We start from the raw sequence: 54,658 nt of genomic DNA on the forward strand, positions 1-54,658 counted from the left end.
GCGTCACGCCGATGATATAGTGGACCCGCACCAGCGGCGCGTCGGACAGTTGCGGATACCAGGCCGAGATCCGGCCGCCCCAGGCGCGGGCGACGATCTGGCCGATGCGCTCGCGCACCGCCGCGTCGAACTTCTCACGCGGGATGAAGCACAGGACCGAGACGAAGCGGTCGAACGGATCCTGGCGCGAGAACAGCCGGATGCGCGGCCGGTCGTACAGGTGAAGAATGCCCAGGGCGATGGACAGCAGTTCGTCCTCGCTGATCTGGAACAGCTCGTCGCGCGGATAATTCTCCAGGATGTTCTTCAGGCGTTTTTCGTTGTGGCTGCCGGGCGCCTTGTCCGCGCGGGCCAGGGCGTTGGCCACCTTGCGGCGCAGCAGCGGCACCTCGGTCGCCAGCTGGTCGTAGGCCTCGGACGTGAACAGGCCGACGAAACGGGTCTCGCCCGTCGCCTTTCCGTCCGCGCCGTAACGTTTGACCCCGACGTAATCCATATAGGCGCGGCGATGCACGCGCGAGCGGGCGTTGGCCTTGGCCACCGTGACCGGCTCGGAAAGATCCAGCTGGCGGCGCATCTGATGTGTCAGAACCGCCGGCTCGGACGCGCGGCGCAGCACGGTGCGCTCGGGGTCCGCCAGTATGCCCAGGCCCTGGCCGGACTGGCTAAGGGGCGCCTCGGCTTCGTAGTCGCCGCCGGCGGTGCGCGGATAGTCGTAGTCGCGCGCGCCCAGGAAGACGAAATGGTCGCTCTTCAGCCATTTCAGGAAGGCGATGTTCTCGGCCAGGACCGCCTGATCGACGGCGGACGGCGGGGTGGCCTCCAGCCGCTGGACCGCCTGGCGCATCAGGCCCGTCATGGCCTCATGATCCGCGACGGCGGCGTGGACGTCGGCCAGGCTCTGGGCCAGGCCCTCGCCCAGAACGTCGCGACGCTCCTGCGGCACGCTGTCGATGACCAGCATGATGATCGACAGACGACGGCCGTCCAGATCGACCACCGGGTGGAACAGGGCGCGCACCGAGACGGCGGCCTCGGCCAGGGCGCCCATGACGCTGTCGACCAGGAAGGGGGCGTCCGCCTGGACGATGCGCACCAGGTCGTAGTCCAGCGCCTTGCCGTCCACGCCGTGCATCGGACCGACGGTGATGACCGGCGCCGCGGCGTCGGCGGCATAGGCCCTGGCGGCCGTCCAGGATGCGGCCAGCAGGGCGGCCAAGTCCTCGCCGCCCAGTTCCGGCGTCTCGTCGGCGGCGTAATCCTCGTACGCCTGGGCCAGATAGACCTTCTCCGTCGCGCCCGGCCCGGTTCCCACGATCCGGGCGAAGGCCGCCTCCAACGCGGCCTCGGTGATCGGCTGGACGACGGATTGGCGCAGATCGGGGGCGGTCATGGACGAGCAGTCTCGAACAACGCGGCGGGGCCGCTGGAGAAGTGGCGCGACGTGGCGCCGCCCCTGCTGACTAGGCCAGGACCGGTCGCGCGGGAAGCCCCTGGAGACCGATCATTGTAATGATCAGTGATCAGCTTGGAATTATTGTGCAGCGCCACAAAGCAGAAAGCCGCCGGACTGGGGGAGTCCGGCGGCCTGCGCGAGCGGCGCCTGGAGGGGAGGGGAGGGCGCCGATCTCGCTTCGCTGCGGTACGGAGGGGGGGGTGTCCCGCAGCTTCGAAATGGGAGATGGGAAGGCCGTTTCGCCGTTCAAGGGCGGGCGGGCGCGATTTTTCGCGACATTTTGGCCGCGACGCGCGGCGGCGCGAAACACGCCGAGGCGCGGACAACGGATTTCGATGCTAAGCGTTGATGGCGTTCAAAAGTGAAGCTGTAGCACCGGGTCGATATGCGTCGATTTATCATGGGGTCCATCGTCGCGGCCGTGGTCGGCCTGCTGCTCGCGGGCGCGGGCTACTGGGCCTATTGGAACTTCTATTCCCGGTTCCAGCCGGTCACGATCAGCCGCAATGCCGGCGAGGTGCAAAGGCTGCTGGACGAGGCGTCCTGGGTGTCGGACGGCAGCGGCGGCCAGCCGCTCTACATCGTCACCTATCGCGACAGCGCGTCGGGCCATCGCTATCTGCGCGACGAGGCGCCCAAGCTGAAGGCGGCGGGGGTAGAGACGCGCTTCATCCTGTTCGCCCGGCCGGACGCGGAGGGGACGCCGCGATCCACCGCCGCCGAACGGGCCACGGTCGCCGAACTGTGGCTGAGCCGGGACTGGCCGCTCTATGAACGCTGGATGGCCACTCCTCCCAGCAGCTGGACCGCCGCCGGCCTGCCCCAGGCGGACGGCAATCTGGCGCGGTCGGCCGTGGTCGAGGCCGGACGACAGTTCGACGAACAACTGGGCCGGATGCTGCGCGAGTCCGGGGTCAAGATCAGCTATCCGCTGATCCTGTGGCGCGACCGGGACGGGTTCCTGAAGGCCTGCGGCTGCGCCGACAGCCGGGCCTGGGCCTTCATCCGCGACGATGTCGGGGCGCCGGATCGATTGGGCGCGCCGCCGAGCGCGACCTCGGCGCCTGACGAAGACCAGGCGGCGCCCGACGGCGGGACGCCGGCCATGCCCTATCCCGACCTGCCCGCCATTCCGCCGGTCAATGCGCCGAGCGGACCGGGCGTCACGCCGCCGACCCAGGCGCAGAATCCGGCGCCGACACGGCCTTCGGCGCCCTCCACGCGGCCTTCGCCTCGTGCAGCGCCGGCGCCGACCCAGCAGGAAGACGCCACCTTCTACTGATCAGAGGGCGGCGGAGGCGGCGATCAGCCGATCCACGTCGTCGGCGTCCTGATACAGGCCGAAGCCGAACCGGATGACGTCGTCGCGGACGTCGGTGACGACGCCTGCCTGTCTCAAGGCGGCGCACCAAACGGGCGCGTCGGAATGCCGCAAGGCGAGGAAACGGGCGCGCGGCGCCAGGCCCTCGACCGGATTGAGGATTTCGGCTTCTGACAGCGGCCCCGCGCGTCCCTCGATCACCGCCGACTGGAACCGGGCGGCCAGATCGCGAGCGTGGGCGGCGACGGCGGCGGTGTCCAGGCCCTCGGCGCTCAGCATCCGCCTGGCCGCATTGAAGCGATACAGCGCCGAACAGTCGAAGGTCGCGCCCCAGAACCGGCCGCCGTCGCTGCGATACTGCACCCCGCCGGGCGGCCCGGTCAGATCGCCGAACTCCGAAAACCAGCCGGTGACCACCGGCCGGGGGCAGAAGCCGGGCGGGGCGTGCAGGAAACAGGCGCCCTCGCCCGCCATGGCGTATTTATAGCCGCCCGCGACGTAGAAGACCCGGTCCGCCACCGCCGACAGGTCGGTCGGGGTGGCCATGAAGCCGTGATAGCCGTCGACCAGAACCCACGGACCTTCGGGTCGAGCCAGGGCGGCGAGATCCTCGATCCGGTCGAACAGGCCTCCGGTGCGGAAGAAGACCTGGCTGACCACGATCCAGTCGTAGGCGCCGGCCTTCGCCTCGGCGACGAAACGCTCGGCGAAGGTGTCGAAGGGCGCCAGCGGCACGCGCGTCACCACCGCCACTCCGACCTCTTCCCACCGATCCGCCTGACGCCGGAAGGAATGGAACTCGCCGTCGGTGGACAGGATGCGCACCGGCGACCGCTCCACGCCCGAAAACAGGCGCAGCAGGAAGTCGTGGGTGTTGGAGGAGAAGACGACGCTGTCGGGCGAGGGCAGGGTCAACTCGGCGGCGACCTGCGCCTGGGCCTCAGGGATCACCTGGCCGAACACCAGGTCCCACTTGTGATCGGCGTGCAGATTGGCGTCGAGCCACGACTGTTGCTGGGCCTCGAAACTGGCGTCGGGCCACAGATGATGGCTGTGCGCCGCGAAATGCAGCCGATCCGGCGCCGCCGACAGGGCGCGGGAGAAGAGAGGTTTATGGCTCATCGCTTGACCAGATCGAACAGGAGGGCGTCGTCCGCTCGCGAACCATGGATGACGGCCAGGAAGCGGAGTTCGCCGGGAAGGACGGCGTAATAGAGATTGTAGGCGCCGTGGACGGATCGCCGGATGCGCGGATCGAAGTTCGCCCGGGGTCGGCTCTCGGGATCTTGCTTCAAGGCATGGGCGGCCGCGCGAAGTTCGCGGACGAAGCTCAAAGCGCGGCGCGGATTGTCCTTGGCGATATGGTCGGCGATCTGTTCCAGATCCCTCTCGCTGCCCGGCGAGAAGACGACCTTCATGCCTTGGGCTGGTCCGCAGAAGCCAGGGCGCGGTATTTGGCCTCCAGCCGGTCGAACACCGCGTCGGCGTCTTCGCCCGGACCGTCCTGTTCGGACTGAAGGCGCCGTGTAAGTTCGTCGGCGCTCATCGGCGCGGTAGCGCGGGCGACCAGCCAATGCGTCAGGGCGTCCCGCACGGCGTCGCCTGTCGAAGCGAACTCACCGGCGTCGACGGCGGCCTTCAACTCGCCCATCATATGGGCCGGCAGATCCGTCGATATCCGTTCGTGTCTGCCCATCGCGGTCTCCTTTCGATCAGGATCGTCCAGAGACCGCGGCGAGGCAAGCGGCGCCGATCAGACCAGCGCGCCGTGGCAATGTTTGAACTTGCGGCCGGACCCGCACGGGCAGGGGGAGTTGCGGCCGGTCATTTCCCAGCCGGGCGGCAGCATCTCGACCGGCAGCCTGGCGCGGTCGTCGCCCATCAGGGTCTCTTCCGGGTTCTGGGCCGAGGGATTGGCCATCTCGTTTTCGCCGGTGCCGGGGTTCAGGTGGATTTCCTGGAACTCGGGCAGTTCGGGCGGCGCCTGGAAGCGGAACTCCACCGTCATCAGCCAGCGGGTGACGTTGTGACGCAGATCGTAGAGCAGGCTCTCGAACAGGGAGAAGGCCTCGGTCTTGTACTCCTGCAGCGGGTCGCGCTGGCCATAGCCGCGCAGGCCGATGACGCCGCGCAGATGGTCCAGATGGACCAGATGTTCGCGCCACTGCATGTCGATCATCTGCAGCATGAACTGCTTTTCCAGACCGCGCGTCTGTTCGGCGCCGATCATGTCCAGACGTTCGGCGGCGCGGGCGTCGGCGGCTTCCAGCAGCCGTTCCTCGATCTCCTCGTTGGAGACGCCTTCCTCGGCCGCCCAGTCGTGCAGCGGAAGCTCCAGACCCAGGGTGGAGCGGACGCGCTCGTCCAGGCCGTCGATATCCCACTGTTCGGCATAGGCCTTGGGCGGCATGTAGCGTTCGACCAGGTCGGAGACCACGTCGCGGCGGAAGTCGCCGACCAGTTCGGACAGGTCCTCGGAGTCCATGAACTCCTGGCGCTGCTCGAACACGGCCTTACGCTGGTCGTTCACGACGTCGTCGTATTTCAGCAGGTTCTTGCGGATGTCGTAGTTGCGGGTCTCGACGCGCTTCTGGGCGGTCTCGATGGCGCGGTTCAGCCAGGGGTGGGTGATGGCCTCGCCCTCGGCCACGCCGAAGGTCTTCATGATCGAGTCCAGACGGTCGCCGGCGAAGATGCGCAGCAGATCGTCCTCGCAGGACAGATAGAATTTCGACACGCCGGGGTCGCCCTGACGGCCGGTGCGGCCGCGCAGCTGGTTGTCGATACGGCGGCTCTCGTGGCGTTCGGTGCCCAGGACGAACAGGCCGCCGGCGTCCAGCGCGATCTTCTTCTGAACGGCGATGTCGGCCTTGAACTGGGTTTCCTGAGCGACCTCCATCTCGTGGGTCACTTCGACAGCCATGTTGCGCTGTTCCAGCATCCACTTCTGCATCTTCATCTCGAGGTTGCCCCCGAGCTGGATGTCGGTGCCGCGGCCGGCCATGTTGGTGGCGATGGTCACCGCGCCCGGCAGACCGGCGTCGGCGACGATATAGGCTTCCTGCTCGTGCTGGCGCGCGTTCAGGACACTGTGCGGAATGCCGCGCAGCCGGGTTTCGTAGGTGATGTCATAGGCGGCGTCGCCGATCTTCTCGGCTTCCTTGGTCTTGCCGGCGAACTCCTTCTTCAGGGCGCGCGAGACCTCCACCTTGTGCTCGTAGCGGTTCAGCAGTTCCGACAGCTGTTCCGAACGCTCGATGGACACTGTGCCGACCAGGATCGGCTGGCCGGCCAGGTGGCATTCGGCGATCTGTCTGGCGATCGCCTGGTTCTTCTCGTCGTGGGTGCGATAGACTTCGTCGTCGAAGTCCTTGCGCTGGATCGGGCGGTTGGTGGGCACCTCCAGCACGTCCATCTTGTAGATGTCGCCGAACTCCTGAGCCTCGGTCGCGGCCGTGCCGGTCATTCCCGACAGCTTTTCGTACAGGCGGAAGTAGTTCTGGATCGTCACCGAGGCCAGGGTCTGGTTCTCGGGCTGGATCTTGACGTCCTCCTTGGCCTCGATGGCCTGGTGCAGACCTTCGGACAGGCGGCGGCCGGTCATCATCCGGCCGGTGAATTCGTCGATCAGAACGATCTCGCCGCCCTTGATGATATAGTCCTTGTCGCGTTGATACAGGGTGTTGGCGCGCAGGGCCTGGTTGGCGTGGTGAACCAGGCTGATGTTGGCGGCGTCGTACAAGCCGGTGGTGTCGGCGGCGAAGTGACCGCCGGCCTCCAGCGCCTCTTCCATCCGCTCCGAACCCAGTTCAGTCAGCAGAACCTGCTTCTGCTTCTCGTCGAGCTCGAAGGTGTCCTTGTCCTTGATCAGCTCTTTGATCAGGCCGTCCAGCACCTTGTAGAGATCCGAGCGGTCCTCGGTCGGGCCCGAGATGATCAGGGGTGTCCGCGCCTCGTCGATCAGGATGGAGTCGACCTCGTCGACGATGGCGAAGTTGTGCGGCCGCTGCACCATCTCGCGCCGGTCATAGACCAGGTTGTCGCGCAGATAGTCGAAACCGAACTCGTTGTTGGTGCCGTAGGTGACGTCGGCGTTGTAGGCCTGCTGGCGCTGGCCCTGCGACAGGCCATTGACGATGACCCCGACCTCAAGACCCAGGAAGCGATAGACCTTGCCCATCGTCTCGGCGTCGCGGCGGGCCAGATAGTCGTTGACGGTGATGACGTGCACGCCCTTGCCGGCCAGGGCGTTCAGATAGACCGGCGCCACGGCGACCAGGGTCTTGCCCTCGCCGGTCCGCATCTCGGCGATGCCGCCTTCGTTCAGGATCATGCCGCCGGCCAGCTGCACGTCGTACTGACGCTGGCCCAGCACCCGCTTGGACGCCTCGCGCACCACGGCGAAGGCTTCAGGCAGGATCTTCTCCAGGGAATCGCCGTTCGCCAGACGATCCTTGAAGGCGTCGGTCATCATGCGCAGTTCGTCGTCGGACAAGGCCGCGAACTTGGGCTCCAGCGCATTGATGCGCTGGGCGTGGTCCTGGAAGGACTTGACCTTGCGGTCGTTGGAAGAGCCGAAAAATTTCTTGGCGAAGCCGAGCATGATGGGTCCGGTAGCGGTCGAGCGTCTGCGAGCTGAGCGGCTCTGAAATCCCGTAAGGGCGGCGATAGGGACGCCGCGAGAGAGGCCCGAACCGATGACGGCCGCGGCGCGCCGGAACCGGGCGCGCGCGAAGGGCCGCGCAGACGATCAAAACCCCTCGACTTGGGCGCAGGGCGGACTTAAGCACCGGCCTAACCCCTGTCAACGCGAGGGGCTTTCGGCCGCCTTCGACGGAGCGCCCCCTTGAACCCATTCCGGCGACCCTCACACCCGCGAAAAACCCCGGTCCTGGCGGTGCTTCTGGCCGCCGGCCTGGCGACGGCGGCCTGTTCGCGCGGCGGGGGCGACCGTCCGCCCGAACCGGGCGACCGGGCGGTGGCGACGGTGCAGGACCGGACCATCTGGGCGTCTGACGTCAAGCGCGAGGCGGTGGCGCAGGGATTGATCGGCGAGGGCGAGCCGCTGGACATCACCTCGGACCTGTTCCGCCGGGTGCTGGACGAGGTGATCGACCAGAAGCTGCTGGCCGGCGAGGCGCAACGGCGACGGCTGGATTCCTCGGCCCTGGCCCAGCGCCGGCTGGAGGCGACGCGCGAACGCATCCTGGGCGACATGCTGGTGGAGAGCGTGGTCGACAAGGCCGTGTCCGACCAGGCGGTGCAGACGCTCTACAACGAACAGCTGCGGCTGGCGAAGAACGCCGAGGAGATCCGGGTGCGGCTGATCCTGTCGCGCACCAAGGCCGACGCCGACGCGGTGATCGGCATACTGGGCCAGGGCGCCGGGTTCGAGGCGGTGGCCATGGAGCGGTCCATCGACGAGGCGACGCGGTTCTCGGGCGGCGACCTGGGCTATTCGACGCCGGACGTGATGCCCCAGGCCTATGCCGACGCCCTGCGCGACAAGCCGGCGGGCGCCCTGGTCGGGCCGTTCCAGACCGAAGGCGGATGGGCGGTGCTGCGGGTGGAGGATCGACGCAAGGAGACGCCGCCCACCCTGGAGCAGGCCCGGCCGCAGATCGTGCGCTATCTGACCTATGAGGGGGTGCGCCAGTTGCTGGAGCAGCTTCGCGGCAAGGCCAAGGTCGATGTCCGCCTGCCCGGTCAGCCGACGCCGCCCGCCAATCCCGCCTCCGCCGCGCCCGCCCAACCTTCCGAACCGGCTGCCCGACCATGACCAAGCCCCCCTCCACGACCGGCCAGAAGATCGAGCACGCACTGGAGAAGGCGCTGGACCCCTTCGCCACGGCGTTGAAGCGCGCGACGCGCACGCCAGGATCGGAGCCTGTGCCGCCGCCGGCCGCCGCCGGCAAGCCGGGCCTGGCCATCTCGCCGCTGGCCGTGCCCTTTCCGACCATTCCGCCCATCGGCGGGGTTGAGATCGCCACCGCCCGCGCCGGCTTCTACAAGCACGAACGCGACGATCTGGTGGTGTTCCACTTCGCGCGCGGGACCAGCTGCGCCGGCGTCTTCACCCGCCACAAGATCGGCTCGGCGCCCGTTGACTGGTGCAAGAAGCATCTAGGCGGATCCGAGGGCGGCAAGGACGTGCGCGCCCTGGTCGTCAACGCCGGCTGCGCCAACGCCTTCACCGGCAAGGCGGGCGCAGACGCCGCGCGCCGCACGGCCTCAGAGGTCGCCAAACGGTTCGGTTGTCGCCAGCGCGACGTCATGCTGGCCTCGACCGGGGTGATCGGCGTGGTGCTGGACGAAAAGAAGATCGTCGCCAAACTGCCCGAGATCGAACAGGGTCTGGACGCCGACGCCTGGGCCAGGGCCGGACGCGGCATCATGACCACCGACACCTTCCCCAAGGGCGCCTACGCCGAGGCCGAGATCGAGGGCTACAAGGTCCGCATCGCCGGGATCGCCAAGGGGTCGGGCATGATCGCGCCGGACATGGCGACGATGCTGGCCTTCATCGTCACCGACGCGGATATCCACCCCAATGTGTTGCAGGCGCTGCTGGGCCTGCATGTCCGCACCACCTTCAACTCGGTGACCGTGGACGGCGACACCTCGACCAACGACACGGCCCTGCTGTTCGCCACCGGCACGTCGGGCGCGCCGCGCATCGGCCGGGTCGGCGACCGGCGGCTTAAGAGCTTCTCGGCCGCCCTGGACAAGGTGATGCTGGATTTGGCGCACCAGCTGGTGCGCGACGGCGAGGGCGCGACCAAGTTCGTCAAGGTCACGGTGGACGGCGCCGCCAGCCCCGCCTCGGCCCGGAAACTGGCCAAGTCGATCGCCGACAGCCCCCTGGTCAAGACCGCCATAGCCGGTCAGGACGCCAACTGGGGCCGGGTCGTCATGGCGGTCGGCAAGACCGAGGAGCCGGTCGACCGCGACCGCCTGGCCATCAGGTTCGGCCCGCACCAGGCCGCCATCGACGGCGCCCCGGCCCCGACCTACGACGAGGCCAGGATGACCGCCTATATGAAGAACCCCGAGATCGACATCACCGTCGACGTCGGGTCCGGCCGCGCCTCGGCCACCGTCTGGACCTGCGACCTGACCAAAGGCTACATCGAGATCAACGGCGATTATCGCAGCTGATGGTCAAGAGGCCGGAAAAGCTTCGGCGTCAGATGGTCGGCCGCGGCTGGACCGACGATCAGATCGCCGAGGCCGTGTCGAAGGGCGCGCGCATCGCCACGGTGAACCGCGAGACAGATCGGCCCGCGACGCGCTATATTCATCCCGTGACGGGTCGCTCGGTGGTCATCGAGGACGAGTCTGGAGAGATCATCCATGTCGGCGGCGACGGCTTCATCTACTGACTGGGCGGAAGTCCATGTGCGCATCGTGGACGAGGTGGTCGATGTCTGGCGGCCGGTGAAGGCCAAGGCCGTCAGCGACCACGTCTTCCACCTCAGCGAAGAGCCGGCTCCGCAGGACGAGCAATGGGCGTTCGGGCCGGGGGACGAAGTGGTGGTGGAGCGACGCGCGAATGGCGATGCGGAGGTGCTGGTCGCCGTCGCGCGCGCCTTGGACATGGACGAACGGTCCAATCAGTGGCTGCGGAAAGCCGGGTGAGCGCCGAACCTCTTCCCACCGTCCTGGTCGTCGCCGTCGCCCTGATCGACGTCGATGGGCGGGTGCTGATCGCCAAACGGCCCGAAGGCAAGAAACTGGCCGGACTGTGGGAGTTTCCGGGCGGCAAGGTCGAGCCGGGCGAACGGCCCGAACAGGCGCTGATCCGCGAGCTGAAGGAAGAACTGGGCATCGACGTCAGCGAAAACTGTCTGTCGCCGTTCGTTTTCGCCAGCCACGCTTACGATTCGTTTCATCTGTTGATGCCATTGTATCTGTGCCGACGGTGGGACGGCGTGGTCACGGCGCGTGAACATGACGGCCTGGCCTGGGTGAAGCCGAACAGACTTTCGGACTATCCCATGCCGCCGGCGGACGAGCCCCTGGTCGCCTGGCTGCGCGACCTGCTGTAACCGCCGCCGACGAGGGAGGCCGGCCATGCGACGTCTTATCGGCCGGTTCCTGCGCGACGGCTGCGGCGCCACCGCCATCGAATACGGCCTGATATGCGGTCTGATCTTCCTGGCCTTGATGGGTTCGATCGGGCTGATAGCGAACATCGACAACGGCTTCCTGGCCGTGACCTTCGCCAAGCTGAGCGCTGCATTCGGCGGTTAAGTTCAATCGCCACTCAGCCTGATAACGTCATTCCAAGGCGTCCGAAGGACAAACCCGGAAGCCAGGAGGCGCAGATCAGGCTTCAAGTGCGTCTAGCGGCGCGCATGCGTCTCGGGTTCTTCGCTCCGCTCAGACCCGGAATGACGATTTGGGAAACCTGTCCAAACAAATGGATGTCGAGCCTAGGTCGGTTCCTCGCCCGTCATTTCCCGAACGCCCAAGGCATCGGCCAGCCGCGTCTTGGCCGAGCCGCGCGGCAGGGGCTTCTGCTGGCTTTCGTGCGGCTTCCAGCCGGCCAGGTGGATGATCTCGAACGTCGCGGGAATGCGACCGTCCTCCAGGCCGTGGCGTTCGGCATAGAGGGCCGCCGCCCGGGCGACGATGCGACGGTTCAGCGGGCGCACCATCCCCTGCAGCACATTGGTCTCGCCCATGGCCCGCAGATCGCGGATCAGGGCGAACAGGTCCGGGTATCGCACCGTGAACCGATCCACGTCCGAGACGGGCAGGGCGAAACCGGCCCGCTGCAGCAGGGCCGCGCCGTCATAACCGTCGGCGAAGGGCGAGACCCGCGCCTGGGCGCCGCCGCGCTCGGCCAGTTCGGCCTCGGTCAGGACGCCGCGCAGCTCCTTCAGCGTGCCCGCCCCGAAAAGCGTGCCGATGAACAGGCCGTCGGGCTTTAAGGCGCGCCTGATCTGGGCCAGGGCGCCGGGCAGGTCGTTGGCCCAGTGCAGGGTCAGGAGGGAGACGATCAGATCGGTCGAGCCTGGGTCCAAAGGCAGGGCCTGGGCGCCGGGCGCCGCCCGCTGCGCGAGGTCCAGAGGCGCAACGACGGGGCCGACCCTTTCGGCCGCGTCGCCGGCGCGCACCGCCCGGTCGAACACGCCGGGGCGGGCGGATAGATCGACCGCGACGGGAAAATCGCGCAGTATCGCCTCAAGGCTCTCGGCGGCGTTCTCGGCTGCGCGGACATGCAGGAAGTCGGCCTGATCGAAGCGGCCGGCCGAGCGCGTCAGGCGGGCCTGACGGCGGTCGGCGTCGAAGATGCGCGGCGGGCCTTCGGAAGGGGCGTGGGGAATGGTCATGACGTTGCAGGATGGGGGCTGGCGGCGCGCCTGGGAAGGGGCGGGACGACGGTTGCGGACGAACGGGGCCGGTTGGGGACGGGCGCTGGCCGACCTGATCCTGCCGCCCATGGCCCACGACAGCCGCGAGGCGACGGCCGCCGCCGGCCTGACGCCCGACGCCTGGAGCAGGATCAGGTTTCTGGAGGCGCCGGTGTGCGACGGCTGCGGGGCGGCGTTTGACTATGACGGCGGCGCCTTCGCCGAGGCCCGTTGCGCGGCCTGCATCGCCCAGCCCTATGCCTTCGAGCGGGCGCGGGCGGCGTGTCTGTACGACGAGGCGTCGCGCGGCCTGATCCTGCGCTACAAACACGGCGACCAGCAGCAGTTCGCGCCGCTGTTCGCCCGCTGGATCGGCCGGGCCTCGGCCGAACTGGTCGAGGCGGCGGACGCCGTCGTCCCGGTGCCGCTGCACCGGCTCCGGCTGCTGTCGCGCCGGTTCAATCAGGCGGCGGAGATCGCCCGACCCCTGGCCCGCAGCGCGGGGCGCGACTATTTGCCCGACGCCCTGATCCGAACGGTCCACACCACCAGTCAGGGCGGCAAGAGCCGACGCGGGCGGCGATTGAACGTGAAGACGGCGTTCGTCGTGACCGAGGCGGGACGGCGGCGCGTGCGGGGGCGGCGCATCCTTCTGATCGACGATGTGTTGACCACGGGCGCCACCGCCGAGGCCTGCGCGCGCGCCCTGCTGGACGCCGGGGCGCGGGCCGTGGACCTGGCGGTCGTCGCCCGGGTGCGAAACGCCCGCGAAATCGTTATGTAGGCCCTATCGCTCGGCGCGCCTAGGCGCGCCGCCGCAAGGCCCCTCAGTTCTGGAGATGTACTTTTGGCCGACGTCGTCATCTACACCAAACCCGGTTGCCCCTACTGCTTCAGCGCCATGTCGCTGCTGAAGAAGAAGGGCGCGGACTACACAGAGATCGTCGCCTCCAACGATCCCGCCAAGAAGGCCGAGATGGTCGAGAAGTCCGGCGGCCGCATGACCTTCCCGCAAATCTTCATCGACGGCCGGCACGTCGGCGGGTCCGACGACATCCACGCGCTGGACCGCGACGGCAAGCTGGACGCCCTGCTGGCCGCCTGACGTCATGAGCGGCGGCATCGACATCGCCCTGATCCAGACCCGCACCCCGGCGACGGCGGCGGCGGGCCTGGCCCATGTCGAGCCGCTGATCCGCGAGGCGGCGTCGGGCGGGGCGCGCTTGGTCCTGACGCCCGAGGGGACCAATCTGCTGGAGCAGCGGCGTGACCGCCGCGACGCCGCCATAGCCGACGAGGATCAGGATGTAGCGGTTCTGGGCCTGCGTCGTCTGGCGGCGGAACTGGGCGTCTGGCTGCTGATCGGATCGGCCATCGTGCGATCCGGCCATGCCGGGGACGCGCGAGCGGCCAATCGCTCCCTGCTGGTCGATCCCTCGGGCGCGATCACGGCGCGCTATGACAAGCTGCACGTCTTCGACGTCGATCTGCCGAACGGCGAACGGTATCGCGAAAGCGCGGCGGTGCGGCCGGGCGATGCGGCGGCGGTCGCGGATACGCCGTGGGGTCGGCTGGGGCTGACCATCTGCTACGACATCCGCTTTCCCCACCTGCATCGCCATCTGGCCAGGGCAGGCGCGTCGATGATCGCGGTCCCGGCCGCCTTCACCGCCCCGACCGGCGAGGCGCATTGGGAGACGCTGCTGCGCGCCCGCGCCATCGAGACCGGCGCCTTCGTGCTGGCCCCCGCGCAGGGCGGGCTGCACGAGGACGGCCGGCGCACCTGGGGCCGTTCCACCGTCGTTGGGCCGTGGGGCGAGGTGATGGCCAGGGCCGATCACGACGACCCTTGCATCGTGCGGGCGAAACTGGACATGGAGGCCGTGGCGCGCGCCCGTCGCGCCATACCCGCCCTGACCCACGACCGCGAATTCCTGCCGCCCGCCTGATCCGTCCATGATCCGATACGCCCTGAAATGCGACCACGACCACGGGTTCGAGGCCTGGTTCGGCTCGTCGTCCGACTATGACGACCAGGCGGCGCGCGGCCTGGTCGAATGCCCGTTCTGCGGCTCGCGCGGGGTCGAGAAGGCCGTCATGGCGCCGTCGGTCAGCGGGACGAGGCGCGCCGACGCCGCGCCGGACCCGGCCGCGCCCGAGGCCATGCGCAAGATGCAGACCATGATGATGGAGGCGGCGCGCGAGGTTCGGGCCCATGTCGAGGCCAACTTCGACTATGTCGGCGACGCCTTCGCCCGCGAGGCGCGCGACATCCACGAAGGCCGTTCCGAAAAGCGGGAAATCTACGGCGAGGCCACGCCCGCCGACGTCAGGAAGCTGAAGGACGACGGCGTCCCCGTCTCGGCCCTGCCCGACGCCCCGCCCGATCCCTCGAAGGTGAACTGATGACTTTGCAATGGCGGCCCATGCGGCCCGACGACATCCCGGCGGTGGTCGATGTGGCGCGCCTGTCGTTTCCCGATCATTTCGAGGACCGGGCCTGTTTCGAGAACCGTCTGGCGCTTTATCCGCGCGGGTGTTTCGTGCTGGCGGACGCAGACGGGCCGGCGCGCGGCTATCTGATCGCCTATCCGTGGAAGGCCGAGAGCGCGCCGCCGCTGAATACGGTGATCGAGGGCCTGCCGACCGACCCGACCCTGATCTATCTGCATGATCTGGCCCTGCACCCCGAAGCGCGGGGCGGGGGCGTCACCGGCGCCATCGTCGAACGGCTGGCCGACCAGGCGAAAGAGGACGGCTGGCCCATGATCGCCCTGGTGGCGGTCAACGACGCCGTGGGCTTCTGGTCCCGGCGCGGGTTCGTCGAACAGCCCGCCGACGCCATGGCGGCCAAGCTGGCCAGCTATGGTTCGGACGCCCGCTATATGCTGAGGCCGCTTTAGGGCCGGTTCAGCGCCGTCTGTCCCCCGGCGCGCACGAAGTCCAGACGCTGAGGTCGGGGTATGGCGTTGGAGGCCCGGCGGCGCATTTCCCGTTCGCAGACGCGCGGGTCGCCCACGGAATCCGGGGTCAGGAAGGCGCGGTGCGCGGCGCACCAGTCGCGACTGGCGGCCCGGATGCGGCCCGCCAGGATCATCGGATCGCCCGCCCGAGCCATGTTCAGCCCCTGCGCCTCGACCCGCATGTCCGGCGCGGGTCCGCCCAGCAAGGCGCCGGCCAGCATCAGTCCCAGCATCGCGGTCATCTCGTCATCTCCTGCATCAGCACGACCCGGCTTCAGGTCCGTTGCTGTTAGGAGGCGGCGTTCGAGCGCGTCGGATGCGGCCAAGCGGATGAAATATCGGTAAGCTTGGAATCGACGCCGCGAACGCCCGCTCTGGCGTTTCGCCGCTCTTGCCTGTAAGAGGCGCGCGAAACTTTCTCCCCCCAATGCCTGCATCCCTTGCAGCGGCGCGGATCCTCCGCGACCGAACACAGTCCGGCCGAGCCCTTCATGAACCTGCGCAACGTCGCTATCATCGCCCACGTCGACCACGGCAAGACGACCCTGGTGGACCAACTTCTGGCCCAGTCCGGCGTGTTCCGAGCCAATGAGGCGACGACCGAGCGCGCCATGGACTCCAACGACCAGGAGAAGGAACGCGGCATCACCATCCTGGCCAAATGCACCTCGGTGCTCTGGAACGGCAAGGCCGGCGAAACCCGCATCAACATCATCGACACCCCCGGCCACGCCGACTTCGGCGGCGAGGTCGAGCGCATCCTGGGCATGGTGGACGGCTGCGTCATCCTGGTCGACGCCGAAGAGGGCGTCATGCCCCAGACCAAGTTCGTGCTGACCAAGGCGCTGAAGATGGGCCTGCGCCCGATCCTGTGCATCAACAAGGTCGACCGCGCCCACGCCGACCCGGACCGGGTCCACAACGAGACCTTCGACCTGTTCGCCGCCATCGGCGCGACGGACGAGCAGCTGGACTTCCCGCACATCTACGCCTCGGGCCGCAACGGCTGGGCGACGCTGGACCTGAACCAGCCCAACGACAACCTGGCCCCGCTGTTCGACCTGATCGTCGACCACGTGCCGCCGCCCGCCGTCCAGGCCAACAAGGACAAGCCGTTCCGCATGCTGGACGTGCTGATCGAAAGCGATCCGTTCCTGGGCCGTCTGCTGACCGGCCGCATCGAGAGCGGCAAGGCCGTTCCCGGCATGGCGATCCACGCCCTGGACCGCGAAGGCAAGGAGATCGAGCGCGGCCGCATCACCAAGGTCCTGGCCTTCCGCGGCCTGAAGCGTCAGGCCCTGGACGAGGGTTCGGAAGCGGGCGACATCGTCGCCATCGCCGGCATGTCCAAGGCGACCGTGGCCGACACCCTGTGCGCCATGGAGGTGACCGAGCCGCTGGACGCCCAGCCGATCGACCCGCCGACCATCTCCATGACCGTCTCGGTCAACGACAGCCCCCTGGCCGGTCGCGAAGGCGACAAGGTCCAGTCGCGCGTCATCCGCGACCGCCTGCTGAAGGAGGCCGAGGCCAACGTCGCCATCCGCGTCACCACGACCGAAGGCGGCGACGCCTATGAGGTCGCCGGTCGTGGCGAACTGCAGCTGGGCGTGCTGATCGAAAACATGCGCCGCGAAGGCTTCGAGGTCTCGATCTCGCGTCCGCGCGTGGTGTTCCAGACCGGCGAGAACGGCGAGAAGCTGGAGCCGATCGAAGACGTCATGATCGACGTGGACGACGAGTTCTCGGGCATCGTCATCGAGAAGCTGTCGGCGCGTAAGGCCGAAATGACCGACATGGGTCCGTCGGGCGCCGGCAAGACCCGCATCAGCCTGAAGGCGCCCTCGCGTTCGCTGATCGGCTATCAGGGCGAGTTCCTGACCGACACGCGCGGTTCGGGCGTGCTGAACCGCGTGTTCAGCCACTATGAGCCGCACAAGGGCGCGATCGCCGGTCGTCTGAAGGGCGTTCTGATCTCGAACTCGGACGGCGACACCGCCGCCTTCGCCCTGTGGAACCTGGAAGATCGCGGCGTCATGTTCGTCGGCGCCGGCGAAAAGACCTATCAGGGCATGATCATCGGCGAAAACGCGCGCTGGGACGACCTGGACGTCAACCCGATCAAGGGCAAGCAACTGACCAACGTCCGCGCCGCCGGCAAGGACGAGGCCGTTCGCCTGACCCCGCCGCGCCAGATGTCGCTGGAACAGGCCATCGCCTATATCGACGACGACGAACTGGTCGAGGTGACGCCGAAGTCGATCCGCCTGCGCAAGCAGGTCCTGAACCCCTCGTTCCGCAAGAAGCGCGTTCGCCCGGAATAATCGCCGACTGACGCGGCGGGGGTTTGAGGCCTATATCGGCGACATGACCCCCGTTTCGCCCAACCTGGACGACCGACTAGACGAGGCCGCCGCCGCGCAGGATCCGCGCGCGGCGGTCTCTTTCGTTCTGCGCGAGGCCTATGACGCCGCCCGCACCCGCGTCGAACGCAAGCTGGACGCCGGACTGAAGGGACGCGAAGTCGCCCGCCTGTACGCCTCGGCCGCCGACGAGATGCTGACGGCCCTGTGGCGGGTGGCGACCGAGGTGCTGTTTCCGGTTTCGGCCGTCGAGAGCGAACGGCTGTCGCTGGTGGCGGTGGGGGGTTACGGCCGGGGCGTGCTGGCGCCCTTTTCGGACCTGGACCTGCTGTTCCTGCGCCCGGCCAAGGCCACGCCGCGCGGCGAGAGCGTGGTCGAATTCGTCCTCTACGTCCTGTGGGACCTGGGAGTGAAGGTCGGGCCGTCCGTGCGCTCGGTCGAGGAGTGTCTGTCGCTGTCGCGCACCGACATGATAGTGCGGACCACCCTACTGGAGGCGCGACCGTTGGCCGGCGATCAGCGTCTGGCCGAGCTGATGATCGGTCGGTTTCGCGACATGGTGTCCAAGTCCGACCCGCGCCCCTTCATCGCCGCCAAGCTGGAAGAACGGGCCGTGCGCCACGAGAAGGTTGGCTCCACCCGCTACAAGGTCGAACCCAACGTCAAGGACGGCAAGGGGGGCTTACGCGACCTGAACACCCTGTACTGGATCGCCCGGTCGCTGGCGCCCGAAAGCCGGTTGGGCGCGACGGTGATGGACGAGCTGTTCACCCCGCGCGAACGCCGGACCTCGGACGAGGCCTTCGACTTCCTGTGGCGGGTGCGAATTCACCTGCACCTGATCGCGGGGCGGGCCGAGGAGAAGCTGACGTTCGACATGCAGCCCGAGGTCGCGCGACGCATGGGCTGGCGCGGACGCGGCGACGAGCCGGCGGTGGAGCGGTTCATGCGCCGCTATTTCCTGGTCGCCCGCGACGTCGGCGCCCTGACCCGCGCCATGTCGGCCAAGCTGGAGGCGCGGCACCAGAAGACGGCGCAAGGGCTGTCCCGCCTGATGACCCCATTCCGTCCGGCGCGCCGCAAGCTGGAGATCGACGGCTTCTGGATCGACCAGGGGCGACTGTCGGTCGAGGGGCCGGAGGTGTTCGCCGCCGATCCGGTCAAGCTGCTGACCCTGTTCACAGCCGCCGACAAGCAGGACCTGGATCTGCACCCGGACGCCTTTTCGGCGGTCACACGGTCGCTGTCGCTGGTGACGCCCCGGCTGCGGCGCGATCCGGCGGCGTCGCGCGCCTTCCTGGACGTGCTGGCGCACGGGCAGCGGCCCTATCGCGTGCTGACCATCATGAACGAGACGGGACTGCTGGGCCGGTTCCTGCCCGAATGGGGTCGGATCGTCGGCCAGACCCAGTTCAACATGTACCACGCCTATACGGTGGACGAGCACACGCTGCAGGCCATCGGCGTCATCAACGACATCGCGCGCGGCAAGCTGACGACCGACCATCCGATGGCCAGCGAGATCGTGCATCTGATCTCGGACATGGAAGCCCTGATGCTGGGGATGCTGCTGCACGATGTGGGCAAGGGCGGCGAGCGCGGGCAGCTGGAGGACGGCGCCATCGCCGCCCGCCGGGCCTGCGAGCGGCTAGGCGTCGATCCCCGCCGGATCGAACTGGTCGTCTGGCTGGTGCGCAGCCATCTGGCGCTCAGCGACTACGCCCAGAAGCGCGACCTCAGCGACCCCGCCACCATCCGCGCCTTCGCCGAACTGGTCGGCGACCCCGAGCGGCTGCGGATGCTGCTGGTCCTGACCGTCGCCGACATCCGGGCGGTGGGGCCGGGGGTGTGGAACGGCTGGAAGGGTCAGCTGATGCGCACCCTCTACAATCGGGTCGCCGCCCTGTTCCGGGGCGAGGACGTGGCGCGCGAGGATCCGCTGTCGGTCCATCCGGCCCTGGTCGAACGCGCCCGCCGAACCGGGGCGGCGGCCGAGGCGGCGCCGGTCTCTCCGGTCGAGGGGCTGCCCGTCCAGGCCACCGAAATCTCCATCGCCGCCGCCGATCGGCCCGGCCTGTTCGCCGACCTGGCCCAGACCATGGCCGCCCTGGGCGCCGACGTCACCGACGCGCGCGTGGCGACCGAGGACGGGGTGGTGCTGGACGTCTTCCGCGTTCAGGACGGGGCGGGCCTGCCCTATGGCCAGGCCGAGCCGCGCCGGCTGAAAACCCTGGTCGAGGCGCTGGAGAAGGCCGCGCGCGGGGAGGGCCGCATCGGCCAGGCGCCCCAGCCGGCCGGCAACGCCCGAAAGGCCGCCTTCGAGGTTCGTCCCGTGGTCATGGTGGATCACCACGCCAGCGAACTCGCCACCGTGGTCGAGGTGTCGTGCGCTGACCGGCCGGGCCTCCTGGCCGACCTGTCGCGCGTCTTCAACGACGAGGGTCTCAGCATCCGCTCGGCCCACGTCGCCAGCTATGGCGAGCGGGCGGTGGACAGCTTCTATGTGGTGGATCGCAAGGGACGCAAACTGACGTCCGAGCAGCGGATCGCCGAACTGCGCACGGCGCTGGAAGTGGTTCTGGACAGCCGCGCGCCGGCGCCCGCCGGCCGCAAGGTGCGCTCGGCCCGGGCCAGCGCCCGCGACGTCTCCGAACTGGGCCGGCGGGCGCGCAAGCCCGTATCGCCGGGCGAACAAGCGCGCTAAGCGACATTTGTCTTCCGCGCCCTGTCGAATGTCCGCATGAGCCTCGCCCGCAACACCCTGGTCCAGTCCAGCCTGACGCTGGGCAGCCGAATTCTCGGATTCGTGCGCGACATGACGCTGGCGGCGCGGTTCGGTCAGGGGCCGATGATGGACGCCTTCACCACGGCGTTGATGCTGCCCAACATGTTCCGGCGCCTGTTCGCCGAAGGCGCCTTCGCCCAAGCCTTCGTGCCCGTTTATGGCGGCGTGCGGGCGCGTGAGGGCGAGGAGGCGGCGGCCGTCACCGCGTCCGAGGCGCTCAGCTTCATGCTGGCGGTGGTCGCGGGTTTCTGCATCCTGCTGCAGGTGATCATGCCGTGGATCATGCCGTGGCTGCTGTCGGCCTATCAGGGCCAGCCCGAGGTTTTGCGCGCGGCGGTGATCGCGACCCAGCTGGCCATGCCCTATCTGGCCTGTATGACGGTGGCGTCGCTGCTGTCGGGCGTGCTGAACACCGGCGGCCGGTTCGCCCTGTCGGCGGCCGTTCCGGTCTTTCTGAACCTCTGCACCCTGGCCGCCCTGTTGCCGCCGATGATCCTGCCGATCCCGCAGGAGAGGGTGCTGCTGGTGGTGACGGCGGCGGTGACGGTGTCGGGCCTGATCCAGGCCGGCCTCTTGTGGTGGGGCGTGCGGCGTCTGGGGGTGAGGCTGAAGATCGGCCTGCCCCGGATCACGCCCAATGTCCGCCATACCCTGGCCCTGGCGGTGCCCGGCGCGCTGGCCGGCGGCGCGCTGCAGATCAACTCCCTAGTGTCGCAGTTCCTGACCGGGTCGGACGAGGGGGCGCGGTCGGTGCTGTATAACGCCGACCGCCTGTATCAGCTGCCGCTGGGGCTGGTGGGCGTCGCCATCGGTCTGGCCCTTGTGCCGCGCCTGACCAAGGCCTTCGTTTCCGGCGATCACGAGGGCGGCCAGCGGACCCTAGACGATGGCGTCAACCTGGCCATGGCCTTCACCCTGCCGGCGGCCGTCGCCCTGTTCGTCATTCCCTTCTTCATCATCGACGCCACGGTGACGCGCGGGGCCTTCACCTCGGCCGACGCCGCCCGCACCGCCGACGTGCTGCGCCAGTTCGCCTGGGGCGTGCCCGCCTTCGTTCTGGCCAAGGTGCTGACCCCGCCCTTCTTCGCGCGCCAGGACACGCGCCGGCCGATGATCTTCGCCGTGGCCAGCGTGATCGTGACCGTCATCCTGGGGTCGGGCCTGTTCTTCTGGTTCCGCGCCCAGGGCTGGGACGGGGTGCTGGGCCTGGCCATCGCCACCAGCACCTCCGCCTGGATCAACGTCGGCCTGCTGGGCGGGGTGCTGATCCGCGAGAACAGCTGGCGGCCGTCGCCCGCCTTCCTGTCGCGCTTCGCCCGCGTGGTCGCCGCCAGCGCCATGATGGCCGCCCTGCTGTTCGCCGCCGACGTCTTCTATCCGCAGCTGAGCCGCATCTTCCTGGCCAAGGAGATCGCGGTTCTGGTGGTGTGCGGCGCGGGCGCGGGGCTGTACGGCGTCTGCCTGATGGCCTTTCGCGCCGTCACCCTGTCGGAACTGAAGGCCACCCTGCGGCGCGAGCCGGGCGGCGGCGCGGTCTCCGGTCTGGACTGACCGGCGGCGAACCGATAAGCGCGAGGCCATGATGAACTCGGGCTTCATTTTCGACCTGCGATGGCGCGGCTGAACCGCCGTTCCCCCTCGCCACGCCTGACGTTGTTTTTCCGAGATTCGATCCATGACTGACCAGACCCCGGCCCCCGCCGCCCCGGCCTACACCGGCCCGCGCCGCATCCTGTCCGGCATCCAGGCCTCCGGCGCCCTGCACCTGGGCAACTACCTCGGCGCCCTGAAGCGGTTCGTCGAGCTTCAGGACCAGGGCGCGCCCGTCTTCGTCTTCGTCGCCGACATGCACGCCATCACCGTCTGGCAGGAGCCGGAGAAGCTGACGGCCCAGACGCGCGAGATCGCGGCGGCCTATCTGGCTTCGGGCCTCGATCCGGCCAGGTCGATCATCTTCCCGCAGTCGTCGGTGCGCGCCCACGCCGATCTGGCCTGGGTGTTCAACTGCGTCGCCCGCCTCGGCTGGCTGGACCGGATGACCCAGTTCAAGGAGAAGTCGGGCAAGCACAAGGAACGCGCCTCGGTCGGCCTCTACACCTATCCCGTGCTGCAGGCCGCCGACATCCTGCTGTACAAGGCCACCGAAGTGCCGGTCGGCGAGGACCAGAAGCAGCATCTGGAGCTGACCCGCGACATCGCCGCAAAGTTCAACAACGACTTCGGCGTGCCCGGCTTCTTCCCCGTGCCCGAACCCGTCATCCAGGGACCGGCGACGCGCGTCATGTCCCTGCGCGACGGGGCGGCGAAAATGTCCAAGTCGGACCCGTCCGACAACAGCCGCATCAACCTGACCGACGACGCCGACACCATCGCGTCGAAGATTCGCAAGGCCAAGACCGACCCCGCGCCCCTGCCGGAGACCCTGGAAGAACTGAACGACCGCCCCGAGGCCAGGAACCTGGTCGCCATCTATGCGGCGCTGTCGGGCCAGACCCGCGAGCAGGTGATGGCCGAGTTCGGCGGTCAGGGTTTCGGCGCCTTCAAGCCGGCCCTGGCCGATCTGGCGGTGTCGTCCCTGGCGCCCGTCACGGCCGAGATGCGCCGCCTGTTGGATGATCCGGCCGAGATCGACCGGGTGCTCAAGGACGGGGCCGAACGCGCCGCCGAGGTCGCCGACCCCGTGGTCGACGAGGTCAAGACAATCGTCGGCTTCTGGAGGGCGTAATGGCGGTCTATGAGGCCAGGATCGTCTGGGAACGCGGCGACCAGCCCTTCCTGGATAAACGTTACAGCCGCGCCCACACCTGGAGCTTCGACGGCGGGGCGGTCGTGCCCGGATCGTCCGCGCCGTCCAGCGTGCCCCTGCCGATGTCGGACGCTTCGGCCGTCGACCCGGAAGAGGCGATGATCGCCTCTCTGTCCAGCTGTCACATGCTGTGGTTTCTGGCCTTCGCCGCCAACGCCGGCCTTGTCGTCGACACCTATGCCGACGAGGCGTCGGGGGCTATGGGCAAGGACGACAACGGCAAACGTTACCTCGCCGAGGTGACGCTGCGCCCCTTCACCAGTTTCACCGGCCGCGAGCCTGACCAGGCCGAGATCGACGCCCTGCACCATCAGGCCCATGACCATTGCGAAATGGCCCATTCGGTGCGGGCGACGATTACAGTCGAGGCGACGATCGGCTAGACGGCGCCCGTCGTCTCCTCCTCGACCAGGGACCGGAACAGGGCGTGGGCGGCGGTCATGCCGTCCGCCGTCGCCAGGGTGATGTTGGAGGCGGCGCGGGCCAGGTCGCCGGCGGCGAAGACGCCGGGCTGGGTCGTCTGCTGCATTCCGTCCACCTTGATCACCCGCCCCATGGGGGTGTCGGTCATCTCGCACCCCAGATGTTCGGCGAAGGGACTGGCGACACGGACGTTGGCGCCGACGAAGATGGCCTTCAGGGCGACGAACCGGCTGTCGGTCAGACGCACGCCCGTCAGGGTCGGGGCCTCGCCCTCCAGCCGGGCGATGAGCGTGGGCTCGATGGTCACGCCGCGCCGATAGAGCAGGCGCGCGTCTTCGGGCGACAGGCCCGTCTCCATCCCCATGAACAGCGTCACCTGGCCCCATTCGGCGACGGTCGCGGCATAGGCCGCCGCGTGATCGCCGCGCCCCAGGACGCCGATGGGGCCGCCGCCGATCTCATAGCCGTGGCACCAGGGACAGTGCAGGGCCGTGCGGCCCCATCGCTCCCTGACTCCCGGAATGTCGGCCAGCACGTCCTCGACTCCGTGCGACAGCAACAGCCGCCGGCCGGTGGTCCTGGTCCCATCGGCGAAGACGACCTGGAAGCCGCCGTCGATCCGCTCGACCGCCACGGCCTCGGCCATGCGGAAGGCGGCGGTGGGATAGGCGGCGACCTGGGCGCGGGCGGCGGCTGCGATCTCGGCGCCGGGCTTGCCGTCGTTGGTCAGCACGCCATGGGCGCGGGCGGCGAAGCGGTTGCGCGGCCGGCCGTCGTCGATGACGAGCACCCTGCGGCGCGCGCGGACCAGCTGCATGGCGGCGGACAGGCCGGCGTAGGAGCCGCCGATGATCAGGGCGTCGTGAGGCATGGGTTCAGGACGTGTGACCGTGGGCATTGAGCAAATCCCTTTTTGGATGTTCGGCCATCCGGCGCGAGAAGTCCGCCGCCAGATCGGCCAAGGTGATTTCGTTCAGTCGGGCGATCAGCAGGGCGCGGGCGGCGGCGTAGGTTTCGCCCAAGGCGTCATTGACCGCCGCCTCGACCAGACAGCCCTCGGCCTCGACCGGCGGGGCGTCGGGGATCAGGCCGGGCTCGCCCAGCGCCGCATGAACCTGGCCCAGGCTGACCTGATCCAGCGGACGCGCCAGCCGCCAGCCGCCGCCGTGGCCCTTCTCGGACGCCACCAGCCCCTGTTCGCGCAGGCCCGCCATGGTCCGGCGCACCACGACCGGATTGGTCGACAGGCAGACGGCCAACTGGTCCGAGGTCATCGGCGCGCCCGTCCGCGCCTGATGATCGGCCATGTGCAGCAGGGCGTGGAGAATGTTGGAGAGGCGGCTGTCTCTTTTCATGCAACCTCAATTGTTACGTGATGGACGAGCCGTCAAGTCAGACGCTTGAGATTCTTTTCAGGCCTGCAGGCTCATCCAGATCGCCAAAGCGGCCAGCAAGCCGCCCGAGAGCACGCCGCCCGCGAAGACCAGCGCCACGCATTCCTGTTTCGAAAGGATGAACCTCATGGGCTTGCTCCGCTTCAACGTCCGACTTCAGTTATGCGGCGCGACGTCCGTCAGGAAGGCGCGGAAACGGCGCAGGGCCTCTTCGGTCAGTTCCGGGTCATGGCGCATCGGGCCGTTGTTGGTCGGCTCGTCAAAGGCGTGGGTGCCGGCGGCGATCCAGCTTTCGACCTGGGCGCCACAGTCGCGGATCATGGCGTTGACCCGGTCTGCGTTGCGCTCTGTCGTCAGGTGATCGCTCTTGCAGGTGACGGCCAGCACCTTGGGGCAATGCCGCCACGGCTTCATCCGGTTGAAGGCGAAGGGGCCGATGTAGGGATACATCAGCCACACGGCGCGGACGCCTGACAGGTCGGCGTCGCCGGGGTTCGACACGCCCATCGTGTTGGGCGTCGGCTTGGCGCTCATCGTCTCCATGATGGCCCAGCCGCCGTGGCTCCAGCCGCCCAGGCTCAGGCGGGTCGCATCGACGTCGGGTCGGGCGGACACGCCCTGGATGGCGGCCAGCACATCGCCCGCCCGTTCGTAACCCCGGAACGACAGGCCGGTGCAGACGGCCGTCAGGGTGAAGGCCCGTCCCCAGCCGCGCGGACCGTAGGAATCGATGACGAAGGCGCGCCAGCCCGCCGCCTTGGCGACCTCGGCATAGCGCGGCAGGTGATCGCGCAGGCCGCCGCAGCCGTGAAAAAGCAGGACCGCTGGCCGCGGCGCGGCGTCGTCCGGCCCCACGACGGTCATGTGCGGTTCGAGGCGGGCCCAGCGGCGCTTCAGGTCGTCCATTCCCGCTTTACGCCGCAGCTTGAAGGCGAAAACCAGCCCTCTTGCGCATTTCGATATTCAGATATATCTAAATCGTCGTGAACAGATATATCGAAAAGGAATCGATCATGAGATCCATGGGGATCTTTCAAGGCCGTCGCGACGACTGCGGCGGACACCACGACCGCCACGGCGGGTTCGGCCACGGCTTCGGTCGGGGAATGCGCGGCCCGCGCCGCGCCGACTTCGGACCGGGCTGGGAGGGGCGCGAGGCGCGCGGTCACGGCCATGGCCGGCGCGGCGGCGGTCGTCTGTTCGACCACGGCACGCTGCGCTGGGTGCTGTTGTCGCTGATCGCCGAAAAGCCCAGCCACGGCTATGAGCTGATCAAGGCGGTCGAGACGAAACTGGGCGGCGCCTATTCACCCAGCCCCGGCGTCATCTATCCCAGCCTGACGCTGCTGGAGGAGATGGGCGCGCTGGAGTCCGAGGCCCAAGGCGGCAAGAAGCTGTACGCCATCACCGGCGCCGGCCGCGCCATGCTGGCGGAAAACGAAGAGGTGCTGAAGGCCGCCGAGGCGACCATGGACAAGTTCGCCGCCCGCGCCATGCGGCCAGCCGCCATCCACGACGCCATCGGCCGCCTGCGCCACACCATCCATGCGCGGCTGACCGGCGAAACCGCCCTGACCGAGGGCCAGGTCCAGGCCATCGCCGCCATCCTGGCCGAGGCCGCCGATAAGGTGGAAAAGGCATGAGCGACGCCCTTCGCATCACCCGTCGGGTGCGCCACGACCTGAAGTTCCGCACCCTGAGCGTGGCCTCGGTCCAGGACCTGACGCCCGACCTGCGCCGCATCGTGCTGGAGGGGCCGGAACTGGCGGGCTTCAACTCGCCGGGGTTCGACGATCACGTGAAGATCTTTCCTGCGGCCGAGGGCCAGGCCCCGATCCTGCCCACCGTGGGGCCGGACGGGCCGATCTTTCCCGAACCGCGCCCGGTCGCCCGCGACTATACGCCCCGCGCCTACGATGCGGCGACGAACCGGCTGACGCTGGACTTCGCGACCGGGCACGGCGGGCCGGCGACCGAATGGGCGATGAGGGCCAAGATCGGCTCGGTCCTGGCGATCGGCGGGCCGCGCGGCTCCTTCATCGTGCCGACCGTCTTCGCCGACCATGTGCTGATCGGCGACGAGACGGCGCTGCCGGCCATCGCTCGCCGGCTGGAGGAGTTGCCCGCCGAGGTTCGCGCCCATGCGGTGATCGAGGTCGCGGATGCGGCGTCGCGCCTTGACCTGCACAGCCAGGCCGAAGTCGCCCTGACCTGGGCGACGCGCGACGGCGAACCGCGCGGCCGGGCCGAAACCTTGCTTGCGGCGGTCGAAACGGCTCTGGCCGGGGTCGATCCATCCGACGCCTATGTCTGGATCGCCGCCGAGGCCGCTGTGGCCAAGGCCCTGCGCGCAAAGGTGCTGGGGATGGGCTTCTCGCCCAAGGCGATGAAGGCCGCCGGCTATTGGCGACAGGGCGGCGCCGGCGGGGAAAAGATCAGCCTGGACTGACGCCGGCCCGTCGCAGCGTCAGGTTCAGCCGCCCGCCACCGGGGATCAGTCGCGACGACCCCGCCAGCACGCGGTCGATCCCGTGCCTGGCCAGGCGGGCCGGCCCCGTCAGGGCGCAGACGTCGCCGCTGTTCAGCCGGAGGCTGGTGGTTCGGCCGCCCTCGGCCGGGCCTATGCGGAACAGGGCGGCGTCCCCCAGCGACACCGACAGGACCGGCGCGCCGAGATCGGCCTCGTCGCGATCCTGATGCAGGCCCATCCTGGCCCCGTCGCGATAGAGGTTGACCAGACAGGCGTCGGGTGGTTCGGGCCAGTTCACCGTGTCGCGCCACAGGTTCAGCAACACGGGCGGGATCGCGGGCCAGGGACGCCCCGTCATCGGATGCGTCGCCTGATAGCGATAGCCGGCCCGATCCGAGACCCAGCCCAGCGGACCGAAGTTGCTCATCTCGACGGAGAAGGGCCGTCCGCCCGGCGTGATCGGCCGATAGAGCGGCGCCTGCTCAAGCCGTTCAAAGACAGCCGCGACCAGCGCCGCCTGGCCCGCCGCATCGAAGGCGTCCGTCCACAGCCGAAAGCCCTCGACGGCGGTTTCGACCTCAACCGGTGCAGATGTAGTCGCTGATCTGACGGACATGGATGCGCGAGCGCGTCGGCGCCTGGCCATTGGTGAACGCTGATCCGAAATCATAGACCCAGGCGTCCGGGCCGTCACCGACCTTGATGCGTCGGTTTCGGCCATTACCGGCGCCTCGACTTTCATCGTTCTTCGATCGGCCGGAATCGCAGATCGCCCTTGCGGGGCCGGGGGATTTTCCCATATCGGGGCCAGCTTCGGAGAAACCCCGCGAAAACTGGGGCTATCCGGCCACTACAACGCCAACCCAACCGGGGGCGGTCACGCGCGGCGCTTCGTCGAAGGCCGCCGCATCGCCCGCTGAACGAGAGAGACAAAGAACGCCCATGGCCAAGATTATCGGCATCGACCTCGGCACCACCAACTCCTGCGTGGCCGCCATGGATGGCAAGACCCCCAAGGTCATCGAGAACGCCGAAGGCAACCGCACGACCCCCTCGGTCGTGGCGATCCAGGACGGCGCCGAAGTGCTGGTGGGCCAACCGGCCAAGCGCCAGGCCGTGACCAACCCCTCCAACACCTTCTTTGCGATCAAGCGCCTGATCGGCCGCAGCTTCGACGATCCGGTGGTCGCCAAGGACAAGGGCATGGTGCCCTATGAGATCGTCAAGGGTCCGAACGGCGACGCCTGGGTGCGCGCCTTCGGCAAGGACTACTCCCCGCAGCAGATCTCGGCCTTCATCCTGCAGAAGATGAAGGAATCGGCCGAAGCCTTCCTCGGCGACAAGGTGACCCAGGCCGTCATCACCGTGCCGGCCTATTTCAACGACAGCCAGCGCCAGGCCACCAAGGACGCCGGCAAGATCGCCGGCCTGGAAGTGCTGCGCATCATCAACGAGCCGACCGCGGCGGCCCTGGCCTATGGGCTGGAGAAGAACGACGGTCAGAAGATCGCCGTCTATGACCTGGGCGGCGGCACCTTCGACGTCTCGATCCTGGAGATCGGCGACGGCGTGTTCGAGGTGAAGTCCACCAACGGCGACACCTTCCTGGGCGGCGAGGACTTCGACCTGCGCCTGGTCGATTATCTGGCCGACGAGTTCAAGAAGGAGCAGTCGGTCGATCTGCGCCAGGACAAGCTGGCCCTGCAGCGCCTGAAGGAAGAGGCCGAAAAGGCCAAGAAGGAGCTGTCGACCACGACCCAGTACGAGGTCAATCTGCCGTTCATCACCATGAACGCCTCGGGTCCGCTGCACCTGAACATCAAGCTGACGCGCGCCAAGCTGGAATCCCTGGTCGACGACCTGGTCGAGCGCACGATCGAGCCGTGCAAGAAGGCCCTGGCCGACGCCGGTCTGAAGGCCTCGGACATCGACGAAGTGGTCCTGGTCGGCGGCATGACCCGCATGCCTAAGGTCCAGGAAGCCGTGAAGGCCTTCTTCGGCAAGGAGCCGCACAAGGGCGTCAACCCCGATGAAGTCGTGGCCCTGGGCGCCGCCGTTCAGGCCGGCGTTCTGCAAGGCGACGTCAAGGACGTGCTGCTGCTGGACGTGACGCCCCTGACCCTGGGGATCGAGACCCTGGGCGGCGTCTTCACGCCCCTGATCGAACGCAACACGACGATCCCGACCAAGAAGAGCCAGACCTTCTCGACCGCCGACGACAACCAGTCGGCCGTGACGATCCGGGTCTTCCAGGGCGAGCGTCCGATGGCGTCGGACAACAAGATGCTGGGCCAGTTCGACCTGATGGGCATTCCGCCCGCACCGCGCGGCATGCCGCAGATCGAGGTCGCCTTCGACATCGACGCCAACGGCATCGTCAACGTCTCGGCCAAGGACAAGGCGACGAACAAGGAACAGTCGATCCGCATCCAGGCGAACGGCGGCCTGTCGGACGCCGACATCGACAAGATGGTCAAGGAAGCCGAGGCCAACGCCGCCTCCGACAAGGTTCGCAAGGACCTGGTCGAGGCCCAGAACGCGGCCGACAGCCTGATCAACTCGACCGAGAAGGCCCTGGCCGAACACGGCGACAAGGTCGGCGCGGACGAAAAGACGGCCATCGAGACCGGCCTGGCCGAGCTGAAGACCGCCCGCGAAGGCACGGACGCCGAAGACATCCGCGCCAAGACCAACACCCTGGTCCAGGCCTCCATGAAGCTGGGCGAGGCCATGTACGCCCAGCAGCAGGGCGCGGGCGAGGGTGAAGCCGCTCCGGCCGACGACGGCGTGGTCGACGCCGAGTTCGAGGACGTCTCGGACACGGACGGCGACGACAAGAAGAGCGCCTGATCCGCAACAGGTCGCTGAAATGATACGGCCCCGCTTGTCTTGCGATAGGCGGGGTCTTTTCATGAAACTTGCATCATTCGTCCCGGCCCCCATGTCAGCCGGGACACCGTAGCTCCGTCGTCGCCCGCAGAGGCGAAAGGGGCCCGGCAGGGGAAGTATGAGGACGAACGCCCGATGGCGCGTGACTATTACGAGGTTCTGGGCGTCGAACGCACGATCGACGCGCCCGGTCTGAAGGCCGCCTACCGCAAGCTGGCCATGATCCATCACCCCGACCGCAACGGCGGCTCGGAAGAATCCATGGCCCAGTTCAAGGAAGTGTCCGAGGCCTATACGGTGCTGTCGGACCCGAACAAGCGCGCGGCCTATGATCGGTTCGGCCATGCGGGCGTGAACGGCGGCGGGGGCGGCAATCCGTTCGGCCAGGGCCAGCAGGGCTTTTCCGACATCAACGACATCTTCTCCCAGGTCTTCGGCGATGCGTTCGGCGACGCCTTCGGCGGCCGCCAGGGCCGGGGTCAGCAGGGCGGGCCGCGTCGCGGATCGGACCTGCGTTATGATCTCGAGATCACCCTGGAGCAGGCCTACAAGGGCGAGGAGGTCGAACTGGACATCCCCGCCACCCTGACCTGCGACACCTGCGAGGGGTCGGGCGCCAAGCCGGGGACCAAGCCCGTCACCTGCACCACCTGCCAGGGCGCCGGCCGCGTGCGCCAGGCCAACGGCTTCTTCCAGGTCGAGCGCACCTGCCCCCGCTGCCACGGCCAGGGCCAGATGATCGCCGACCCGTGCCCGACCTGCCACGGCCACGGCCAGGTGCGGAAGACCCGCACCCTGAACCTGAAGATCCCCGCCGGCGTGGACGACGGCTCGCGCATCCGCCTGTCGGGCGAGGGCGACGCCGGCCAGCGCGGCGGTCCGCGCGGCGACCTTTACGTCTTCATCTCGGTGACGCCGCACGATCTTTTCGAACGCGACAATCTGGACCTTCTGGTCACCGTGCCCGTGCCGATGACCGTGGCGGCTTTAGGCGGCGAGATCGACGCGCCCTGCCTGGTGTCCAGCGCCTGCGACGGCAAGTGCAAGGCCTCGGTCGCCGTGCCCGCCGGCGCCCAGACCGGCAAGACCGTGCGTATCAAGGGCAAGGGGATGCCCCATCTGAACGGCCGCAATCGCGGCGATCTGGTGGTCGAGCTGTTCGTCGAGACGCCCACCGATCTGACCGCGCGCCAGCGTGAGTTGTTGGAAGAGCTTGCCCTGTCGTTCGGGGAAGGGCAGAACCCCCGCAATTCCAGCTTCGCCGGAAAGGCGAAGCGTTTCTGGGCCGACATCCTGGGCAACCAGGAGGCGGACGGGTCGAAAGAAAACGCGGCTTGAGCGCAATCTTCCACGCCGGCATCTCCGGCTATCGCGGCCGGATGGGCCGCGCGGTGTCCCAGGTTCTGGACGCGCGCGAGGACGTGGTGGTCGCCGCCCGTTTCGACTGGGGCGAGACCGCGGACCTGTCGCTGTGCGACGTGATCATCGATTTCTCGACGCCGGACGCCTCGGTCGCCCTGGCTGAAAAGGCGGCCGAGAACGGCGGGCCGGCCTTGGTCATCGGCTCGACCGGCTTCACCCCCGAGCAGGAGGCCGCGCTGCTGAAGGCCGCCGAGAAGGTCGCCATCGTCAAGAGCGGCAACTTCTCTTTAGGCGTGAACATTTTGATCGGCCTGGTCCAGCACGCGGCGCAGCGTCTGGACGCCCGGGACTGGGACATCGAGATCACCGAGGCCCACCATCGCCGCAAGGTGGATTCCCCGTCCGGCACCGCTCTGATGCTGGGCGAGGCGGCGGCCGAGGGCCGGTTCGCCGATCTGGCCGAACTGCGCACCGCCCCCTACGACGGCGTGCAGGGCGAGCGGGAGACGGGCAAGATCGGATTTTCCTCGATCCGCGCAGGCGGGATCGTGGGCGAACACACCGTGCTGTTCGCCTCCGAGGACGAGGTTCTGACCCTCAGCCATTCGGCCATCGACCGGTCGCTGTTCGCCCGCGGCGCCGTCGCCGCCGCCGCTTGGGTCCGCACCCGCCAGCCCGGCCTCTACGACATGCAGGACGTGCTGGGCTTTCGCCAAGCCTGACGTCTGAGGGCGATTACCGCCCTGCTATGTTTTCGATGCGGTCAATAATCACCCGCGTCATTCCGGGGCCGAACCCGGAACCCAGGGCCACGTCCGGCTTGTGAAAGCGCGCCTGGCAGCCAGACTTCTCGCCTGGGTTCCGGGTTCCTCGCTCCGCTCAGCCCCGGAATGACGACCGTTTTTCCAAGGTCGTCTTGGCTATGCCGCGTCTTCCTGAACCGGCAGGCCGTAGGCGTCCCACAGCGAGCGATCCTTCAGCATCTTGGCCAGGAAGGCGACGTGGGCGGCCTGTTCCTCTGGCGTGGAGCGAGGGGCCAGGGGCCGGGGGCGAGGCCCATAGGCGGCGACCTGAACCACCCCGCCCTGACCGCGTCCGACCGGCCCCGACGACAGGTCCAGCACCCGCTCCTTGCCGCCGCGCAGCTCCAGATAGACTTCCGCCAGCAGCCGGGCGTCGATCAGGGCGCCGTGAAGGGTGCGCTCGACCAGCGACACCTTGTAGCGTTTGCACAGGGCGTCCAGCGAGTTGGGCATGCCCGGAAACCGGCTCTGGGCCAGTTTCAGCGTGTCGATCCAGCGCGCCTCCCCGGTGATGGGCCGGCCGCAGCGATTGTATTCGAAGTCGATGAAGTTCCGGTCGAAGGCTGCGTTGTGGGCGATCATCTGCGCGTCGCCGATGAATTCGATCAGATCGTCGGCGATCTCGGCGAACTTGGGCGCATCCTTGACCTTGTCGTCGGTGATGCCGTGAACCCGGATCGCATCGGGCGGGATCAGCCGCTCGGGATTGACGAAGCGGTGGAAGGTGCGGCCGGTCGGCAGCAGGTCCTGCAACTCGATACAGCCCACCTCGATCAGCCGGTCGCCCGTCTTGGGGTCGAAGCCGGTGGTTTCGGTGTCCAGAACGATCTCGCGCGCCATGGGCCCTTAATGGGGGCGTTCGGCGTCCGGCGAAAGGGCGGCACGCCCGCGACGCGGAGATATCCACGCCGGATCCAGCACCGCATCCACCACGGCCCCGACCTGGGCGCGGGCGGCGTCCAGGCCCTGGCCGGTGTCGATGACGAAATCGGCGCGCGCGCGCTTTTCCGCATCGGGCAGCTGGCGGGCCAGAATGGCCTCGAACCGTTCGCGCGTCATGCCGGGGCGAGCCAGCACCCGCTCCGCCTGGATGGCGGGATCGGCCGAGACCACCACCACCGCATCCACCCCGGCGTCGCCGCCGGTTTCGAACAACAGGGGGATGTCCAGCACGGCCAGGCGGACGCCCGCCGCCCGCGCCGCCTCCAGATCGTCGGCGCGACCCGCCGCCACCAGCGGATGGACGATGGCCTCCAACCGTCTGAAGGCGGTCTCGTCTCGCCCCAGGGCCTCGGCCAGGCGCGTGCGGTCCACCGCGCCGTCCACCACCACGCCGGGGAAGGCCGCGCCCACAGCCGCCACGGCCGCGCCGCCAGGGGCGTAAAGCCGGTGAACCGCATGGTCGGCGTTCCAGACCACGGCGCCCTGGTCGGCAAACATGGCCGTGGTCGTCGACTTGCCCATGCCGATGGAGCCCGTCAGGCCGATCAGGATCACCGCGCCTCTCCCAGATGGTTCAGCACGCGCGCGCGCACGTCGGTTTCGGGAACCGGGCGGCCGAAGATCGCCTCATACGAGGGCCGCGCCTGGCCGATCAGCATGGCCAGGCCATCGACCCCGACCATACCGCGCGCCCGGGCGGCGGCCAGCAGCGGCGTCTCCAGCGGGCGATAGGTCATGTCCATGACCACCGTATCCGCCTCCAGCCGCGCCACATCGAGATCGGGCCGGACGCTCAACGCATTGACCACCAGGACGGCGTCGGCGAAGGCGTCCGCCTCCTCGACCACCGTCACGCCCGCGCCGAGATCGTCGGCCAGGCGTTCGGCCCGGTCGCGCGAACGATTGAGGATGCGGACCTCGGCCCCGGCCGCCGCCAGGGCGCCCGCCGCCGCGCGGGCCGCCCCGCCGGCGCCCAGAATCACCACCGCCCGCCCGGCGACTTGCAGAGCGGGCGCCTGTTCCGCCAGGGCGTTCATCAGCCCATGGCCGTCGGTGCTGTCGGCGACGATGCGCCCGTCCTCGAACACCAGCAGATTGGCCGACCCGACCAGGCGGGCGGCGTCGGACAGATGATCCGCGGCGGCGAAGGCCTGTTCCTTGTAGGGGGCGGTGACGTTCAGTCCGCGCAGCCGGCCCGCACGCCCCTGGTCCAGCAGGGCCGCGAACTGATCCGGCGTCTCCGGTCCATGGGCGACATAGGCGGCGTCGAGCCCCGCCGCCGCGATCCAGGTCGTGTGGATCAGGGGGCTGAGCGAATGGGCGATGGGCCAGCCGACGACCCCGGCCTGGACGGTCATCGGATCAGAACCCCGGCGCGGCGCAGTTCCGCCAAAACGGGCCACAGCGGCAGGCCCAGGACGGTGAAATAGTCGCCGTCCACCGACTCGAACAACTGCGCACCCAGCCCCTCCAGCCGATAGGATCCCACGCAGGACAGCAGGGCCTCGCCCTCGGCCGCAAGATAGGCGTCCAGAAAGGCGTCGGAAAAATCGCGCATCCGCATCTGCACCGTATCGACGCCCGACCAGACGATCTGGCCCTTGGTCGCCAGGGCGGCGCCCGAGTGCAGCTGGTGCGACCGGCCGCGCATAGACTTCAGGCGACCGCGCGCCTCGTCCAGCGACCGGGCCTTGGACACCAAGCCGCCGTCGAAGGCCAGGGTCTGATCCGACCCCAGGACCCAGGCGTCCTCATCGTCGCGCGACACGGCCAGGGCCTTGGCCTCGGCCAGGCGGACGGCCAGGGCGGCGGGGTCTAGGTCGCCGGATGCGGCCTTGATCGCATCCTCGTCCACGTCGGCGACGCGCACGGCGAACGACACGCCGGCGTTTTCCAGCATGGCCCGCCGGGCCGCGCTCTTGGAGGCCAGGATCAGAGGCTGTGTCGTCTCGCTCACCAGGTGGTTCCGATCTTCTGGTTGCGATGCTCGCTGAGCAGGTTGGTGATGGCCGCCGCCGTCTCCTCGACCGACCGCCGGCTGACGTCGATGGTGGGCCAGCCCCGCCGTTCGAAGGCCCGGCGCGCCTTGATCGTCTCGTCGCGCACGGCTTCCTGGTCGGTATAGGCGGAGGAGGGGTTGGCGTTCAGATTGTCGATCCGGTTGCGCCGGATCTGGACCAGCCGATCCGGCGAGACGGTCAGGCCGATGACCAGGGGATTCTTCAGCTTCGTCAGCCGCTCGCCGTCCTCCTGGCCCGGCACCAGGGGCACATTGGCCGCGCGGATGCCCCGGTGGGCCAGATAGATGCAGGTCGGGGTCTTGGACGTCCGGCTGACGCCGCACAGCACCACGTCGGCCCCCTCCAGCTGCTCCAGCGAGCCCTGGCCGTCGTCATAGGCCATGGCGAAATCGAGCGCCGCGATGCGGTTGAAATAGTCGTGGTCCAGGGCGTGCTGGGCGCCGACGCGGGTCGACAGGGCCGCGCCGAGATAGCGCGACATGGCCCCCACCAGGGGATCGAGCGCGCCGATCTGGGGCATGTCCAGGCGACGGCACCCCTCTTCCAGCTGTTCGCGCAGACCGCGATCGACCAGGGTGTGGAGAACCACGCCGGGGGCCGAGGCCACCTCCTGCAGCACCCGCTCCATCTGCTTGTCGGAGCGGACCAGGGCGTAGATGTGCTCGATCGGGATGACGCCGTCGAAGCGGGCGGTGACCGCCTTGGCCATGGCGTTCAGCGTCTCGCCGGTGGAATCCGACACCAGATGGACGTGGAAATAGGTGGCCAGACGGCCGGGATTGGACGGCCGGGCGCCGGACGGTCGGGCAGGGCTCATACGGTCGGTCTCCCTGTTGAAACTTCGGGGACGGCGGGGGATCGCCGGGGCGCCGTTTGTCTTAGCCGCTCAAGGTTCACGCCGCGAGCGGGGATGAGGGTGGATCGCATCGTCCGCAAGCGCCCGGTTCATCCCAAGGCGGAAAACCCGTTTTGCCCTCGCTGTGGAAAATCCTAATGGAAGGTTAACGCCGCTTAACCGCGTTCACAGGCGCAAAGCCCCGCAAAGCCTTTGTCGTTAAGGTTTCGTTAGGGATTGTCCACCGGCGGAAAACCCCCCGACGACCATCCCCGTTAACGATAGTCGGGCCGGGGATATCCGCTTTTGTTCCGCCGCGAAGGCCGAAGTCATCCCCGTCATTCCACCGCCCTACCTGCCACTTCGAATCTTTTAATTCTTATTTTGATTAGGGATTGAGAGCGGGGGGCTGTGACCTTAATCGTCCGGCATGACCGATCCGACCCAGAACGCCGATCAGACGCCCTTGATGATACGGGCTCTCCGAGGAGAGACGCTGGATCGTCCGCCCGTCTGGTTCATGCGCCAGGCCGGGCGGTATTTGCCGGAGTATCGTCGGCTGAGAGCCGAGGCGCCGGACTTCATCGCCTTCTGTCTGAACCCGGAGATGGCGGCCGAGGCGACGTTGCAGCCTATGCGGCGTTTCGGCTTCGATGCGGCCATCGTCTTCGCCGACATTCTGTTGATCCCGCGCGCCTTGGGTCAGGACGTCTGGTTCGAGACGGGCGAGGGGCCCCGGCTTGGCGAAATGCCGATCCCCGGTCGGATGGCCGAGCTGGCGCCGTCGGCGGGCGAGCATCTGTCGGCGGTGGGGGAAACTCTGTCGATCGTGCGCGCGGCGCTGGAGCCCGAGCGCGCCCTGATCGGGTTCGCCGGCGCGCCCTGGACGGTGGCCACCTATATGCTGGACGGCGAACACCGGACCATCGGCAAGGGCGAACGCGCCCAGGCCCGCACCTACGCCTACGCCGATCCCAAGCGCGTGGACGAGACGCTGGAGGTTCTGGTCGAGGCCACGGCCCGGTATCTGAAGATGCAGGCCGACGCCGGCGCCCAGGTGCTGAAGATCTTCGAGAGCTGGGCCGAGGGCCTGCCCGACGATCTGTTCGAACGCCTGGTCCTGAAGCCCCACCAGGCGCTTGTCCGGCGCACGCGGGAGCTGGGGGTCACCGTGCCGCTGATCGGCTTCCCACGGGGCTCTGCGGCGCTTGCAGAGCGGTATGCCGAACAGGTCGAGGTCGACGCCGTCGCGCTCGACACCGCCTGTCCTATGGAGGTCGGCAAACGGGTGCAGCGGATCAAGCCGATCCAGGGCGCCCTGGACCCGCTTCTGCTCCGTGCGGGCGGCGACATGCTGGACCGCCGCGTCGATCAGCTGATGGAGGCCTGGGGTCAGGGGCCGTGGATCTTCAACCTGGGCCACGGCATCCTGCCGGACGTGCCCATCGACCATGTCGAACAGGTGTTGAAACGGATCGGCGCCCAATGACCGATGCGCGGGATGGGGCGGGGTTGAAGGGGCGGCGGATCGCCGTGGTCCTGTTCAATCTGGGCGGGCCGGACGATCAGGCCTCGGTCAAACCCTTCCTGTTCAACCTGTTCAACGACCCGGCCATCATCGGCCTGCCCGGCCTGTTGAGGACGCCGCTGGCGCGGATGATCTCCAGCCGGCGCGAGGCCGCCGCCCAGGCCAACTATCGCCTCATGGGCGGGGGCTCGCCGCTGCTGGCCGAGACGACAGCCCAGGCCGAGGCGCTGCAGACCGCGCTGGCCGAACGGCTGAAGGGTGACGAGGTCAGGGTCTTCATCGCCATGCGCTACTGGAATCCGCTGACCGAGGAGACGGCCGCCGACGTGGCCGTGTTCGGCCCCGACGAAGTGGTGCTGCTGCCGCTCTATCCGCAGTATTCGACGACCACGACCCAATCCTCGCTGCAACTGTGGACCGCGACCTATGCCGGATCGGGCGTCAGCCGGGCGGTCTGCTGCTATCCCCAGGCCGCCGGCTGGATCGCCGCCCAGGCCCAGGCGATCGGTCAGAAGCTGGACGAGGCGGGCGACGCCCCGGTGCGGGTGCTGTTCTCCGCCCACGGCATTCCCGAAAAATTGGTCAGCGGCAAGGGCGATCCCTATCAGGAGCAGGTCGAGACGACCGTCGCCGCCGTGGTCGCAGAGATCGAGGCCCGGCGCGGCCCCATCGACCACGCCCTCTGCTATCAGAGCCGGGTCGGACCGATGAAATGGCTGGGGCCGTCCACGCCCGAGGCGATCCAGACGGCGGCCGACGACGGGGTCGGGGTGGTCGTCACCCCCATCGCCTTCGTCTCCGAACATATCGAGACCCTGGTCGAACTGGACATCGAATACGCCGAACTGGCCCACGACAAAGGCGTCCAGCCCTATCTGCGCGCGCCCGCCGTCGGGATCGAGCCGCTGTTCATCGACGCCCTGGCCGAGGCGGCCGTGGGGGCCTTGGGCCGAACCGGCGTCGCGCCGCACGGCCACGGGTGCAAGGCGGACTGGAAGGCCTGTCCGCATCGTAACGGGAGATACGCGGCATGAACCTGTATGATCTGGCGCGCGGCCTGCACATTCTGGCGGTGATCGCCTGGATGGCCGGGATGCTGTTCCTGCCCCGCCTCTACGCCTACGACGTCGAGCAGAACGCCAAGCCCGAACCGTTGCGCAGCGAGATGCAGGGCCTGCTCCGCCTGTGGCAGACGCGGCTGCTGCGCATCATCGTCAATCCGGCGATGATCCTGGCTTGGGGGTTCGGCCTGTGGCTGATCCACATCGACGTCTCTGCGCGGGGCGCGGCGTTTCTGGCCGAACCCTGGATGGTGACCAAGCTGGTCGGCGTCTTTCTGCTCAGCGGTTGGCACGGCTTCCTGGCGGCGCAGCGAAAGAAGATCGCGGCCGGCACGTCGAAATATTCCGGCAAGTTCTGGCGTATGACCAACGAGATCCCATTCGTGCTGGCCATCATCATGGTGCTGTCGGTGACGACGGAATGGCGGTTCGGCTAGGCGGCTCCGCTTGACCTGGGCCGCCGGCTGTGGTTCCGCTGGCGGCGAACCGTTCGACCCTGGCGTCGGCGGTCCCTCTCTTCTTCGCGACGCCTGCCGGTTCGACCAGCGGGACGCCGTTGCGCCCTCCTCCGGCCGAAAGGCCAGACATTCCTTAGAGACCCGACGCCGCAGCGATCGTCTGCGTGCGCCCGCGAGCCTGCATCATGACCGACGTCCGCGACACCAATCCCGACACACCCGAAAACGAAGGCGTGGAGGCCGAAGCCCCCACCCATCACGGCGCCCAGCATGAAGCCGGCGAGGCGGCGGGCGCCGATTCCGGCGTGGACACCACGGCCGACGAGGACGACGACGGCGAACCTGTCGTCGCCAACGGCCGCATCACCCTGGCGGAACTGAACGAAAAGACGCCGGCCGACCTGGTCGCCTTCGCCGAACAGCTGGAAGTCGAGAACGCCTCCAACCTGCGCAAACAGGACCTGCTGTTCGCCATTCTGAAGGCCCTGGCCGACGAAGAAGTCGAGATCATCGCAGACGGCGTGCTGGAAATCCTGCCGGACGGTTTCGGCTTCCTGCGCAGCCCCGACGCCAACTATCTTCCGGGTCCGGACGATATCTATGTGTCGCCCTCGCAGATCCGCCGTTTCGGTCTGCGCTCGGGCGATACGGTCCACGGCGCCGTGCGCGGCCCGCGCGAGGGCGAGCGTTACTTCGCCCTGCTGAAGGTCGACACGATCAATCTGGAAGACCCGGAGCTGGTCAAGACCAAGGTCCTGTTCGACAATCTGACGCCCCTCTATCCCGAGGAGCGGCTGCATATGGAAATCCAGGACCCGACCCTGAAGGACCGTTCGGGCCGCGTCATCGACATCGTCGCCCCTCTGGGCAAGGGCCAGCGTTGCCTGATCGTTGCGCCGCCGCGCGTCGGCAAGACGGTGATGTTGCAGAACATCGCCAAGTCGATCGAACGCAATCACCCGGAAGTCTTCCTGATCGTCCTGCTGATCGACGAACGCCCGGAAGAAGTCACCGACATGCAGCGCACCGTGAAGGGGGAGGTCGTGGCCTCCACCTTCGACGAGCCCGCCACCCGCCACGTCGCCGTCGCCGAAATGGTGATCGAAAAGGCCAAACGTCTGGTCGAGCACAAGAAGGACGTGGTGATCCTGCTGGACTCCATCACCCGTCTGGGCCGCGCCTACAACGCCACCGTCCCGTCGTCTGGCAAGGTGCTGACCGGCGGCGTCGACGCCAACGCCCTGCAGCGTCCCAAGCGCTTCTTCGGCGCCGCGCGTAATGTGGAGCAGGGCGGTTCGCTGACAATCATCGCCACGGCTCTGATCGACACCGGCAGCCGCATGGACGAGGTGATCTTCGAAGAGTTCAAGGGCACCGGCAACTCCGAAATCGTGCTGGACCGCAAGGTCGCCGACAAGCGCATCTTCCCCGCCATTGATGTGCTGAAGTCCGGCACCCGCAAGGAAGACCTGATCACGCCGAAGGATCAGCTGGCCAAGACCTATGTCCTGCGCCGCATCCTGAACCCGATGGGGCCGCAAGACGCCATCGAGTTCCTGCTCGACAAACTGCGTCAGTCGAAGAACAACTCCGACTTCTTCCAGTCGATGAACACCTGAGACGGCGTGCGCCGTCGGGCGTTCTGTTTCACGTGAAACGGAGCTGAGGCCGATGAAGATCAATGTCGAAGTCGATTGCACCCCGGCCGAGGCGCGGGCCTTCCTCGGCCTGCCCGACGTCACCCCGCTGAACGACGCCATGGTCGCCGAGATGCAGAAGCGGATGCAGGACAATGTCGCCGCCATGCAGCCCGAGGAGTTGATGAAGACCTGGACCAGCTTCGGCCTTCAGGCCCAGGACCAGTTCCGGCGCTTGATGGAAGCGGCGGTTAAGTGATCGGTGACCTCCGCCCGTAGAACGGGGAGGACGCGCCGCGCCAACGTCCGCAGGGGTATGGCGAGGAGACCTGATGACCGACACCATCTTCGCCCTCGCCACCCCGCCCGGTCGCGGAGCCATAGCCGTAATTCGGTTGTCGGGGCCGGCCGTCGAGGCGACGCTTGCCTCGCTGGGGGGGCATCGGCTCAAGCCGCGCATGGCTTCGGTCCGCAACCTGACCCACCAGGGCGCCACAATCGACCAGGCGCTGGTGTTGCGGTTCGTGGCCCCGCATTCCTATACCGGCGAAGACTCGGCCGAGCTTCATCTACATGGCGGTCGGGCGGTGGTGGAGGCCGCCAGCCGCGCCCTGATCGCGCTGGGCGTCCGGCCGGCTGAACCGGGCGAGTTCACGCGCCGGGCCTTCCAGAACGGACGAATGGATCTGGCCCAGGCCGAGGCGGTCGCCGACCTGATCGACGCCGAGACGACCGCCCAGGCGAAACAGGCGCTGGGCCAGCTCGACGGGCGGTTGAGCGAAACCTACGCCGGCTTCCGCCGCGATCTCCTCCACGCCCTGGCCCTCGTCGAGGCCGAGATCGACTTCCCGGACGAAGAGGTGCCGGACAATCTGGCGCGCACCGCCGGCCCGGTGCTGGACCGTCTGATCGAAGATCTGCGTCGCGCCATCGACACCGGCCGGCGCGGTGAGCGGGTGCGGGACGGATATCGCATCGTCCTGATCGGCGAAACGAACGCGGGCAAGTCATCGTTGTTCAACGCGCTGATCGCGCGCGAAGCCGCCATCGTCACCCCGATCGCGGGAACGACGCGCGACGTGCTGGACGCCGAACTGGTGATCGGCGGCTATGCTGTCACCCTGTCCGATACGGCGGGTCTGCGCGAGAGCGACGATCCCGTCGAGGCCGAAGGTGTCCGTCGCGCCCGCGCGCGGGCGGAACAGGCGGATCTTCGTCTCTGGGTGCGCGCGCCGGGCGACCCAGCGGGGACCGCCGCCGATTACGTCCGCCCCGGCGATCTAATCGTCGCGACCAAAAGCGATCTCGGCGACCACGATTTCGGCGATGACGGGTTGAGTGTCAGCACGACGACCGGACAGGGGCTTGCCGCTCTGCATGACTGGATCGCCAGCAGGCTGGCGCGTGACCTTGCCGGTTCCGACTTCCCTGCCGTCACCCGTGAACGGCACCGCCTTCGTCTCAGTGAGGCGCTCGCCGCCGTCGAGACGGGTCGCGTCGCGCTGGATATTGCCCCTGAAATGGCGGGGGACGATTTGCGGCGCGCAGCCGAGGCCCTGGCGCGGGTGACAGGCGCTATTGGTGTGGAAGACATACTGGGTCAGGTCTTCTCCACCTTCTGCATCGGCAAATGACGCCTTAGCCATACCGCTGTTTCACGTGAAACAGCATCCGCTGTGCCCGCCTGTCACTGGCGAAATGCGCTGACTTGGCCTATGTGGCGCGGATGAGCGATCCTACTGAAATCGTCTTCGACGTCGTCGTCATCGGCGGCGGTCACGCCGGCTGTGAAGCGGCTGCGGCATCCGCGCGGGCGGGCGCGCGCACGGTCCTGCTAACGCAGAAGCTGGAGACCATCGGCGAGATGTCCTGCAACCCGGCCATCGGCGGCCTGGGCAAGGGGCATCTGGTGCGAGAGATCGACGCCCTTGATGGGGTCATGGGGCGTCTGGCCGACGTCTCGGGCATCCAGTTCCGTCTGCTGAACCGTTCCAAGGGCGCCGCCGTTCGTGGGCCTCGCAGCCAGATCGACCGTCGCCTTTATCGCGAGGCCATGCAGGCCGAAATGGCCGCGACGCCGAATCTGACGCTGATGGCTGGAACGGCTGAGCGGTTGCTTCTGGAGGGCGACCGGGTGGTCGGCGTCATGACGGGTGCGGGGGAAACGATCCGCGCCGGCGCCGTAGTCCTGACCACGGGCACCTTCCTCAATGGCGTCATCCACCGCGGCGACGCGCGTATTCCAGCCGGGCGGCACGGCGAAGATCCGTCGACGGGATTGGCGGCCGACCTCCACGTCGCCGACCTGACCATGGGACGATTGAAGACGGGCACGCCGGCGCGGCTGGACGGCCGCACCATCGCCTGGGACCGTCTGGAAATGCAGCAGGCGGACGAGACCCCCTCCGCCTTCTCCTTCATGACCGACGCCATCGCCGTGCCGCAGATCGCCTGCGGCGTGACGCATACGACGGAAGAGACGCACCGCATCATCGCCGAGAACCTGGGCGAGAGCGCCGTCTATGGCGGTCGGTTGTCGGGGAGGGGACCTCGCTACTGCCCCTCTATCGAGGACAAGGTGGTGCGCTTCGCCGACAAGACCAGCCACCAGATATTCCTGGAGCCGGAGGGCCTGGACGACCCGACCGTCTATCCGAACGGCATCTCGACCTCCGTTTCGGAGACGACGCAACTCGCCTTCTTGCGGACCATTCCCGGCCTGGAGGCGGTCGAGGTGTTTCGCTACGGCTACGCCATCGAATACGACTATGTCGATCCGCGTGAGTTGACGCCCTCTCTCGAGGTGAAGAAGCGGCCCGGCCTTTATCTGGCCGGTCAGATCAATGGCACGACCGGCTACGAGGAGGCGGCGGCCCAGGGTCTGATGGCGGGGGTGAATGCGGCGCGGGCTTCGGGCGGGCAGTCGCCTGTCATCCTGGGACGAGACCAGGCCTATATCGGCGTCATGATCGACGACTTGGTCACGCGCGGCGTGACGGAGCCGTATCGGATGTTCACCAGTCGCGCTGAGTATCGTCTGACCCTCAGAGCGGACAACGCCGATCAGCGGCTGACGCCCTTAGGTATCGACCTGGGCATTGTCGGCGAGGCGCGCCGCCAGCGGTTCGAAGCCAAGGCGCTCGCACTTTTGGAAGCGGGCGCTGTTTCACGTGAAACACTGTTTACGCCGAACGAGGCGGGCGGGCTGGGGATCACAGTGAATGCCGACGGCCGGCGCAGGTCCATGCGCGAGCTGCTGGCCTTCCCGGATGTGACGTTGGACCAGTTTCTGCCCGCCGTGCCGCAGATCGCGTCCTGGGCCGACGAGGTCCGCGAACAGGTCGTCATCGACGCCGGCTACGCCAACTATCTGGACCGTCAATCGCTCGACGCCGAAGCTCTGAGAACAGAGGAGGCGCTGACCCTGCCGCTCGATCTCGACTATGGAGCGATCGGTGGGCTTTCCAACGAAGTGCGGGAGAAGCTGACGCGGGTGCAACCGATGACCTTGGGCCAGGCCGGACGGATCGAGGGTATGACGCCCGGCGCGCTGACGGCGCTGCTCGCCCATGTGAAGCGCGGACACCGCACGACGGTCGCCGCCTGATGCTGGACGACGAAAGAGCCGCGTTTCAGACCCGCGCTCAAGCCACCCCAGCGCAGCTTTCGGATCTGGAGGCTTTTCGCATTCGGCTTGAAGACGCCAATGCGGTGATGAATCTCGTCGGGCCGGACAGCCTGCCGGACTTCTGGAACCGTCATGCCTGGGACAGCGCCCAACTGATGCAGATGGCGCCCGAGGCGTTGACGTGGGCGGACATTGGGGCGGGGGCGGGGTTCCCGGGCGTCGTCCTGGCGATCCTGGCCAAGGGCCGCGCCGACGCTCACGTCTGGCTGGTCGATTCGTTGGGCAAGCGATGCCGCTTCCTTCAGGAGGTGGTCGATGCGCTGAACCTGCCGGCCACGGTAATCAATGGCCGGGCCGAGGAGCAGCGGATCAGATGCGATATCGTGACCGCGCGGGCGGTGGCGCCGATGGACAAGTTGCTGGGTTATGCACAGCCCTACTTTGAAAGGGGTGCACAAGGTCTGTTCCTGAAGGGGGAGAAGGCCGAATCCGAGTTGATCGAAGCACGGAAATCCTGGCATTTCGAAGCGGAACTGGCCCCGTCGCAGAGCGACCCACGCGGCCGCATCGTGACAATTCGGAGTGTTCGACGTGCCCGCAGTCGGTCGTAAGAAACAGCCCGCACGGGTTCTTGCCGTGTCCAATCAGAAGGGCGGTGTGGGCAAGACCACGACCGCGATCAATCTCGGCACAGCCCTGGCGGCCATCGGCGAGCGTGTGCTGATCGTGGACATGGACCCGCAGGGCAATGCTTCGACAGGACTGGGTGTTCCACGTGAAACACGGCGCGTCACCATTTACGACGTGGTCGTGGACCAACGTTCCATCGATGATGCCGCGGTTCAAACCACGGTGCCTGGCCTCTGGATCGTGCCGGCGGACGCCGATATGTCGGGGGTCGAAATCGAGTTGAGCCAGGCGGATCGTCGGTCCTATCGCTTGCGCGACGCCCTAAGGGCGCACGACGACGGCCCTACCGCGTATGACTATGTGCTGATCGACTGCCCCCCGTCGCTGAACCTTCTGACGTTGAACGCCATGGCGGCGGCGGACGCGGTTCTGGTGCCGTTGCAGTGCGAATTCTTCGCGTTGGAAGGGTTGAGCCAACTGATGCGGACCATCGACATGGTCAAGCACAGCCTGAACCCGTCGCTAGAAATCCAGGGCCTTGTCCTGACGATGTTCGACCGCCGCAGCGCCTTGTCGGGGCAGGTGGCGAACGATGTCCGCGCCCATTTCGGCGACAAGGTCTATGAGAGCGTCATACCGCGCAATGTTCGCGTGGCCGAGGCGCCGTCCTTCGGTAAGCCGGCCCTGATCTACGATCTGAAATGCGCCGGCAGCCAGGCCTATCTGCGTCTGGCGCGCGAGGTCGTGAAGCGCGAGCGGCAACGGCTGAAGCTGGCCGCCTGAACCCTGGAAGAAACGGAACAAGTATCTTGGCTGAACGACAAAGAGGTCTGGGCCGCGGCCTGTCGGCGTTGATGGGCGAGAATGCGGAGGCGCCGGTGGCTGCCGATGCGCCGACGCCCGCCGGAGTGCGACGCGCACCTATCGAAAGCCTGAAACCAAACCCAGATCAGCCGCGCAAGGTCTTCCGTCAGGAGGACCTGGAGGAGCTGACGGCCTCGATCCGTGACAAGGGCGTGCTTCAGCCGATCCTGGTGCGCACCCAACCGGGCGAGGAGGGCGTCTGGCAGATCATCGCCGGCGAGCGTCGCTGGCGCGCCTCGCAGGCCGCGCGTCTGACCGAGGTGCCGATCGTGGTCCATGAGATGGACGACGTGGAGGTGTTCGAGGTCGCCATCGTCGAGAACGTGCAGCGCGCCGATCTGAATCCGCTGGAAGAGGCCGAAGCCTACCGGGTGCTGATGGAGCGGTTCGGTCGCACCCAGGACGCGGTGGCGGGCGTTGTCGGCAAGAGCCGCAGCCATGTGGCCAACACCATGCGCCTGCTCCAGCTGCCGGAGCGGGTGCTGTTCTATGTGCGCGAAGGCAAGCTTTCGGCGGGCCACGCGCGGGCGCTGATCAATACGCCCGACCCCGGGCAGCTGGCCGATATAGCCTTCGTCGACGGCCTCAGCGTGCGTGAGACCGAGGCGCTGGCGCGACGGGCGGTCGAGGGGCCGAAGCCGCCCAAGGCCCGGTCCGGGGGCGCCAAGGCGGGCGGCGGCGGCGGATCGGCCGATGTGGTCGCCCTGCAGCAGGATCTGGCCGACGCCCTGGGGCTGAACGTCCAGCTGACCGACCGCGACGGCAAGGGCGAACTGACCATCCGCTACGGCACGCTGGAACAGCTGGACGATCTGTGTCGTCGCCTGATGCGGGGTTGAGGCTGGGATGTGATAGGGTGGGCGGATGACCGATCAGAACACGCCCACCGCCGCCGAAAAGCTGAAACAGGCGCTCGCCGCCAAGAAGGCCAAGGCGGGCCATGGCTTCAACGCCCAAGTCGGCGCCAAGGCCGAGGAGAAAACCGTCGCCGCGCGCAATGTCGCCATGGCTCAGCCGGCGTTCCGAAAGGCCTCGAAGCGGGGCTAGAGCCCCAGCCGCCTGGCCCGACTGGCGATCTCCAGCAGCAGACGCTCTGCGATCAGTTGGTCGGGCATGCCGGTCGTTTTGGTGGCGACGTCGGCGGTGTTGATGCTGTCCATCACCTCGTCCAGCGCTTCCAGACGCCAGGACCGGGCCTGACGCAGCATTTCCGCCTCCTGTTTCCAGAAAACGCCGGCGGCCTTGGCGGCCTCCTTGGCGTTCGCGCCATTGGCCTGCAAGATGTTGATACGGCGTAGCTTTCCCAGATGCATGGCCGCGAACCGCACGGCCATGACCGAGGATTCCCCCTCGGCGAAGGCGCGTCTCAGGCCAGACTGGGCGGGGGCGGGGCGGGCGCCGAAGGCCTGGAGGGCGGCGTCGGACAGCGAGGCGTCGGGTTCGACGCCCAGGTGCTGCTCCAAGGCGTCCATGTCCAGTGTCCGGCCGGAGCCGGGGCCGATGAACAGGGCCAGACGCTCGATCTCCTGCCGCATCAGGCCGCGTTCGCGGGGCAGGCGGGCGACGAACCGATCCAGGGCGTCGGAGGTCAGGCCGACCTTGTCGCTGCCCAGGGCCTCGCGCACCATTCGGGCCACGTCGCCGGTCTCGTCCTCGTAACAGACGATGCCGACCGCGCCGTCTTCCTTTTCCGCCGCCTTCCGCAGGGCCGATTCGCGACCCAGCTGGTCGGCCTCGACCACCAGCATGGCGTCGGGATTATAGCCGCCCTGGGCATGGATCTTCAGCGCGGCGGCGACCGCCTTGTCCACGCCGGGCTTCAGCGCCGACAGCCGGATGCGAACCAACCGGCGCCCGCCCATCAGGGACATGGCCGTCAGGGCCTCTTCCAGCCGGGTCTCGTCGCTGTCGATGTCGCTGTCGGTCAGCACGGTGACGTTGAAGGGGTCGTTCAGGTCGGGCGTGACCGTTCGACACAGCGTCTCCGCTCGCTCCGCGACGCCCGATCGGTCCTTGCCGTGGATGACCGCCGCGCGGATCGCCGGATCGGGCGCCTTCAGGAAGTGTTCGATCTCAGGGCGTTTGGCCAGGATCACGGGTTGGACAGGGCCTGCATGAGGTCCAGCCGGATCAGGCGAGCCAGTTCCGACGCCGCACGCTCCTCGCCGTCCTGCTGAGCGGCGATGGCGGCATAGGGCTGGTCGGCGGCGGCGTAGGTGGTCGTGACCGTCTCCGTTCCGGTGATCGGCGCGCCGCCCGAGGCGGGGGTCAGAGTCCAGGTCGCCTTGACCGTCAGTTCGTAACGGGTCGCGGTGTCGTCGATGCGTCGGCCCAGCGAGCGGCGGTTCTGCTCGACCTGGGTGGTCAGGCGATAAAGCGGCGTGGCCGCCCGATCCCAGGCCAGGGCGTCCTCCAACTGCTCGCGCAGGCGATAGCCCAGCCGATCGTCCTGGGTGGTCACGACGATGCGGCGCAGCGACGACCCCACGGCCGGCTCGGCGTACAGGGGCGTGAACCCGCAGGCCGACAGGGCCAGCCACCCCGCGACCGAGGCCAGAACGGCCAGACCCGCCGCGCCCCGCATCAGCCGGCCACCAGATTGACGATGCGGTCCTTGACCACCACGATCTTCTTCACGCTCAGACCCTCCAGCCGCGCCTGCACCGTCTCGTCGGCCAGGACCAGCGCTTCGACCTCGACCGGCTCCATGCCGCGCGGCACGCGGATTTCCGCGCGACGCTTGCCGTTGATCTGGATGGGCAGGACCACCTCGTCGTCGGCCGCCAGCGCAGCGTCCCACACGGGCCACGGCGCGTCCAGAACCATCCCGTCCTCGCCCAGGCGCGTCCAGCACTCTTCGGCCAGGTGTGGGGTGAAGGGGGCGATCAGGCGGGCCAGCGCCGACAGGGCCTGACGCCTGGCGTCGCCGCCGGCCTGGGCGCCGTCGCGAATGGTGGCGACGAAGGCGTAGAGTTTGGCGATGGCCGAGTTGAAGCGGAAGCCTTCCACCCCTTCGGACACGGCCTTGATGGCCTTGTGCGTCTCGCGCAGCAGTTCGGCGTTGGCCTTGTCCTCGCCGGCGAAGGCGGGATCATAGGCGTCGAACAGCGACCAGGCGCGCTGGACGAAGCGGCTGGCGCCCTCGACGCCGCCGGGGGTCCATTGCACGTCGCGCTCGGGCGGACTGTCGGACAGGACGAACAGACGACCGGCGTCCACGCCGTGGCTTTCCAGGATTTCGGCCGGGGCGACGACGTTCTTCTTGGACTTGGACATCTTCTCGATGTCGCCGATGACCAGGGTCTCGCCGGTCGACAACTGCCGCGCCGAGCGCACGCCGTTGTCGTTGCTCAGTTCCACGTCGGTCGGCTCGACCCAGGCGCCGTCGGGCCGGCGATAGGTCTCGTGGACCACCATGCCTTGGGTGAACAGGCCGGCGAAGGGTTCCTTGACCGACAACATGCCGGCGTCCGACAGGGCGCGGGTCACGAAGCGGGCGTAGAGCAGGTGCAGAACCGCGTGCTCGACCCCGCCGATATACTGATCCACCGCCAGCCAGCGGTCGGCGGCGGCCTTGTCGATCGGCGCGTCGGCGGTCGGGTCGGTGAAGCGGGCGAAATACCAGCTGGAATCGACGAAGGTGTCGAGCGTATCGGTCTCGCGCGTCGCATCCTCGCCGCACGACGGGCATTTGACGTGTTTCCAGGTCGGGTGCCGATCCAGCGGATTGCCCGGCACGTCGAAGGTCACGTCGTCGGGCAGGACGACCGGCAGCTGATCGGCCGGAACCTCCACAGGGCCGCACGACGGGCAGTGGATGATCGGGATCGGGCAGCCCCAGTAGCGCTGACGCGACACGCCCCAGTCGCGCAGCCGATAGATGGTCTCGGCGCGGCCCTGACCGGCGGCCTCCACCCTGGCGATGGCGGCGGCCTTGGCGGCCTCCACGTCCATTCCATCCAGGAAGTCGGAGTTGAAGATCCGGCCCGGCCCGACATAGGCCTCGGTTCCGATCTCGATGGTGTCCACATCGTCGGGCTTGACCACCGGCGTCACCGGCAGATCGTATTTGCGGGCGAAGTCCAGGTCGCGTTGGTCGTGGGCGGGGCAGCCGAAGATGGCGCCCGAGCCATAGGTGGACAGGACGAAGTTGGCCGCCCAGACGGGCAGGGTCTTCTCCGGATCGAAGGGGTGGCGGACGCGAACGCCCAGATCGACGCCCAGCTTTTCGGCCTTCTCGATCTCCGCCTCGCTGGTGCCGGTCTGGGCGCAGGCCTTGATGAAGTCCGCCACGTCCGGCCGATGTTCGGCGATGGCCTTGGTCAGCGGGTGGTCGGGCGCCAGGGCCAGGAAGCTGGCCCCGAACAGGGTGTCGGGGCGGGTGGTATAGACCTCGATGGGATCGCGGGCGTGGTTCGGCTCACCCTCGGGCGAGGCGGGCAGGAAATCGGGCGCCTCGGCGATGGGCCACCACAGGGTCGCGCCCTTGAACTTGCCGATCCAGTTCTCCTGCATCAGCCGGACCTTCTCGGGCCAGCGGTCCAGGGTCTTCAAGCCCTCGATCAGGTCGTCGGCATAGTCGGTGATGCGCAGGAACCACTGGTTCAGCTTGCGCTTCTCGACCACGGCGCCCGAGCGCCAGCCGCGGCCGTCGATCACCTGTTCATTGGCCAGGACGGTGTTGTCGACCGGGTCCCAGTTGACGACGCCGTCCTTGCGATAGACCAGGCCGCGTCGATACAGCTCCAGGAACCAGGCCTGCTGCTTGCCGTAATATTCCGGGTCGCAGGTGGCGAACTCGCGCGACCAGTCCAGCGACAGGCCCAGCAGTTTCAGCTGCTCGCGCATCGTGGCGATGTTGGAGTAGGTCCAGCCCTTGGGATGGATGCCGCGCTCCATCGCCGCATTCTCGGCCGGCATGCCGAAGGCGTCCCAGCCCATCGGGTGCAGCACGTCGAACCCTTGCGCGCGCTTGGACCGCGCCACGACGTCGCCCATCACATAGTTGCGGGCATGGCCCATGTGGATGTTGCCCGACGGATAGGGGAACATCTCCAGCACATAGTATTTCGGACGGCCGGCATCCTTCGTGACGAAGGCGGACGCCTCGGCCCAACGGGCCTGCTGGCGGGGTTCGGCGGTCTTGGGTTCGTAACGGGCCACGGTCGTCCTGAAAGTCGAAAAGGGCGCTGACGCCCTCCCGACTGAACTAGCCCGAAGGACGACAGCGCCCAAGAAGTAATGCGTTTCGGCGTTCCAGCAGATCCGACGAAACTAGACCAGTCGGCGCTCAAGCAGCCCGAAGGGCGATAGCGCCTACGAAGACACTAATGCTGGCGATCAGCCGGCGTTGGACAGGTTCAACTGGCGCGCCTTGGTCAGGATGGCGTTTTCCAGATCGGCCTCGGTCTGGGCGGCGACCGGGGCGGCGGTCCATTGGCCGTCGGCGCCCTTCACTTCCTTGGTCACCGTGACGTTCAGCGCGTCGGCGCGCAGACGGGTGTCCAGGATGAAGACGGTCGCCTTGAAGCGCTCGTTCGGCGTCTGGGGGTTGATATACCAGTCGTAGTTGATGACGCCGCCCCACGGATCGGCGGTCAGCAGCGGCATGAAGCTGAGGGTGTCGAGCGAGGCGCGCCACAGATAGGCGTTCACCCCGATGCCCTGCTGGGCGTTCGTCTTGGGCGCGGACTTCTTGCCCCCGACGAAAGGCACGCTCGAGCAGGCCGAAAGCGACGCGCCCAGGGCCACGCCAGACACCAGCACGACCGCGACGTTGCGAACCAGGGCCTTGTTGAGGCTCATCAAGAGAAGTCTCCGTAAACTCAGGGACGTGGGAGCCCTCGCTCGCACGCGCGCACGACGCGATGAAACGCCGACTGCACGGCTCTATAACACGGTGAAAAGGGGCGATGACAAGGCGAAGTCGCAGCGGACGATCACCGGCGCCCCGCCCCTTTGCGACAAAGCCGCGTCATTCGACCCGAACCGGCCCAAATCCCGTGACGCTTGAGCCACATGCGCCGACAACAATGACGGGGAACCTTGTTATCGAGCGGTCATTCCGTTGACCGGGCCGGCGCCCGGTGTCTAATCGCCGCGCTCACGACCATATAAGGTCGGTCCGGGGGTTGAAACGTCGCCATTCGGCGGGGTTCGAAGGGTTTGGTTATGCGGTTCGGTGGTTTCCTGGCTGTGATGATGGCGACGACGGCGTTTGCCGCGTCGACGTCGGCGCTCGCCCAGAGCGCGTCCAGCACGGTCTCGCTGTCGGAAGCCCAGGCCGCCCAGCGCAATACGCCCGCGCCGCAGCGTCGCGGCCTTCGTCTGAACGACCGTGGCCGCTGGGGTCTGGACTTCAACCTGAACCAGCCCGTCGGCCGCGAGACCGACTGGGGCGATGTCGAGGCGGGCGCCTACTATCGTCTGAACGACCGTCTGCGCGTCGGCGCCGCCGCCGCCGTGGCCACGCCCGAGGCCGATCCGGCCCGCGCGCCGGAAACCAACGGCCGCGCCCAGCCGCGCGTGCGTCTGGAAACCATCTTCAAGTTCTGAGCTTCGGCGGCTCGCCGAAGGCCGCCTGAATCGCATCGACGCCCGCCAGGCCGCAGGCGCCGATGATCCGGCTGGCGTTGACCGCGTCGATTCCCCCCAGCGCATAGACCGGCAGGGCGGCCCGCGCCGCTCGCACGTTGAAATCCTCTGTGCCCAGAGGCGGTTTCGTCGCCGATGCTCCGCCGGCGGCAAAGAGCGGCGACAGGATCAGGGCGTCCAACCCCTCCGTCGTCGTCGCCCCGCCATGCCAGGCGGCGGTCAGCAGCCAGTCGGGCCGGGCCGCGCGCATCGCCGGCGCGCGGCTCGTCGCTCGTTCAGGCAGATGTAGACCGTCCGCCGACACGGTGTGGGCCAGATCGGCATCCAGCCCGATCAGAAGCCGGACCCCGACCTTGGCCGTCGCCTCGCGAAGCTTCCGTCCGGTCTCGACCGCATCCGGCGCCCCGAAGGCGCGATAGATTACGGCCGAACCGGCGGGCAGCCGGGCCGCCGTCTCCCACGGCCGGGGCGTGCGGTCGGGATCGGTGAAGAACAGCAGGGGCGGCAGGGCGGCGGCGTGTGGGCTGACAGCGACGGCGGCGCGGTTTAGAGCGGTCGCGACATCCCAGAGCGTTCGCGCATCGTCGCTGTAACCGGCCGGCAGGATCATGACCCCTTCTTCCCCCGCTTCCGCCCCGCCGTCCATCGCCGAACGGGTCGCCGAGGTCCGCGCGCGGATCGACGCCGCCTGCCGGACGGCCGGGCGCGATCCCGCCGGCGTCGTCCTGACCGCCGTATCCAAGACGCAGGCGCCCGAGGCCATCGACGCCATATTGGCGACCGGCCAGCGCGTATTCGGCGAGAACCGCGTTCAGGAGGCGCAAGGCCGCTGGACCGAGCGGATCGCCGATCTGCCGGGCCTGGAGCTGCGGCTGATCGGGCCGCTGCAGACCAACAAGGCCGAGGACGCGGTCGCCCTGTTCGACGTCATCGAAACCCTGGACCGCGAGAAACTGGCCCGCGCCCTGGCCGAGGCGGCGCACAAACGCGGCCGATCGCCGCGCATACTGGTCCAGGTCAACACCGGCGCCGAGCCCCAGAAGGCGGGCGTTCCGCCCCAGGCGGCTGACGCCCTGATCGCCTCGGCGCGGGATGTCTATGGGCTGACGGTCGAGGGCCTGATGTGCATTCCTCCGGCGGATCAGGACCCGCAGCCGCATTTCGCGATGCTGCGCGCCCTGGCCGAACGCAACGATCTGTCGGTTCTGTCGATGGGGATGAGCGGCGATTACGAGGCCGCCATTCGCTGCGGCGCAACCCATGTGCGGGTGGGCACGGCGCTGTTCGGGGAACGAAATCGGCCCTAAAGGGCCTCTAGCCCGTAACCCGATGTGAATATTCGCACCCCAAGCCTTGGCGCGGGGGCCAAGCCTCGCCATTGTCACTCCTATGCCTACGCCCAAGACCATCCTGATCATCGACGACGACGACGACCTGCGCGAGGCCTTGGCCGAGCAGTTGAATCTGCACGAGGAGTTTCGCACCCAGCAGGCCGCGACCGCCACGGACGGGGTGCGGATGGGACGCGAGATCCGCGCCGACCTTATCCTTCTGGACGTCGACCTGCCCGACATGGACGGGCGCGAGGCCTGCCGCCTGCTGCGCAAGGACGGGGTGTCCACGCCCGTCATTATGCTGACGGCCCAATCGGCGGACGCGGACGCCATCCTGGGGCTGGACGCGGGGGCCAACGACTATGTGACCAAGCCCTTCCGGTTCGCGGTGCTGCTGGCGCGCATCCGCGCCCATCTGCGCAGCCATGAACAGTCCGAGGACGCGGTCTTCACCATCGGCCCCTACGAGTTCCGGCCCGCCGCCAAGGTTCTGATGGACGCCAAGGGCAAGAAGGTGCGGTTGACCGAGAAGGAAACCAACATCCTGAAATACCTCTATCGCGCCGGGGCCAAGCCGGTGTCGCGCGAGGAGTTGCTGACCGAGGTCTGGGGCTATAACGCCGGGGTCACGACCCACACGCTGGAAACCCACATCTATCGCCTGCGCCAGAAGATCGAGCCGGAGCCGGGCCACGCCCGCCTGCTGCTGACCGATGCGGGCGGATACCGGCT

At 68.0% G+C, this 54,658-nt stretch carries 57 protein-coding genes (2 of these 57 only partly in view); 36 read left to right on the forward strand and 21 right to left on the reverse strand.

All coding sequences use genetic code 11. The annotated features are described in order from the left end of the window. Positions 1–1,393: the 5' end (the start) of an NAD-glutamate dehydrogenase gene (locus B3Z70_RS02645; protein ID WP_292024527.1), read on the reverse strand. Its footprint begins 3,473 nt before the window's first position; only the first 1,393 of its 4,866 coding nucleotides appear in the window; it begins with the start codon at positions 1,391–1,393; the stop codon falls past the left edge of the window. A 463-nt stretch (positions 1,394–1,856) separates the two neighbouring features. On the opposite strand from B3Z70_RS02645, the gene B3Z70_RS02650 reads away from it, so the two are divergent. Continuing rightward, positions 1,857–2,738, forward strand: coding sequence for a hypothetical protein (locus tag B3Z70_RS02650; RefSeq protein WP_292024526.1), 882 nt, complete (start codon positions 1,857–1,859; stop codon positions 2,736–2,738). Here B3Z70_RS02650 and B3Z70_RS02655 read toward each other — a convergent pair whose 3' ends face one another. From B3Z70_RS02655 to secA, 4 genes are read right to left on the reverse strand one after another with little or no spacing between them, the layout of a single operon-like run. Beyond that, positions 2,739–3,899 carry an aminotransferase class V-fold PLP-dependent enzyme gene (locus B3Z70_RS02655; RefSeq protein ID WP_292024524.1) on the reverse strand — a complete coding sequence of 387 codons (1,161 nt, stop codon included), beginning with the start codon at positions 3,897–3,899 and terminating at the stop codon, positions 2,739–2,741. Next, complete coding sequence (locus B3Z70_RS02660) at positions 3,896–4,195, reverse strand: type II toxin-antitoxin system RelE/ParE family toxin (RefSeq protein WP_292024522.1); 300 nt, start codon at positions 4,193–4,195, stop codon at positions 3,896–3,898. The genes B3Z70_RS02655 and B3Z70_RS02660 overlap by 4 nt, the downstream gene beginning before the upstream one ends. Then, positions 4,192–4,473, reverse strand: a complete 282-nt coding sequence (locus B3Z70_RS02665) for a ribbon-helix-helix domain-containing protein (RefSeq protein ID WP_292024520.1) — start codon at positions 4,471–4,473, stop codon at positions 4,192–4,194. Before B3Z70_RS02665 ends, B3Z70_RS02660 begins: the two co-directional genes overlap by 4 nt. Before the next feature lie 57 nt (positions 4,474–4,530). Next, positions 4,531–7,380, reverse strand: a complete 2,850-nt coding sequence (gene secA, locus B3Z70_RS02670; protein WP_292024518.1) for a preprotein translocase subunit SecA — start codon at positions 7,378–7,380, stop codon at positions 4,531–4,533. A 288-nt stretch (positions 7,381–7,668) separates the two neighbouring features. Here secA and B3Z70_RS02675 point away from each other — a divergent pair, with 288 nt between their 5' ends. Genes B3Z70_RS02675 through B3Z70_RS02700 form a run of 6 tightly spaced genes read left to right on the forward strand, consistent with a single transcriptional unit; the run spans position 7,669 to position 11,030 of the window. Beyond that, positions 7,669–8,556 (forward strand): peptidylprolyl isomerase, encoded by an 888-nt coding sequence (locus B3Z70_RS02675; protein WP_409514375.1) that lies wholly within the window; start codon positions 7,669–7,671, stop codon positions 8,554–8,556. Further along, positions 8,553–9,935: a bifunctional glutamate N-acetyltransferase/amino-acid acetyltransferase ArgJ gene (gene argJ / locus B3Z70_RS02680; protein WP_292024515.1), complete on the forward strand. Its 1,383-nt coding sequence runs from the start codon at positions 8,553–8,555 to the stop codon at positions 9,933–9,935. The genes B3Z70_RS02675 and argJ overlap by 4 nt, the downstream gene beginning before the upstream one ends. Continuing rightward, positions 9,935–10,159 carry a colicin E5-related ribonuclease gene (locus B3Z70_RS02685; protein WP_292024512.1) on the forward strand — a complete coding sequence of 75 codons (225 nt, stop codon included), beginning with the start codon at positions 9,935–9,937 and terminating at the stop codon, positions 10,157–10,159. Before argJ ends, B3Z70_RS02685 begins: the two co-directional genes overlap by 1 nt. Next, positions 10,131–10,415, forward strand: coding sequence for a hypothetical protein (locus B3Z70_RS02690; protein WP_292024511.1), 285 nt, complete (start codon positions 10,131–10,133; stop codon positions 10,413–10,415). Before B3Z70_RS02685 ends, B3Z70_RS02690 begins: the two co-directional genes overlap by 29 nt. Beyond that, positions 10,412–10,825: a (deoxy)nucleoside triphosphate pyrophosphohydrolase gene (locus tag B3Z70_RS02695; RefSeq protein ID WP_292024509.1), complete on the forward strand. Its 414-nt coding sequence runs from the start codon at positions 10,412–10,414 to the stop codon at positions 10,823–10,825. The genes B3Z70_RS02690 and B3Z70_RS02695 overlap by 4 nt, the downstream gene beginning before the upstream one ends. Positions 10,826–10,850: 25 nt before the next feature. After that, the gene (locus B3Z70_RS02700; protein WP_292024507.1) at positions 10,851–11,030 is read left to right on the forward strand and encodes a Flp family type IVb pilin; all 180 of its coding nucleotides are present in this window, start codon (positions 10,851–10,853) and stop codon (positions 11,028–11,030) included. A gap of 182 nt (positions 11,031–11,212) precedes the next feature. Here B3Z70_RS02700 and B3Z70_RS02705 read toward each other — a convergent pair whose 3' ends face one another. Then, the gene (locus B3Z70_RS02705; RefSeq protein ID WP_292024504.1) at positions 11,213–12,115 is read right to left on the reverse strand and encodes a class I SAM-dependent methyltransferase; all 903 of its coding nucleotides are present in this window, start codon (positions 12,113–12,115) and stop codon (positions 11,213–11,215) included. Between B3Z70_RS02705 and B3Z70_RS02710 the strand changes: the two genes are divergently transcribed. The 5 genes from B3Z70_RS02710 (at position 12,114) to B3Z70_RS02730 (ending at position 15,039) form a co-directional block, all read left to right on the forward strand. Beyond that, the gene (locus B3Z70_RS02710; RefSeq protein WP_292024502.1) at positions 12,114–12,920 is read left to right on the forward strand and encodes a ComF family protein; all 807 of its coding nucleotides are present in this window, start codon (positions 12,114–12,116) and stop codon (positions 12,918–12,920) included. The genes B3Z70_RS02705 and B3Z70_RS02710 overlap by 2 nt on opposite strands. Positions 12,921–12,983: 63 nt before the next feature. Beyond that, the gene (grxC, locus tag B3Z70_RS02715) at positions 12,984–13,241 is read left to right on the forward strand and encodes a glutaredoxin 3 (protein ID WP_248120638.1); all 258 of its coding nucleotides are present in this window, start codon (positions 12,984–12,986) and stop codon (positions 13,239–13,241) included. Between the two features lie 4 nt (positions 13,242–13,245). Continuing rightward, positions 13,246–14,085, forward strand: a complete 840-nt coding sequence (locus B3Z70_RS02720) for a carbon-nitrogen hydrolase family protein (RefSeq protein ID WP_292024500.1) — start codon at positions 13,246–13,248, stop codon at positions 14,083–14,085. Positions 14,086–14,092: 7 nt separating this feature from the next. Further along, a complete protein-coding gene (locus B3Z70_RS02725) occupies positions 14,093–14,542 on the forward strand; it encodes a DUF1178 family protein (protein ID WP_292024498.1) in 450 nt (149 codons plus the stop codon). Continuing rightward, the gene (locus B3Z70_RS02730) at positions 14,542–15,039 is read left to right on the forward strand and encodes a GNAT family N-acetyltransferase (RefSeq protein WP_292024496.1); all 498 of its coding nucleotides are present in this window, start codon (positions 14,542–14,544) and stop codon (positions 15,037–15,039) included. Before B3Z70_RS02725 ends, B3Z70_RS02730 begins: the two co-directional genes overlap by 1 nt. Here B3Z70_RS02730 and B3Z70_RS02735 read toward each other — a convergent pair. Beyond that, positions 15,036–15,341: a UrcA family protein gene (locus tag B3Z70_RS02735; RefSeq protein WP_292024495.1), complete on the reverse strand. Its 306-nt coding sequence runs from the start codon at positions 15,339–15,341 to the stop codon at positions 15,036–15,038. The genes B3Z70_RS02730 and B3Z70_RS02735 overlap by 4 nt on opposite strands. 249 nt (positions 15,342–15,590) lie before the next feature. Between B3Z70_RS02735 and typA the strand changes: the two genes are divergently transcribed. From typA to B3Z70_RS02760, 5 genes are all read left to right on the forward strand, one after another. Further along, complete coding sequence (typA, locus tag B3Z70_RS02740; RefSeq protein WP_292024493.1) at positions 15,591–17,423, forward strand: translational GTPase TypA; 1,833 nt, start codon at positions 15,591–15,593, stop codon at positions 17,421–17,423. Positions 17,424–17,466: 43 nt separating this feature from the next. After that, positions 17,467–20,166: a [protein-PII] uridylyltransferase gene (gene glnD / locus B3Z70_RS02745; protein WP_292044606.1), complete on the forward strand. Its 2,700-nt coding sequence runs from the start codon at positions 17,467–17,469 to the stop codon at positions 20,164–20,166. Between the two features lie 36 nt (positions 20,167–20,202). Then, complete coding sequence (murJ, locus tag B3Z70_RS02750) at positions 20,203–21,798, forward strand: murein biosynthesis integral membrane protein MurJ (protein WP_292024488.1); 1,596 nt, start codon at positions 20,203–20,205, stop codon at positions 21,796–21,798. 124 nt (positions 21,799–21,922) lie between these two features. Continuing rightward, on the forward strand, positions 21,923–22,972 hold the full coding sequence (gene trpS / locus B3Z70_RS02755) for a tryptophan--tRNA ligase (RefSeq protein ID WP_292024486.1): 1,050 nt from the start codon (positions 21,923–21,925) through the stop codon (positions 22,970–22,972). After that, the gene (locus tag B3Z70_RS02760; RefSeq protein WP_292024482.1) at positions 22,972–23,436 is read left to right on the forward strand and encodes an OsmC family protein; all 465 of its coding nucleotides are present in this window, start codon (positions 22,972–22,974) and stop codon (positions 23,434–23,436) included. The genes trpS and B3Z70_RS02760 overlap by 1 nt, the downstream gene beginning before the upstream one ends. Here B3Z70_RS02760 and B3Z70_RS02765 read toward each other — a convergent pair. The 3 genes from B3Z70_RS02765 to B3Z70_RS02775 form a co-directional block, all read right to left on the reverse strand. Then, complete coding sequence (locus tag B3Z70_RS02765) at positions 23,433–24,374, reverse strand: NAD(P)/FAD-dependent oxidoreductase (protein WP_292024481.1); 942 nt, start codon at positions 24,372–24,374, stop codon at positions 23,433–23,435. The two genes, B3Z70_RS02760 and B3Z70_RS02765, sit on opposite strands and share 4 nt — an antisense overlap. Beyond that, positions 24,352–24,831 (reverse strand): Rrf2 family transcriptional regulator, encoded by a 480-nt coding sequence (locus B3Z70_RS02770; protein ID WP_292024478.1) that lies wholly within the window; start codon positions 24,829–24,831, stop codon positions 24,352–24,354. Before B3Z70_RS02770 ends, B3Z70_RS02765 begins: the two co-directional genes overlap by 23 nt. 195 nt (positions 24,832–25,026) lie before the next feature. After that, positions 25,027–25,776 (reverse strand): dienelactone hydrolase family protein, encoded by a 750-nt coding sequence (locus B3Z70_RS02775; protein ID WP_292044608.1) that lies wholly within the window; start codon positions 25,774–25,776, stop codon positions 25,027–25,029. A gap of 107 nt (positions 25,777–25,883) precedes the next feature. Here B3Z70_RS02775 and B3Z70_RS02780 point away from each other — a divergent pair, with 107 nt between their 5' ends. Both B3Z70_RS02780 and B3Z70_RS02785 read left to right on the forward strand, forming a co-directional pair. Beyond that, positions 25,884–26,513, forward strand: a complete 630-nt coding sequence (locus B3Z70_RS02780) for a PadR family transcriptional regulator (protein ID WP_292044609.1) — start codon at positions 25,884–25,886, stop codon at positions 26,511–26,513. Continuing rightward, positions 26,510–27,319: a siderophore-interacting protein gene (locus tag B3Z70_RS02785; RefSeq protein WP_292024471.1), complete on the forward strand. Its 810-nt coding sequence runs from the start codon at positions 26,510–26,512 to the stop codon at positions 27,317–27,319. Before B3Z70_RS02780 ends, B3Z70_RS02785 begins: the two co-directional genes overlap by 4 nt. On the opposite strand, the gene B3Z70_RS02790 is transcribed toward B3Z70_RS02785, so the two are convergent. Next, positions 27,306–27,956 carry an alpha-ketoglutarate-dependent dioxygenase AlkB gene (locus B3Z70_RS02790; protein WP_292024469.1) on the reverse strand — a complete coding sequence of 217 codons (651 nt, stop codon included), beginning with the start codon at positions 27,954–27,956 and terminating at the stop codon, positions 27,306–27,308. The two genes, B3Z70_RS02785 and B3Z70_RS02790, sit on opposite strands and share 14 nt — an antisense overlap. A gap of 326 nt (positions 27,957–28,282) precedes the next feature. Between B3Z70_RS02790 and dnaK the strand changes: the two genes are divergently transcribed. The 3 genes from dnaK (at position 28,283) to dapB (ending at position 32,313) form a co-directional block, all read left to right on the forward strand. Then, positions 28,283–30,190 (forward strand): molecular chaperone DnaK, encoded by a 1,908-nt coding sequence (gene dnaK / locus B3Z70_RS02795; protein WP_292024467.1) that lies wholly within the window; start codon positions 28,283–28,285, stop codon positions 30,188–30,190. Positions 30,191–30,364: 174 nt separating this feature from the next. Then, positions 30,365–31,567, forward strand: coding sequence for a molecular chaperone DnaJ (gene dnaJ / locus B3Z70_RS02800; protein WP_292024465.1), 1,203 nt, complete (start codon positions 30,365–30,367; stop codon positions 31,565–31,567). Continuing rightward, positions 31,564–32,313 (forward strand): 4-hydroxy-tetrahydrodipicolinate reductase, encoded by a 750-nt coding sequence (gene dapB / locus B3Z70_RS02805; RefSeq protein WP_292024463.1) that lies wholly within the window; start codon positions 31,564–31,566, stop codon positions 32,311–32,313. The genes dnaJ and dapB overlap by 4 nt, the downstream gene beginning before the upstream one ends. Before the next feature lie 198 nt (positions 32,314–32,511). Here the strand turns inward: dapB and dnaQ are convergent, their stop codons facing one another. Genes dnaQ through B3Z70_RS02830 form a run of 5 tightly spaced genes read right to left on the reverse strand, consistent with a single transcriptional unit; the run spans position 32,512 to position 36,174 of the window. Further along, positions 32,512–33,234, reverse strand: a complete 723-nt coding sequence (dnaQ, locus tag B3Z70_RS02810; RefSeq protein WP_292024461.1) for a DNA polymerase III subunit epsilon — start codon at positions 33,232–33,234, stop codon at positions 32,512–32,514. A 6-nt stretch (positions 33,235–33,240) separates the two neighbouring features. Beyond that, a complete protein-coding gene (gene coaE / locus B3Z70_RS02815; RefSeq protein WP_292024459.1) occupies positions 33,241–33,891 on the reverse strand; it encodes a dephospho-CoA kinase in 651 nt (216 codons plus the stop codon). Then, entirely contained in the window at positions 33,888–34,694 is an 807-nt protein-coding gene (locus B3Z70_RS02820; protein WP_292044610.1) for a shikimate dehydrogenase family protein, read from the reverse strand. Before B3Z70_RS02820 ends, coaE begins: the two co-directional genes overlap by 4 nt. Further along, a complete protein-coding gene (locus tag B3Z70_RS02825; RefSeq protein ID WP_292023895.1) occupies positions 34,691–35,293 on the reverse strand; it encodes a Maf family protein in 603 nt (200 codons plus the stop codon). Before B3Z70_RS02825 ends, B3Z70_RS02820 begins: the two co-directional genes overlap by 4 nt. Next, entirely contained in the window at positions 35,290–36,174 is an 885-nt protein-coding gene (locus tag B3Z70_RS02830) for a pyruvate, water dikinase regulatory protein (protein WP_292044611.1), read from the reverse strand. The genes B3Z70_RS02825 and B3Z70_RS02830 overlap by 4 nt, the downstream gene beginning before the upstream one ends. A 448-nt stretch (positions 36,175–36,622) precedes the next feature. On the opposite strand from B3Z70_RS02830, the gene hemE reads away from it, so the two are divergent. The 11 genes from hemE (at position 36,623) to B3Z70_RS02885 (ending at position 47,045) form a co-directional block, all read left to right on the forward strand. After that, positions 36,623–37,681: a uroporphyrinogen decarboxylase gene (hemE, locus tag B3Z70_RS02835; protein WP_292023891.1), complete on the forward strand. Its 1,059-nt coding sequence runs from the start codon at positions 36,623–36,625 to the stop codon at positions 37,679–37,681. Further along, positions 37,678–38,754: a ferrochelatase gene (hemH, locus tag B3Z70_RS02840; protein WP_292023890.1), complete on the forward strand. Its 1,077-nt coding sequence runs from the start codon at positions 37,678–37,680 to the stop codon at positions 38,752–38,754. The genes hemE and hemH overlap by 4 nt, the downstream gene beginning before the upstream one ends. Further along, positions 38,751–39,218 carry a CopD family protein gene (locus B3Z70_RS02845; protein WP_292023888.1) on the forward strand — a complete coding sequence of 156 codons (468 nt, stop codon included), beginning with the start codon at positions 38,751–38,753 and terminating at the stop codon, positions 39,216–39,218. Before hemH ends, B3Z70_RS02845 begins: the two co-directional genes overlap by 4 nt. A gap of 206 nt (positions 39,219–39,424) precedes the next feature. Further along, entirely contained in the window at positions 39,425–40,858 is a 1,434-nt protein-coding gene (gene rho / locus B3Z70_RS02850) for a transcription termination factor Rho (RefSeq protein ID WP_292023886.1), read from the forward strand. Positions 40,859–40,910: 52 nt separating this feature from the next. Beyond that, positions 40,911–41,135, forward strand: a complete 225-nt coding sequence (locus tag B3Z70_RS02855) for a DUF6489 family protein (RefSeq protein ID WP_087121545.1) — start codon at positions 40,911–40,913, stop codon at positions 41,133–41,135. Positions 41,136–41,208: 73 nt separating this feature from the next. Continuing rightward, positions 41,209–42,510, forward strand: a complete 1,302-nt coding sequence (gene mnmE, locus B3Z70_RS02860; RefSeq protein ID WP_292023884.1) for a tRNA uridine-5-carboxymethylaminomethyl(34) synthesis GTPase MnmE — start codon at positions 41,209–41,211, stop codon at positions 42,508–42,510. Positions 42,511–42,602: 92 nt separating this feature from the next. Beyond that, positions 42,603–44,483 carry a tRNA uridine-5-carboxymethylaminomethyl(34) synthesis enzyme MnmG gene (gene mnmG, locus B3Z70_RS02865; protein ID WP_292044613.1) on the forward strand — a complete coding sequence of 627 codons (1,881 nt, stop codon included), beginning with the start codon at positions 42,603–42,605 and terminating at the stop codon, positions 44,481–44,483. Continuing rightward, a complete protein-coding gene (gene rsmG, locus B3Z70_RS02870) occupies positions 44,483–45,115 on the forward strand; it encodes a 16S rRNA (guanine(527)-N(7))-methyltransferase RsmG (RefSeq protein WP_292023880.1) in 633 nt (210 codons plus the stop codon). Before mnmG ends, rsmG begins: the two co-directional genes overlap by 1 nt. Continuing rightward, on the forward strand, positions 45,096–45,917 hold the full coding sequence (locus B3Z70_RS02875) for a ParA family protein (RefSeq protein WP_292023878.1): 822 nt from the start codon (positions 45,096–45,098) through the stop codon (positions 45,915–45,917). Before rsmG ends, B3Z70_RS02875 begins: the two co-directional genes overlap by 20 nt. A 26-nt stretch (positions 45,918–45,943) precedes the next feature. After that, the gene (locus B3Z70_RS02880) at positions 45,944–46,837 is read left to right on the forward strand and encodes a ParB/RepB/Spo0J family partition protein (RefSeq protein ID WP_292023876.1); all 894 of its coding nucleotides are present in this window, start codon (positions 45,944–45,946) and stop codon (positions 46,835–46,837) included. A 25-nt stretch (positions 46,838–46,862) separates the two neighbouring features. Beyond that, the gene (locus tag B3Z70_RS02885; protein ID WP_292023874.1) at positions 46,863–47,045 is read left to right on the forward strand and encodes a hypothetical protein; all 183 of its coding nucleotides are present in this window, start codon (positions 46,863–46,865) and stop codon (positions 47,043–47,045) included. Here B3Z70_RS02885 and holA read toward each other — a convergent pair. From holA to B3Z70_RS02905, 4 genes are all read right to left on the reverse strand, one after another. Further along, positions 47,042–48,094 (reverse strand): DNA polymerase III subunit delta, encoded by a 1,053-nt coding sequence (holA, locus tag B3Z70_RS02890; protein ID WP_292023872.1) that lies wholly within the window; start codon positions 48,092–48,094, stop codon positions 47,042–47,044. The genes B3Z70_RS02885 and holA overlap by 4 nt on opposite strands. Beyond that, on the reverse strand, positions 48,091–48,582 hold the full coding sequence (lptE, locus tag B3Z70_RS02895; RefSeq protein ID WP_292023870.1) for an LPS assembly lipoprotein LptE: 492 nt from the start codon (positions 48,580–48,582) through the stop codon (positions 48,091–48,093). The genes holA and lptE overlap by 4 nt, the downstream gene beginning before the upstream one ends. Then, positions 48,582–51,161, reverse strand: a complete 2,580-nt coding sequence (gene leuS, locus B3Z70_RS02900) for a leucine--tRNA ligase (protein WP_292044615.1) — start codon at positions 51,159–51,161, stop codon at positions 48,582–48,584. The genes lptE and leuS overlap by 1 nt, the downstream gene beginning before the upstream one ends. Before the next feature lie 177 nt (positions 51,162–51,338). Further along, entirely contained in the window at positions 51,339–51,803 is a 465-nt protein-coding gene (locus B3Z70_RS02905; protein ID WP_248120710.1) for a DUF3576 domain-containing protein, read from the reverse strand. 366 nt (positions 51,804–52,169) lie between these two features. Between B3Z70_RS02905 and B3Z70_RS02910 the strand changes: the two genes are divergently transcribed. Then, complete coding sequence (locus tag B3Z70_RS02910; RefSeq protein WP_292023867.1) at positions 52,170–52,553, forward strand: NtrZ family periplasmic regulatory protein; 384 nt, start codon at positions 52,170–52,172, stop codon at positions 52,551–52,553. Here the strand turns inward: B3Z70_RS02910 and B3Z70_RS02915 are convergent. After that, complete coding sequence (locus tag B3Z70_RS02915) at positions 52,543–53,202, reverse strand: thiamine phosphate synthase (RefSeq protein ID WP_292044617.1); 660 nt, start codon at positions 53,200–53,202, stop codon at positions 52,543–52,545. The genes B3Z70_RS02910 and B3Z70_RS02915 overlap by 11 nt on opposite strands. Between B3Z70_RS02915 and B3Z70_RS02920 the strand changes: the two genes are divergently transcribed. Both B3Z70_RS02920 and B3Z70_RS02925 read left to right on the forward strand, forming a co-directional pair. Continuing rightward, a complete protein-coding gene (locus tag B3Z70_RS02920) occupies positions 53,201–53,899 on the forward strand; it encodes a YggS family pyridoxal phosphate-dependent enzyme (RefSeq protein WP_292044619.1) in 699 nt (232 codons plus the stop codon). The genes B3Z70_RS02915 and B3Z70_RS02920 overlap by 2 nt on opposite strands. Before the next feature lie 82 nt (positions 53,900–53,981). Then, positions 53,982–54,658 carry the 5' portion of a response regulator transcription factor gene (locus B3Z70_RS02925; protein WP_055755062.1) on the forward strand. 10 nt of this gene lie beyond the right edge of the window, so the window shows 677 of its 687 coding nt (coding positions 1–677); its start codon is at positions 53,982–53,984; the stop codon falls past the right edge of the window.

Source organism: Brevundimonas sp. UBA6550 (assembly GCF_002434505.1).
Classification (GTDB): Bacteria; Pseudomonadota; Alphaproteobacteria; order Caulobacterales; family Caulobacteraceae; genus Brevundimonas.

Excerpts from the sequence above, each read along its gene's own strand:
- typA (WP_292024493.1), top strand. The coding sequence starts at position 15,591 with ATGAACCTGCGCAACGTCGCTATCATCGCCCACGTCGACCACGGCAAG.
- mnmG (WP_292044613.1), top strand. The coding sequence starts at position 42,603 with ATGAGCGATCCTACTGAAATCGTCTTCGACGTCGTCGTCATCGGCGGC.
- argJ (WP_292024515.1), top strand. The coding sequence starts at position 8,553 with ATGACCAAGCCCCCCTCCACGACCGGCCAGAAGATCGAGCACGCACTG.
- B3Z70_RS02885 (WP_292023874.1), top strand. The coding sequence starts at position 46,863 with ATGACCGATCAGAACACGCCCACCGCCGCCGAAAAGCTGAAACAGGCG.
- B3Z70_RS02830 (WP_292044611.1), bottom strand. The coding sequence starts at position 36,174 with ATGAGCCCTGCCCGACCGTCCGGCGCCCGGCCGTCCAATCCCGGCCGT.
- murJ (WP_292024488.1), top strand. The coding sequence starts at position 20,203 with ATGAGCCTCGCCCGCAACACCCTGGTCCAGTCCAGCCTGACGCTGGGC.
- B3Z70_RS02720 (WP_292024500.1), top strand. The coding sequence starts at position 13,246 with ATGAGCGGCGGCATCGACATCGCCCTGATCCAGACCCGCACCCCGGCG.
- B3Z70_RS02690 (WP_292024511.1), top strand. The coding sequence starts at position 10,131 with ATGTCGGCGGCGACGGCTTCATCTACTGACTGGGCGGAAGTCCATGTG.
- dnaQ (WP_292024461.1), bottom strand. The coding sequence starts at position 33,234 with ATGGCGCGCGAGATCGTTCTGGACACCGAAACCACCGGCTTCGACCCC.
- B3Z70_RS02760 (WP_292024482.1), top strand. The coding sequence starts at position 22,972 with ATGGCGGTCTATGAGGCCAGGATCGTCTGGGAACGCGGCGACCAGCCC.
- B3Z70_RS02910 (WP_292023867.1), top strand. The coding sequence starts at position 52,170 with ATGCGGTTCGGTGGTTTCCTGGCTGTGATGATGGCGACGACGGCGTTT.
- B3Z70_RS02780 (WP_292044609.1), top strand. The coding sequence starts at position 25,884 with ATGAGATCCATGGGGATCTTTCAAGGCCGTCGCGACGACTGCGGCGGA.
- B3Z70_RS02725 (WP_292024498.1), top strand. The coding sequence starts at position 14,093 with ATGATCCGATACGCCCTGAAATGCGACCACGACCACGGGTTCGAGGCC.
- lptE (WP_292023870.1), bottom strand. The coding sequence starts at position 48,582 with ATGCGGGGCGCGGCGGGTCTGGCCGTTCTGGCCTCGGTCGCGGGGTGG.
- B3Z70_RS02730 (WP_292024496.1), top strand. The coding sequence starts at position 14,542 with ATGACTTTGCAATGGCGGCCCATGCGGCCCGACGACATCCCGGCGGTG.
- B3Z70_RS02660 (WP_292024522.1), bottom strand. The coding sequence starts at position 4,195 with ATGAAGGTCGTCTTCTCGCCGGGCAGCGAGAGGGATCTGGAACAGATC.
- trpS (WP_292024486.1), top strand. The coding sequence starts at position 21,923 with ATGACTGACCAGACCCCGGCCCCCGCCGCCCCGGCCTACACCGGCCCG.
- glnD (WP_292044606.1), top strand. The coding sequence starts at position 17,467 with ATGACCCCCGTTTCGCCCAACCTGGACGACCGACTAGACGAGGCCGCC.
- B3Z70_RS02705 (WP_292024504.1), bottom strand. The coding sequence starts at position 12,115 with ATGACCATTCCCCACGCCCCTTCCGAAGGCCCGCCGCGCATCTTCGAC.
- hemE (WP_292023891.1), top strand. The coding sequence starts at position 36,623 with ATGACCGATCCGACCCAGAACGCCGATCAGACGCCCTTGATGATACGG.
- B3Z70_RS02920 (WP_292044619.1), top strand. The coding sequence starts at position 53,201 with ATGACCCCTTCTTCCCCCGCTTCCGCCCCGCCGTCCATCGCCGAACGG.
- B3Z70_RS02770 (WP_292024478.1), bottom strand. The coding sequence starts at position 24,831 with ATGAAAAGAGACAGCCGCCTCTCCAACATTCTCCACGCCCTGCTGCAC.
- B3Z70_RS02855 (WP_087121545.1), top strand. The coding sequence starts at position 40,911 with ATGAAGATCAATGTCGAAGTCGATTGCACCCCGGCCGAGGCGCGGGCC.
- hemH (WP_292023890.1), top strand. The coding sequence starts at position 37,678 with ATGACCGATGCGCGGGATGGGGCGGGGTTGAAGGGGCGGCGGATCGCC.
- B3Z70_RS02785 (WP_292024471.1), top strand. The coding sequence starts at position 26,510 with ATGAGCGACGCCCTTCGCATCACCCGTCGGGTGCGCCACGACCTGAAG.
- rho (WP_292023886.1), top strand. The coding sequence starts at position 39,425 with ATGACCGACGTCCGCGACACCAATCCCGACACACCCGAAAACGAAGGC.
- mnmE (WP_292023884.1), top strand. The coding sequence starts at position 41,209 with ATGACCGACACCATCTTCGCCCTCGCCACCCCGCCCGGTCGCGGAGCC.
- B3Z70_RS02905 (WP_248120710.1), bottom strand. The coding sequence starts at position 51,803 with ATGAGCCTCAACAAGGCCCTGGTTCGCAACGTCGCGGTCGTGCTGGTG.
- secA (WP_292024518.1), bottom strand. The coding sequence starts at position 7,380 with ATGCTCGGCTTCGCCAAGAAATTTTTCGGCTCTTCCAACGACCGCAAG.
- B3Z70_RS02735 (WP_292024495.1), bottom strand. The coding sequence starts at position 15,341 with ATGACCGCGATGCTGGGACTGATGCTGGCCGGCGCCTTGCTGGGCGGA.
- B3Z70_RS02665 (WP_292024520.1), bottom strand. The coding sequence starts at position 4,473 with ATGGGCAGACACGAACGGATATCGACGGATCTGCCGGCCCATATGATG.
- B3Z70_RS02685 (WP_292024512.1), top strand. The coding sequence starts at position 9,935 with ATGGTCAAGAGGCCGGAAAAGCTTCGGCGTCAGATGGTCGGCCGCGGC.
- B3Z70_RS02845 (WP_292023888.1), top strand. The coding sequence starts at position 38,751 with ATGAACCTGTATGATCTGGCGCGCGGCCTGCACATTCTGGCGGTGATC.
- B3Z70_RS02710 (WP_292024502.1), top strand. The coding sequence starts at position 12,114 with ATGACGTTGCAGGATGGGGGCTGGCGGCGCGCCTGGGAAGGGGCGGGA.
- B3Z70_RS02820 (WP_292044610.1), bottom strand. The coding sequence starts at position 34,694 with ATGACCGTCCAGGCCGGGGTCGTCGGCTGGCCCATCGCCCATTCGCTC.
- dnaK (WP_292024467.1), top strand. The coding sequence starts at position 28,283 with ATGGCCAAGATTATCGGCATCGACCTCGGCACCACCAACTCCTGCGTG.
- B3Z70_RS02915 (WP_292044617.1), bottom strand. The coding sequence starts at position 53,202 with ATGATCCTGCCGGCCGGTTACAGCGACGATGCGCGAACGCTCTGGGAT.
- B3Z70_RS02765 (WP_292024481.1), bottom strand. The coding sequence starts at position 24,374 with ATGCCCACGGTCACACGTCCTGAACCCATGCCTCACGACGCCCTGATC.
- B3Z70_RS02700 (WP_292024507.1), top strand. The coding sequence starts at position 10,851 with ATGCGACGTCTTATCGGCCGGTTCCTGCGCGACGGCTGCGGCGCCACC.
- dnaJ (WP_292024465.1), top strand. The coding sequence starts at position 30,365 with ATGGCGCGTGACTATTACGAGGTTCTGGGCGTCGAACGCACGATCGAC.
- B3Z70_RS02650 (WP_292024526.1), top strand. The coding sequence starts at position 1,857 with ATGGGGTCCATCGTCGCGGCCGTGGTCGGCCTGCTGCTCGCGGGCGCG.
- B3Z70_RS02790 (WP_292024469.1), bottom strand. The coding sequence starts at position 27,956 with ATGTCCGTCAGATCAGCGACTACATCTGCACCGGTTGAGGTCGAAACC.
- B3Z70_RS02655 (WP_292024524.1), bottom strand. The coding sequence starts at position 3,899 with ATGAGCCATAAACCTCTCTTCTCCCGCGCCCTGTCGGCGGCGCCGGAT.
- rsmG (WP_292023880.1), top strand. The coding sequence starts at position 44,483 with ATGCTGGACGACGAAAGAGCCGCGTTTCAGACCCGCGCTCAAGCCACC.
- B3Z70_RS02775 (WP_292044608.1), bottom strand. The coding sequence starts at position 25,776 with ATGGACGACCTGAAGCGCCGCTGGGCCCGCCTCGAACCGCACATGACC.